This window comes from Lysinibacillus sp. G1-3 (genome assembly GCF_056322905.1).
This window is the reverse complement of sequence record NZ_JBWHYQ010000004.1, coordinates 230,687-277,138: the sequence shown is the minus strand read 5'-3', so window position 1 is coordinate 277,138 and position 46,452 is coordinate 230,687. Positions and strand designations below refer to the sequence as shown.

General features: G+C 29.3%; 22 protein-coding genes (1 of these 22 running past the window's edge). 2 read left to right on the top strand and 20 right to left on the bottom strand.

The window, feature by feature from the left end; genetic code table 11:
* The 14 genes from ACVYAD_RS06010 to ACVYAD_RS05945 form a co-directional block, all read right to left on the bottom strand.
* The coding region (locus ACVYAD_RS06010) for an amino acid adenylation domain-containing protein (RefSeq protein ID WP_476425248.1) at window positions 1–5,641 on the bottom strand (5,641 nt) is incomplete at its 3' end.
* Window positions 5,642–5,705: 64 nt separating this feature from the next.
* Entirely contained in the window at window positions 5,706–14,021 is an 8,316-nt protein-coding gene (locus ACVYAD_RS06005) for a hybrid non-ribosomal peptide synthetase/type I polyketide synthase (RefSeq protein WP_476425247.1), read from the bottom strand.
* Window positions 14,022–17,885 carry a type I polyketide synthase gene (locus ACVYAD_RS06000; RefSeq protein WP_476425245.1) on the bottom strand — a complete coding sequence of 1,288 codons (3,864 nt, stop codon included), beginning with the start codon at window positions 17,883–17,885 and terminating at the stop codon, window positions 14,022–14,024.
* A gap of 18 nt (window positions 17,886–17,903) precedes the next feature.
* Window positions 17,904–19,139 carry an ACP S-malonyltransferase gene (locus tag ACVYAD_RS05995; protein WP_476425243.1) on the bottom strand — a complete coding sequence of 412 codons (1,236 nt, stop codon included), beginning with the start codon at window positions 19,137–19,139 and terminating at the stop codon, window positions 17,904–17,906.
* A 31-nt stretch (window positions 19,140–19,170) separates the two neighbouring features.
* Window positions 19,171–22,923: an amino acid adenylation domain-containing protein gene (locus ACVYAD_RS05990; protein WP_476425241.1), complete on the bottom strand. Its 3,753-nt coding sequence runs from the start codon at window positions 22,921–22,923 to the stop codon at window positions 19,171–19,173.
* 510 nt (window positions 22,924–23,433) lie between these two features.
* Complete coding sequence (locus tag ACVYAD_RS05985) at window positions 23,434–24,462, bottom strand: HAD-IIIC family phosphatase (RefSeq protein WP_476425239.1); 1,029 nt, start codon at window positions 24,460–24,462, stop codon at window positions 23,434–23,436.
* A 33-nt stretch (window positions 24,463–24,495) separates the two neighbouring features.
* The gene (locus ACVYAD_RS05980) at window positions 24,496–25,629 is read right to left on the bottom strand and encodes an acyl-CoA dehydrogenase family protein (RefSeq protein ID WP_476425237.1); all 1,134 of its coding nucleotides are present in this window, start codon (window positions 25,627–25,629) and stop codon (window positions 24,496–24,498) included.
* 234 nt (window positions 25,630–25,863) lie between these two features.
* Window positions 25,864–26,109, bottom strand: a complete 246-nt coding sequence (locus ACVYAD_RS05975) for an acyl carrier protein (protein WP_476425235.1) — start codon at window positions 26,107–26,109, stop codon at window positions 25,864–25,866.
* An 893-nt stretch (window positions 26,110–27,002) separates the two neighbouring features.
* Window positions 27,003–27,845 carry a 3-hydroxyacyl-CoA dehydrogenase family protein gene (locus tag ACVYAD_RS05970; RefSeq protein WP_476425234.1) on the bottom strand — a complete coding sequence of 281 codons (843 nt, stop codon included), beginning with the start codon at window positions 27,843–27,845 and terminating at the stop codon, window positions 27,003–27,005.
* Between the two features lie 470 nt (window positions 27,846–28,315).
* The gene (locus ACVYAD_RS05965; RefSeq protein WP_476425232.1) at window positions 28,316–28,873 is read right to left on the bottom strand and encodes a GNAT family N-acetyltransferase; all 558 of its coding nucleotides are present in this window, start codon (window positions 28,871–28,873) and stop codon (window positions 28,316–28,318) included.
* A 13-nt stretch (window positions 28,874–28,886) separates the two neighbouring features.
* The gene (locus tag ACVYAD_RS05960; protein ID WP_476425231.1) at window positions 28,887–31,958 is read right to left on the bottom strand and encodes a cyclic peptide export ABC transporter; all 3,072 of its coding nucleotides are present in this window, start codon (window positions 31,956–31,958) and stop codon (window positions 28,887–28,889) included.
* 64 nt (window positions 31,959–32,022) lie between these two features.
* Entirely contained in the window at window positions 32,023–36,495 is a 4,473-nt protein-coding gene (locus ACVYAD_RS05955) for an amino acid adenylation domain-containing protein (protein ID WP_476425230.1), read from the bottom strand.
* 12 nt (window positions 36,496–36,507) lie between these two features.
* Window positions 36,508–37,194, bottom strand: a complete 687-nt coding sequence (locus tag ACVYAD_RS05950) for a thioesterase II family protein (RefSeq protein WP_476425229.1) — start codon at window positions 37,192–37,194, stop codon at window positions 36,508–36,510.
* Window positions 37,195–37,326: 132 nt separating this feature from the next.
* Complete coding sequence (locus ACVYAD_RS05945) at window positions 37,327–38,022, bottom strand: 4'-phosphopantetheinyl transferase family protein (RefSeq protein ID WP_476425228.1); 696 nt, start codon at window positions 38,020–38,022, stop codon at window positions 37,327–37,329.
* A 1,216-nt stretch (window positions 38,023–39,238) separates the two neighbouring features.
* Here ACVYAD_RS05945 and ACVYAD_RS05940 point away from each other — a divergent pair.
* Window positions 39,239–39,433, top strand: a complete 195-nt coding sequence (locus ACVYAD_RS05940) for a hypothetical protein (protein WP_476425226.1) — start codon at window positions 39,239–39,241, stop codon at window positions 39,431–39,433.
* Between the two features lie 489 nt (window positions 39,434–39,922).
* Here ACVYAD_RS05940 and ACVYAD_RS05935 read toward each other — a convergent pair whose 3' ends face one another.
* Entirely contained in the window at window positions 39,923–40,915 is a 993-nt protein-coding gene (locus tag ACVYAD_RS05935) for a VanW family protein (RefSeq protein ID WP_476425224.1), read from the bottom strand.
* Window positions 40,916–41,015: 100 nt separating this feature from the next.
* Entirely contained in the window at window positions 41,016–41,639 is a 624-nt protein-coding gene (locus tag ACVYAD_RS05930) for a transmembrane-type terpene cyclase (RefSeq protein ID WP_476425222.1), read from the bottom strand.
* 159 nt (window positions 41,640–41,798) lie between these two features.
* On the opposite strand from ACVYAD_RS05930, the gene pgeF reads away from it, so the two are divergent.
* A complete protein-coding gene (gene pgeF, locus ACVYAD_RS05925) occupies window positions 41,799–42,563 on the top strand; it encodes a peptidoglycan editing factor PgeF (RefSeq protein WP_476425220.1) in 765 nt (254 codons plus the stop codon).
* 123 nt (window positions 42,564–42,686) lie between these two features.
* On the opposite strand, the gene ACVYAD_RS05920 is transcribed toward pgeF, so the two are convergent.
* From ACVYAD_RS05920 to ACVYAD_RS05905, 4 genes are all read right to left on the bottom strand, one after another.
* The gene (locus ACVYAD_RS05920) at window positions 42,687–44,051 is read right to left on the bottom strand and encodes an amino acid permease (RefSeq protein ID WP_349660796.1); all 1,365 of its coding nucleotides are present in this window, start codon (window positions 44,049–44,051) and stop codon (window positions 42,687–42,689) included.
* A gap of 100 nt (window positions 44,052–44,151) precedes the next feature.
* Entirely contained in the window at window positions 44,152–44,640 is a 489-nt protein-coding gene (locus ACVYAD_RS05915) for a hypothetical protein (RefSeq protein ID WP_476425217.1), read from the bottom strand.
* A 92-nt stretch (window positions 44,641–44,732) separates the two neighbouring features.
* Window positions 44,733–44,942 (bottom strand): hypothetical protein, encoded by a 210-nt coding sequence (locus tag ACVYAD_RS05910; protein WP_132359178.1) that lies wholly within the window; start codon window positions 44,940–44,942, stop codon window positions 44,733–44,735.
* A 41-nt stretch (window positions 44,943–44,983) separates the two neighbouring features.
* Window positions 44,984–46,452, bottom strand: partial view of an NCS1 family transporter gene (locus ACVYAD_RS05905; protein WP_349660799.1) — the 3' portion only. Its footprint extends 52 nt past the window's final position; 1,469 of the gene's 1,521 nt are visible here — the last part of the coding sequence; the start codon falls outside the window, past its right edge; the stop codon is at window positions 44,984–44,986.

Here is a 46,452-nt window from a genome sequence, read left to right as displayed (position 1 = left end):
AAAAAATAGTTTCCTTCGCACTTTCAATAAACTTACTTACCTCTTTTATCGTTGGCGACTTAAATAATTCCATTATTGGAAGCTCTTTATTTATTTCTTTATGCATTTTTGAAATAAGTGTCATAGCTTTCAATGAATGTCCACCAAGGTCAAAGAAGTTATCATTTATCCCAATCTTATCCATTCCTAGCACTTCACACCATATTCTTACTAGGGTTTCTTCTAATTCATTTCTTGGTGCTTCATATTCATTTAAAGAATCCTCTGTATTTGGTTTTGGAAGTGCTCTTCTATCCAGTTTCCCATTCGGTGTTAAAGGCATTTCATCTATCTTTATAAAGTAAGTAGGAATCATATATTCTGGTAAACTTTCTGCCAAATAGTTCTTTAAATTTAAATCCTTCAGTTCTTTCTCACTTACTATATAGGCACAAATGTATTTGTCTGTATCGTTTCCTTCCATTACTACAACGGCCGTTTCTTTTACATCGTCATGTTGTAATAATCTATTTTCTATCTCCCCAAGCTCTATTCTAAATCCTCTTATTTTAACTTGATTATCTATTCTACCTAAAAATTCGATATTTCCATCTGGTAACCATCTCGCTAAATCTCCCGTTTTGTAAAGCTTTACGTCCTTTTTATTTGTAAAAGGATCATCTATAAATGATTTTTTAGTTCTTTCTTTATCATTTATATATCCTCTGCCTACAGCTATTCCTGATACACATAATTCACCAACAACTCCTATTGGACACAGATTCATATATCTATCTACTACATAATGCTTTATGTTTTGTATTGGTTTTCCTATTGGTATTATTTCATTTTCACAAAGCTTATCCATTATATAAAGAGTTGTATCATCGGAAGCCTCTGCTGGTCCGTATGCATTAATTACTTTTACATGCTTATAATTATCAAACCATCTTTTTGCTAATTTTTTATTTAAAGATTCTCCTGTTATTATAAGATACTTTAATTTTTCAAAGTTTCTCCTATCTTCTTCAAGAAAATCTAACATTGTACCTAAGTAAGTGGGCACAACTTCTAAAACCGTTACTTCATCAGCTTCTATTTTATCAATAAATTTTTTCATATTTATTACATCTTCTTTAGGATAAATCAGCGTTTTACCCCCCAAAGTAATTGCAGTCAAAAATTGCCAAACTGAGACATCGAAGCAATGCGATGCATTTTGTGCTATATTGCTATTTTCTGATAAATTCAAAGTTTCAATCATCGCCAATATATGATTTAGCATTCCTAGATGCTCTATCATAACGCCTTTTGGTTTACCAGTACTTCCAGATGTAAATAACACATATGCTAAGTCGTTAATTTCATTAATAGAATCTAAATTTGATTCTGATTCATTGTTAATTAAACTACTATTAACATTTATTATATGTGTATCTATTTTAGAAATGGACTCTCTTTGTTCAATCGTGTTATCTGTTACTAATGCTAAGTTAGCTCCACAGTCTTTTATTATATCCCTAACTCTTTCATCAGAATATGCTATATCTATTGGTACATATGCTCCGCCCGCCTTTAGAATTGCTAAAATACCTATAAGCATATCTGTTGAACGCTCCATTATAACTGCAGCAACTTCATTTCTCCTTAGACCACTTTTTCTTAACACTCTTGCTACTTTATTTGATCTAATATTCAGCTCTTTATAAGTCAATTTTACATTATTACATTCTACAGCTATTTTATCTGGTGTCTTCTCAACTTGTTCTTCAAACAAAAGTGTTACAGTTTTACTTACTGGTAGCTCTTTATATAGATTATTGAACTCGTTCAACATTAATTTTTCATTACTAGTCAACATATCTATATTACTCAGTTTCACTGTATTATCACTAATTACCACTTTTAATATATCAAGATAATAATCCTTGATTTTTTCGATAGTTTCTCTTTTAAATAAACTTGTAGCATATTGTATCTTAAAACAGATTTGATCTGTTTCATCAATTGCTACCATGTCAATATCAAATTTAGATATATTATTAAAGTTAAACAATTCATATTCCGTAAAAGCTTTTACATCCTCAGCCTTTTCTAATGTAAACATAACATCAAATAAGGGGTTCCTACTCATATCTCTATATAAAGCTAACTTTTCTAATAATTCTTCAAACTGATAATCTTGATTGTCATAAGCCCCTAATGTATTTGTTTTTATTTCATTTAATAAATCTAAATAGCTTTTTTCAAAGTCTATTTTAGTTCTTATAGCCAATGTATTTACAAACATCCCTATTACATTTTCTAAATCTGGATGGGTTCTACCAGATATAGGTGTACCAACTACAATATCCTCTTGTCCTGAATATTTCGCTAATAAAATCTTAAAAGTAGAAAGTAGTACCATGTATAGAGTAGTTCCTGTTTCTTTAGCTAAAGCTCTTAATTTAAGAGTAACCTCTTCATCAATACTAAATTCTAATTCTTCTCCACTAAAATCTTGTACCATAGGCCTTGAAAAGTCAGTAGGAATAGTAAGAACCGGTAGTTCTCCATTGAATTTATCTATCCAATACTCTTCTTGGTTTTTATAATTCTCAGAATTTTTCAATTCATTTTGCCATGCGGCAAAATCTTTATATTGGACCTTTAATGATGCTAATTCTTCTCCACTATATAATCTGGCAAACTCGTTAATGAGAATACTCATAGACACACCGTCAGATATGATATGGTGCATATCTAATAATAAATAATTTTTATCCTCTATTTTTATAAGCTCCGCTCTAAATAAAGGTGCTTTTCCTAAATCAAATGGTTTAATAAAATTAGCTAATACTTCTTCTATAGATTTTGTTTCTACTTTCTCTTTTAAAATAAATACATATTCCTTATCTATTTTTTGGACTATTTCTCCTTCATTCGTTTCAAAATATGTCCTTAACGCTTCATGCCTCTTTACTAACTTTCTAAAGATTCCTTCTATTTTATCTCTATCCATAGTGCCTTGTATTTCAATAGTCTGAGGCATATTATATGCTACACTCTCTTTATCAAGTTGCTGTAACATAAACATTCTTTTTTGTGCAGAAGATGTAATGTAATAATCCATTTTCTGTATTGTTTTGATTTGTTTATATATAGAGGTTTCTTTGGAATTTACATATTCACTCAATTCCTTTACAGTTCCTAAATTAAATATTTCTTTAAGCGCAATCTCTATACCTAGTTCCTTATATATTCTTCCTGCTAATATAGTTGCATTTAATGAATTCCCTCCTAAATCAAAGAAATTATGTTCAATACCAATATTAGGAAGATTTAATATATCTTTATATAAGTCAATTAATTTATTTTCTATATAATTTCTTGGGGCTTCATACCCTGGTTCACTATCTATCTTTTGATTTAACGTTAACAAACTTATTCTATCTATTTTTCCATTAGGTGTAAGCGGCATGCTTTCCAATTGTATAAAAATTGAAGGAATCATGTATGTTGGTAAAATTTTTTTTAGCAATTCCTTTAATTCCTTCTTATTATCCTTTGTATCACATACATAATATGCACATAAGTACTTTTCTTCATGACCTTTTGCTAAGACTATTGCTTCTTTCATTCCTTTAATATTTAAGATAGCATTTTCTATCTCCCCTAATTCTATTCTACTACCTCTTATTTTTACTTGATTATCTATTCTACCTAAAAACTCGATATTCCCATCTGGTAACCATCTTGCTAGGTCCCCTGTTTTATACATTTTTGATCCCTTTTCAAACGGATTATCTACAAATTTTTTATTTGTTAATTGATTATTATTCAAATACCCTCTAGCTAATCCATCACCACTAATACACAATTCTCCAGGTAATCCTATTGGTTGTAATTTATTTTCCTTATTAACGATGAATACTTTTGTATTTTGTATTGGACGTCCAATAGTTATCTTCTCTACACCATTTATTTTTTTCATTGTAGACCATACAGTCGTCTCCGAAGGACCATACATGTTGAATATTTCCAAATTGTTATTTTTTCTTATTTTTTCTATTATAGATAGGGGTAAATGCTCTCCACCCAATAAAATCATTCCAATATTTCCTAGTTCTTTATTAAAATTAGGATTTTCCAATAAGGTATTTATTCTTGATGGAGTACTTTGTATTATATCTATAGAATTACTAGAAATTAAGTTTGAGAGCTTTTGCCCATCAATTAATTCATTTTCATCTGCAATTACAACTTTCATTCCATTTATCAATGGTAACAGAGTTTCTAATACAAAAATATCAAAAGAAACTGTTGTTATACACAACATAGTTGAGTATTTCTTTATATTTAAATTTTTAGATACTCCTTCTATAAAATTTATTACATTTTTATGTTCTATCATTACTCCTTTAGGATTTCCAGTAGAACCAGATGTATAAATAAGGTAAGCCAAATTATTACTTTTATTCATTGGAGCTAAATTTTCACAATTGCCTCCCCATGTTTCATTGTTCAGATTAATTTTGTCATATATATCGCTTATTTTTTCTATATACCTGTCCTCTGTTATAACTAGCTTTGATTGACTATCTTTAAGCATATAATCTATTCTTTCCTTAGGGAAATCAGGATCTATTGGCAAGTATCCCCCTCCAGCTTTTAATGTTGCTATAATTGCTATAATTACTTCTGGGGAACGCCCTAAAAGTATACTTACAATGGATTCTTTAGTTACTCCATTTTCTCTTAAAGTTCTTGCGAGAATATTAGACTTTTCGTTTAATTCCTTATAAGTTACTTCAATATTATTTGATACTAATGCAATTTCTTCTGGATTTTTTTCCACTTGCATTTCAAATAGTTCATTTATTGTATTATTAGATAAATAATCTGACTCGGTATTATTAAACTCAACTAATAATTTATTTTTTTCATCTTTTGATAAAAGATCTATATTCTTAATTTTTATACCACTAAAATTTAAAACGATAGAAAGAATACTCTCAAAATTATTAAATAAGTTATCTATTATATAATCGCTGTAAGTATTTTTATCGCATTTTATCTTTAAACTAATATACTCATCATCTATAGTAAAAATAAAAATTAGATTATCCTTACTTTTTTTAACATCATTGATATCTTGAAGATTATCTAGAACAAATGTTATTTCACTTAATGGTAGATGTTCTTCATTCATATTTTCACTAACAAAATCATATATTTTTTCGATCGGATAATTTCCATTTTTGTAGAATTCCTCTACATTAGCTATTGATAATAATAATAAATCCTTAAATGTAATTTCAGTTGAAATTTCTTGAATAAATGGAATTACTCTATTAGATAGATGTTTTTTTTTGTCTTGTTTAAAAATCGGAGAATTAATAGTCACATATTTATTATTAGTATATTTATTAATTAAGACTGCTAAAATTGTGTACAAAAAAACGAATGATTTTTTTTTAGAATTCCTACAAATTTTTTTTATTTTTAATGTATCGTGTTCTTTGAAAAAATAATTATGTGTTTTTTCGGAATATTCATTTCTATTAACAATTTTCCAAGGGAATATAGTTTTTTTAAAATCATCTTTGAATTTATTATTCCAAAATTCTTTTTCTCTTATTAACATATTACTTATTATATTTATATCTAATTTTTCATTCATGGTTTCAATCCTTTCTAATATAGGATTTTAAAAATTCCAAAATTTTTAAAATCCTATACATTGTTTAAAAATCGAAATTGCTATCGAACTCAATCGCACCAATTAATTCATAATTATGAATTAATTGAATGTCCGATATTTTTAATGTTGAATTATTGATAATTTGCTCTAAGATTTCAAAATAATTATTTTTAAACCCTTCAATAGTTTCTTTTTTAAATAAATCTTTAGAATAACTTAATGTCATATTAATACTATCCTCAATTGCAGTTGCAATTAATGTTAAATCTAGTTTCTCTGAATTATCTGTAAAGTCATAACTACTAATTTTTAAATCTTGAATATTTACTTTTGCATCTTTAGTATTTTGCATTATAAACATAAAATCAAATAATGGATTTCTACCTAAGTCTTTTGATAGCTCTAGATTATTTACTAAATCATCAAATTCATAATCTTGATTTTCAAATGCCTTTATAGTTTTATTCTTCACTTTACATAAATAATTAACGAAAGTGTCCTCTCTTTGAATATCAGATCTTATCGCTAATGTATTTACAAACATGCCTACAGTATCTTCTAGCCCATTGTAATTTCTTCCAGCTATTGCAGTTCCTATTACTATATCATTTTGATTACTATATTTAGAAAGTATAATTTTAAATACAGTCATTAAAACCATACTCAGAGTAGCGTCATTTTCTTTAGCTAGTTTCTTTAAAATGATAACTTTCTCCTTCTTTATCTTAAAATTAATACTCTCTCCAATATTACTCTTTAGACTAGGCCTATTATAATCTGTTGGGATTGTTACTGGTATTACATCCTCTTTAAATTCAGTTAACCAATATTGTTTTTGTTTTTCGTATTCATCACTTTTGCTAAATCTATTTTTCCATTCAGAATAATCTTTGTATTGTAAAGTTAATTTTTTCAATTCTCTACCTTCATAAATATCAGAAAATTCATTAGCGATAATCGCCATAGTTTCACCATCTGCTATTATGTGATGTATATCTAGTATTAATATACATCTTGTATTGGAATTTTTAATAACTCCGACTCTAAATAATGGTGCTATACTCAAATCAAAAGGTCTAATAAAAGTATTAATAATATGCTTTATATTTTCTTCTTTTTGCTCCGAGTACTTTTCTACTTTAAATTCAACTTCTTCTGCCTTGTGAATATTTTGAATTATTTGATTATCAAACTCTTTAAAACTAGTTCTTAAACTTTCATGTCTTACAATTAACTTAACGAATGACTCTTCTAACTTAAGAAAATCAATTTCTCCATTTATTTCAAAAGCGACTGTAATATTATAAGAGGTTCCATTATTTAATTTTTGCAACATATACATTCTGCTTTGTGATGAAGAAACCTCGTAAAAATCTTTTTCATCCACTCTCTCGATTACTTTGTATTCACTGGTTTCATTTATTTCTTTCATTTTTAAAATATATCCACAAAGTGCCTTTATGGTTTTTAAGGTGAATATTTCTAATAATGGAATGTTAATATTAAAAGTTTTAATTATTTCTAATCGTAATGTAGTCGCTCTTAATGAATGTCCCCCTATTTCAAAAAAATCATCATTTACACCTATATTTTCTAAATCAAGTATTCCCTTCCAAATGTCTACCATTTTTATTTCCTCTGAATTACTTGGATGTTCATATTCTCTTGAAGTTATATTATTTAAATTAGGTTTTGGTAGTAACCTTCTATTAATCTTCCCGTTGGAGTTTAATGGTATTTCCTCCAGCATAATAAAATGTAATGGCACCATATAATCAGGTAATTTTGCTTTAAGTTTTTCTATTAATTCTTGTGTAGCGTAGTTAATATCACTTACATAATAAGCACATAAAAATTTATTATCATCAGTGCCTACATCAATTACAACTACTTGTTTCATTCCATATAAATCCAATATTTGCGATTCAATTTCTGCTGTTTCTATTCTATACCCTCTTATTTTTATTTGATAATCCATTCTTCCTAATAACTCTATATTTCCATCATCTAACCTTTTTGCAAAATCACCAGTCCTATAGACTTCAGTCTTAGAAAGATTCTCATAACAGACAAACTTTTCATTTGTCAATTTGATATCATTATAATATCCTTTAGAAACACCTAATCCTCCTATACACAACTCACCCGGAATTCCTATAGGTAGTTCCTTACCAAATTTATCGGTAATATAAACCTTTACATTGTTAATTGGCTTACCGATTGGTACATTATTCAGACTTTTTAATTCATCATTTTTAATTCGGTAATAAGTAGCTATATCTGTACATTCCGTGGGTCCATATGTATTAATTATTTCGCCATTATATGATGGACTGTTTGTCCATCCTTTAAGTGACTTCAAATTAATGGGTTCTCCTCCCAAAAATACACATCTTAGACTTGAAATTGAATTATAATTATTATCTACATCAAAACTTAATATAGGATTAAAGGCACTAGGTGTACAATTTATAACTGTAACGTTGGATTTTTTTATAATATTAACAACTTCGTTATAATCAATGAAATCATCATTAATTAGTATTAATTTTCCACCAGTTAATAAAGGTGAATAAAGATTTTTTTGTGCCAAATCAAAGCTTATAGAAGCCATTAATAATACATTATCCTTTTGGTTAAATTCAAACTCGTTAATATACCAATCAATCAAATTTGCAAATGAATTTCTTTTTACCATTACACCTTTTGGTTTCCCTGTAGTACCAGATGTGTAAATTAAATAAATCAAACTTTCGCCATCTTCTATTAAATCTAAGTTATCCACATTTTCATCATATATATTATTGGAATTTAAATTTAATATTTCCCCCTGATAAAAGGAAGTTATATTACTTTTTACATTAGTTAAAACAATTGATGCATTACTATTTTCTAACATATATTTAATTCTTTCTTCAGGATAACGAGGATCTATTGGCAAATATGCTCCTCCTGCTTTTAAAATCCCTAAGATCCCAATAACCATTTCTAAGGATCTATCAGCAATTACTCCAACTATAGAATTGGCAAATACACCCCTTAGTCTTAGAGTAGCTGCAAGTGAATTTGCACGCTGGTTTAATTCTTTGTATGTTAATCTAAGTTCATTATATTCTACAGCAATTCTATTTGGTGTTTTAACTACCTGTTCTTCAAATAATCTTACTATAGATTTATTACCAAAATTATCAAAAGCATTGTTACACCCTTCATGTAATTCTGCCTTCTCATGCAATTCCATAAGATTAATATCTTTTATAAATATATTAGGATTATTTATTATTTGTTTTAAAATATATATATAATGGTTCGCCATTCTTTCAATAGTTTGTTTCTTGAATAATTCAATACTATATTCCAACATGAAGCTTATACTACCATTATTTTCGACGGCAATTAAGCTTAAATCAAACTTAGATACCTTTTTTCCAAATTCATATGGAATTATCTTAATATCTCCTAAATCAATCATTTCCTCTTTTTTATAGTAGTGTTGAGCAAACATTACATCAAACAAAGCATTTCTCGATATATCTCTTTGGAGATTTAAATTTTCAACAAGTTTTTCAAATTGGTAATCTTGATTTTCATAAGCTTTTAAAGCATTTTCTTTAACTTCAAGAATAAACTCATTAAATTTTTTGTTATCCTTAGGTTGATTTCTCATTGCTAGTGTATTTACAAACATTCCTATCAGATTTTGTAAATCCGCATTATTTCTTCCTTCTATTGGAGTTCCTATGACTATATCCTCTTGATTGGTATACTTTTGAAGCATAATATTAAATGCTGCTAATAACGCCATATACGAAGTAACTCCCAATTTTAAAATTAGAGAATTTAACTTTTTTGTCAGCTCGGCATCTAAAATAAACTCAAATTGATCACCTTTATAACTTGGCATTGTTGGTCTTTGATAATCTACGGGTAAATTTAACACCGGTATATCACCTTCAAAAAGATTTAACCAAAACTGCTCTTGTCTTTTTATTGCATCCGTTTCAAAAAATGCTTCCTGCCATATTGAAAAATCAGTGTATTGTAGATTTAAAGGCGATAATTCTTGATTTTTATATAGTGCAATGAAATCTTCAAGTAATATATGCATAGATGTACCATCACAAATTATATGATGCATATCAAATATTAATATATGACTATTCTCCGAAATTGTGATTAAACTAACTCTAAATAATGGACACTTGTCTAAATTAAATGGCTTTATTGATTCATTAATGATTTCATCTATATTACCTTCAGTTGCACTCAAAAAATCTATTTCAAAATCTATAGTATCTTCTATTATTTGTACAGGATTGTTATCTATTAATTTAAAAGAGGTTCTTAAGGAAGAATGTCTTTCAATTAATTTAGATATTGATTTTTTTAAATTTTCAATATTTAAAGTTCCATATATTCTCATTATTGATGGTTCATTATAATGCAAAGAATCCTCGTTAAATTGATTCAATATATATAATCTCTTCTGAGCTGATGATACAGGGTAATAGTCTAAATGTTCAGCTTTATTAATTATTAATCCTCTATCATCTTTATTTATATTTTTTTCATCCATGCATTTTGCTAAATCGTGTATATTTGTATTTTTAAAGAAATCCTGAATCCCTATTGTAACGTTGTTCTTCTTATTTGCTAAATTAAGAATTCTTGTTGCTATTAATGAATCTCCTCCAAGCTCGTAGAAATTCTCATAAATATTTATTTCATCTAATCCTAGGACCTCTCCCCAAATACTACCTAATAAAATTTCATTTTCAGTAAAATTATCAGATTTCCCCAAAAGCTTTGTACTTGCATATTTTTTATTCAAAGTTTTCTTGATAATAGTTTTATTATTTTTCGGTATTTTATTCCTAATATTATCAGATATATTAAATGGAAGTATGTCTAACCTCTGAAACAAAGTACACTCATAATTAATTTTCCCTAGGATTATTTCATATAAATCAGTATTTACAATTTCACCAAATGCCTCCATCGCTTCAAACGGCGATATAATTTTAAATACCTGTTTTTCTTCGAAATTCTCTACACCCTCTGATAAACCTGTTTCATCCCAAGATGGCCAATTCACCGCTAAAGATTTTATACCTTTTATTTTATGCTTAGCAGCAAATGAATTTAGATATGAATTAGCTGCCGTATAACCCCCTCCCCCTAAACCTCCTATTAATGTAATTGCGGAAGAACAAGTTATAAAAAACTCTAAATCGTCATTCTTAGTTAATTCATCCAGAACCCAGGTTCCATGTACCTTTGAAGTTAATGTTGATTCTAAACTCTCTTTAGTTTCAAATTCTATTAATGTCCCATCACCTATACCTGCGCAATGAACAATCCCATCAATTTTATTGTAATTTGCTCTAATACAAGTAAAAATTCCTTTCATAGCATCATAGTCAGCTACACTACCTGCAAAGAAACCTATATCAACGCCATCCTTTTCTAAGTTTTTTAATAAAAGGATTTTTTCACATAACTTTCTATCTTCTCTTATATTTAATAGATTATCCCATTTATCTCTACTTGGAAACGGATTTCTGTTTATTAATGCTAACTTTCTTGCCCCTTTATTGGCTAAAAACCTTGCTATTTTTAATCCAATAGCACCAGTTCCTCCTGTGATGATATAAACCCCGTCTTCACTCACATTTAATGGTTCATCTTTATTTTTTTCTATATTTAACTTTTCAAGTGATTCTATATATCTAATATTATTTCTATATGCAACTTTAAAATCACCTCTATTGTTTGAAATTTCATTTACCAAAGTTTCTATTTTTGTATCTTTATCAATATCAATACATCTACATTTAATATTTTGATTTTCCCAATTAACAACCTTTGCCAAACCAAATAATGTTGAATGTTCAGGATAAATTTCCGCTTCTGTATTAGATACTAACTCTGTATTTTCAGCAACTAACACCAATTCTATTTCTTGATTTTCCCTCTTTTTTACGATTGCTTTCACCATATCTAGTAGAGAATAAATACCTCTATTTAATTTTTCATTCAATTCTTCTATAGTATTGACTTCATTTTTACAATTTAACGATGATAAATTTATTATCTTCTTTACATCTTTAATTTCTGTAAATAATTTTTCAAAGTCATCAATACAATTTTTTATACTAAAATAATTATCATTTTTCTTTTCATATTTATCCTTTAAATCAACTAGTATTACATTATGTCCATTTTTAATAAATTTTTTTGATAAAGCATTAGCAGTGTCATTGTCATCTTTTAAAATTAATATGCGATCATTATCAATAATATTGTTTTGGTATTCCGACTTATCTAATTCATCTACAGTCCATACTCTTAAATTATAAAGTGATTCTTCTGTTAAAATATTTGCATCATTTTCTATATCAAATTCTAACCAACATCTTTTTTTCTCAAAAGGATAAGTGGGCAAACTTATTTTTCTTTGTGTTTGCTTATCATAAAGTTTTTTCCAATTTATAGCAGCACCCTTAATGTAATTATTAGATAGTTCCTCAAAATATCCCGATTTTTCCTCTTCTTCACAATTAAGTATCTTATCTATTAAATTATTCGATGTCTTTGATAGTAATTCAACCTGATTACTAGTCACTTCAAAACTCTCTTTATTCTCTTTATTAGTAGGTACTAGTTTATATTTCCCGTAATTATATTCAGGGTGTTCCTTCTTCAATTCATTAGTTTTCGTAATAATATTTAATTTTTTTCTAAGTTCTTCCCGAGTTTTAAATACTAAAGTTAATCTATATTCAAGATGATCTCTCCCTACATTTCTTGTATAACAAACATCATTCATATTTACATTTAAATTTTTGTTAAAAAAATACTCATACTCATGAATTATAGTTTTAAGTACCCCTTCATTTGCAGCTGAAAAGGTAATTATCTTGAGTCCACTTTCATCTTCTTCAAAATTATTATTATAATCTGGCGATTCTTCTAGAACTATATGACAATTTGTACCACTAATACCAAAACCGCTAACTCCACATCTTCTTGGCTTAGAAGTTTCATCCCAAGTGCTAAGCTTGTCATTTACATATACGGGTGAGTTTATAAAATCAATATTCTTATTAGGTCTACCAAAGTTTAGCATTGCTGGTAATTCCTTATTTTTCAAGGATAAGATACACTTAACTAAACTTACTAAACCTGCACCATGATCTAAATGGCCTAAATTTGGCTTTACTGATCCTATTGCACAAAATTGTTTTTTATTTGTGTATCTTCTAAATGCTCTCTCAATTGCATCAACTTCAATTGGATCTCCAAGCCTTGTTCCAGTTCCATGCGCTTCTATATATGATAATGTTTCTGGATCTATTCTAGCATTTTTCCACGCTGTTAAAATAACCTCCTCTTGTGATAAAACATTTGGGACAGTTAGACCCATAGAATTCCCATCATGATTAACAGCACTTCCTTTTATTACTGCATGAATATTATTATTATCCTTCAATGCTTTTTTTAAAGGTTTCAACAATATTGAAACTACACCTTCTCCACTGCCTGCCCCATCCGAATCATTATCAAAGGTTTTTGTTTTAGAATCAGAGGCAGCTACCCCAATATCAAATGTTCCTTCTTTCCTAAGTAAATTTATTCTTACTCCCCCTGCAATAGCCATTTCACATTCTCCATTAAGAATACTTTGGCATGCTGTGTGTACAGCTACTAAAGATGATGAACAAGCTGTATCAATTATTAAACTTGGACCTTTTAAATCAAGAAAATAAGATATTCTCCCTGCAACTACCGATGATAAATTCCCAGAAAATGCCTCTGAAGTTACACTTGGCTCAATATCTGTTATATATTTTTTATAATCAATAATTTCATCTCCACTATATCCTATATATACACCTGTTTTAGTACCTTTAAAATCTTCTCTACTATAACCAGCATCCTCTACAGTTTTACATACATTTTCTAGTAGCAACTTTTGGTTTGGATTCATTAAGCTTGCTTCTCGAGGAGAGATTTTAAAAAAATTATAATCAAATTTATCTATTTCTTTCAAATACGCTCCTTTACAATAGTGAACATTTTCATGTTCATTAATTAATCTTAAATATCTATCTATATCTTTTTTTCTTTCTTTAGGATATTCCTCTATACAATCAGTCCCACTCACTAATATATTCCAATATTCATCTACATTTTCTGCTTTTGGGAGATTAACTGACATTCCAATTATCGCTATATCATCCTCTATACTGTTTTCTGTCTTTTTTAATATATCTAATAAATCCACACCTGCACTTTTATCGATTTTCCCTAATGACACATTTTTTAATATTTCATGCAGCAGTTTTTCTTTACTCATTTAAAGCTTCTCCTCCTCATAAATTTCATCATAAATGGTCATAGCATCTTCAATTGTAACTTCCCCTGATGCTAATTTATCTAATAAAGCGTTAATATTCTCACCAGAATTATTAAAATCATCCTGATTTTTTAACTTTTCATCACCATATTGCTTAGAAATTATAAATTTAGATAGTTTATCTATTGATGGGTATGCAAAAATATCTACTAATTTGATTAGACCAGTATAATGATTATCTATTAACGTATGCATTTTTGTAACACTAATAGAATCTCCTCCTATTTCAAAAAAGTTATCATGTATATTCAGTTCTTCAAATCCTAAAACTTCTTGCCATATTGAACCTATGACTTTTTCAACATCTCCATACTCATCTAAATCATTACCTTTTAACTTAACTTCTTTCTTTAATTCATCACATTTCAAATCTTCAATTTTTAATTTTTTTTCTAAATTAACTTTATATTTTATATCCTCAGATAATTTAAATGGTAAATAATCTCCTATTTCAAATAATGACCCACTTAAATTTAATTCTCCAACAATAATCCTATTTAAATCAAAATTTAATGTTTTATCAAAAGCATTAATGGCTGTATTGGGCAATATTGGTTTAACAATTTGTTTATCAATAACTATATCAGCCTTCTCTATAAGGCCGTCTTTATTCCAAGCTGGCCAGTTTATAGATATTGTTTTTTTGCCTTTTAGTGACCTAGATGCAGCAAAAGAATCTAAATAAGCATTAGCAGCGATATAACACCCACTATTTTGGCCACCAATTAATGTTATTGCTGAAGAACATAAAACAAAGAAATCCATGTTTTCCTCTTGAGTCAATCTATCTAAAATCCAAGTACCATTAACCTTGGGCAATAAAACAGCATTAAATATTTCCTCTTTCTCATCTTCTAAAGAATTACCTTTTACACCAACACCAACACCTGCAGCATGAATAATTCCATTAATGTTTCCATGTTTTTCTCGTAAATATTCTAGTGATTTTTTCATTTCACTATAGTTAGTTATATCAGCTGACAAACACTCTACATTTGATCCTAAAGCCTCTATTTCAATTATTTCTTTCAATTTATTTATTAATATTGTATCTCTATTATTTATTATTAACTTATCCCACTCGTCCCTCTTAGGGAGAGAACTACGATTTAAAAGGATAATATTAGTTTTGTTCTTACTTGCTAAAAATTTAGCCATTTCTAATCCAATTCTACCGACTCCACCAGTAATTAAATAAGTACCGTTTTCTTTTATTTCAACTAAACTTTTATCAACATTTTTAACATTAATGCTATTTAGAACAGGTATATATTTCTGTGAATTACGATATGCAATTTCTTTTTCCATTGAATCTGATTGAATTTCATTTAGTATTAAATGAATTTCACTATGATTATCAAAATCAATTGATTTTATTTTCAAATACGGATATTCCCAAATTATTGACTTCACCAATCCTGAAATTAAGTTATTCTCACATTGTACTAACTCTTCTTCACCAGTAACTTGGTAAGCATATTTAGTTACTATGGTTAAATCCGGGTGTTTTTCCAGCTTATATTTACTCATATTTCTAATAAGCCACAATAAGCTATAAACTCCTTTTTCTTTTATTTTATTCAACTCATCTAAATTTTTTGCTTCTTTATAAAATTCCATGTTTACCATGTGAATTATATTTGTAACATTTTCAAACTGTATAATATCCAAAATTTTTACATAATCTTCCTCGTTGTTACTAATTATGTAACTATTTTCATCTAACTGTTGAAATTCTTCTCCAGTTTCAACTAAAATTACTTCTGAACCATTTTTCATTAACTCTTCTTGAATTTTTAAATAATTTTTATCAAAATCAGTAAATATTAAAACTTTTCTTCTTTCTGATTCTTGAGTACATTCAGCGTTCTCTGTAATAACCCATTGTATCTCATTAAATAGTTCACTAATATTTTCATTATCATCTGCTTTTATTTTAGGAATTTTAATCCAACTTCTTTCTTTTTTAAAAGGGTATACTGGTAAACTAATTCTCTTATAATTCCCAATATTGTAAAATTCATCCCAATCTATACTTTCTCCATTAACATATAATGAAGCAATTTTTTTTAAAGTATCCTTATCATTTAATGTTGAATTAATAAAATTTTTGTTTGATTCCTTAAATTCCGTTTTCTCCATGCTGGGTTTTACATTTTGTACTTTATTAAAAAATATATCTCTATTTTCAATACGGTTCATGTCTTGGTTACTACTAATAATATGTAACTTTTCTAAAAGATCCTGTCTATCTTTAAATACAATTGCAATACGATAGTTATAATGCCACCTCCCTGTATTAGCTGTAAAACACATATTTCCAATATTTAGATTGTCGAATTCTAAAACTTTTTTCTTATACTTTTTAATAAGTTCTTTTAATATCTTTTCATCTTTAGCTGAAATCGAAAGAATGTAGTCACTTTCCATAGTCTCTTCTGAATTTTTATCATCATATTCTTCCAAAACAATATGACAATTTGTACCACTTAGTGAAAAGGCACTAACTCCACATCTCCTCGGTGAGTTAGGGGAATCCCATCTATTTATTTCAGAATTTATGTATACAGCACTATCTATAAAATTAATATTTCTATTTGGTCTAGTAAAATGCAAAGTAGGTGGTAGAATTTTATTTTTCAAGCATAAAATTGACTTAATCATTCCTGCTATTCCAGCTGCATTATCTAAATGTCCAATATTACTTTTTATAGACCCTATAGCACAGAACTGTTTTTTATCTGTAAATCTATTAAAAGCTCTTGATATTCCATCAACTTCTATAGGATCACCTAACTTTGTACCCGTTCCATGTGTCTCTATATATGTAATAGTTTCAGGATCTATCGCTGCTTTTTCCCATGATTTAACAATCACATCTTCCTGAGCTACAGGATTTGGTGCAGTAATACTGTTAGACTTTCCGTCATAATTAACGGCGCTTCCTTTTATAACAGCATGTATATTATCTCCATCTTTTATAGCTTTACCTAAAGGTTTAAGTAATAAAGCTCCTACTCCCTCTCCCCCACCAGTTCCATCTGCAAAATCATCAAATGTTTTTGCACGATTATCTCCTGCTTCAATGCCTATTTTCACCTTTCTAATTGGTAATACATAAGATTGAACTCCTCCTACTAGTGCCATACTACATTCGCCTGAAATTATACCTTGACATGCTAAATGAATTGCAACTAAAGAAGAGGAGCAGGCCGTGTTAACAATCATATTAGGCCCACTAAAATTTAATAAATAAGCTATTCTACTGGCAATAATAGGATTTAAATTTCCAGCGATTGATAGTGATATATCATCCGGAGTTACATCTGATATAAGTTTACTGTACCCACTTTCTACTCCAAATCCTAAATATACGCCAGTTTTAGTTCCATAAATTTTATCATTACCATATCCTGCATCTTCTATAGCATGCCATGCAGTTTGCAAGAACATTTTTTGATTGGGATCTAATAAACTAGCTTCCTTGGGGGTTATACCGAAAAACGAATAATCAAAACTGTCTATTTCCTCCAAAAACCCGCCTTCTTCTATTTCTACATTTTTCATCTTCATATAATCTAGATAATCCTTCATATCATTCCATCTATTTTCAGGTACTTTTCTTATACAGTCTTTTCCTGAAGTTAAATTGCTCCAAAGCTCTTCAACTGTTTCTGCTAATGGCAATTTTGCACTCATTCCTATAATGGCAATATCATTTAAAGGCACTTTTTCTATCCCTGATATTTCCTCATCATTATAACTATCTATCTTTTCAAAATCTAAATCAAAAAGATCTTTCATAAAATTTTTGCCCCCTCCTTAAATAAAACTTCTAAAGTTATTTATTTCACCTGTACTTATTAATATTTTTTCTATTAATTTATTTCGTTCATTTATTTCTAATTTTTTTGTTGTTAAAATAATTTTTAAACATTCAAGAACCTTAATCTTTTCTTCATTTGTAGGTGGAATTTTACTTTCATCTACTTTATTTTGTATAGCCTCTATAATTCTATAATTTTCTACTACACCTTTTTGATATTCTTCATTATCCCAATTCTTATTTTTAACAGAAACAGCTAAAGCGAGAGATTTTGTAATCAAAGTATTTTTTTGTTTTTTATCGTTTTTAATAACTTCTAGTAACCTTTCTTTGTCCTTTTTTTGGTTAAAGGAATATATTATCTCTTTTCCATCATAATCACTAAGATTTTGTAATATGTTTTGTGGACCGATATCTATCATTAAATCTAAGTTTTCACGATTTAGAAACTCCATTGTTTTATCCCACCTAACAGGTTTAACAAGTTGATCCACTAAATTATGGATAATATCTTCTGCTTTATATGGTCTAGTTGCTATATTAGATATAACAGCAATTTTAGGATCTTTAAAGTTATAATTACTTAACTCTTTTTCGAATTTTATAGCTGCTTCTTTCATTAAACCACAATGAAAAGGAGCTCCATTTATTATTGGAGTTATTCTAGCTCCTACTTCTAATAATTTACCCTCAGCCTCCATAACAGCATTACTATGCCCGCAAATTGTAAATTGCGACTGTGAATTATATAAAGAAATACTAACTTCGTTTATACTAGTTGTAATATCGCTACATATTTTTTCAACTTGTCTTTTAGTGGTATTTTCCACTATTGTCATTACACCATTTTGTTTTTGAGCTAATTCTTGAGCTAATAAAGATCTAAATCGAACAATCTTTAAAGTATCCGCAAAATCTATTGCTCCGCTACATGTTAAAGCTGAAAACTCTCCTAAACTGTGTCCAGCCATATATAGGGGCTGAATATCGGCTTCACTCATGAGAACTCTATAATTCGCAACACTCGTAGTTAAAATTGCAACAAGCATATTCTGAATAGAATTTAATTTCCCTATGTTTCCTTCAAAGCATATTCTACTAAGGTCAAAACCTAATATATCATTAGCTTCTTCAAATGTTTGCTTAGCAACTTTAAAATTATCATATATATTTTTACCCATACCAATATATTGAGAACCCTGTCCTGGGAACAATATACCTATTTTTTTCATAATAAAACCTCCTCGTATATTATATTCTTAGTTAATTTTGATTTATTATTTTAATTAATTTAATATATTTTTCTAAAAAGAAATGAACTTTATCAGATCTCAACTTATTTGCATTAAACTCCACAGTTAAAACTATACCCGTATTGCTCTTTGAAGCTTCAATTATTAAATCAAAATAATTAAGTAGATCTATATTTTTTGAAATTGCTTTATTATAGTGAAAAAATACACTAATTTCATTATGCTTTTTAATTTGAGATATTTCCCTCAAATCATCTACTCCATATAGATTAGATTCATTTAATAAATATTCAACTTTACTAATTAAAGAATTCATAGTTAATATTTGAGCCATATCAAGCGATAAAGATTTAATTTTATTTTTTTCTGTAGCAACTTCAAGTGTTATATTATTACTGTTAGTCCATTTATTTAACAAATAAACACAAAGCGAAATTAATAAATTTCCTAAATTAGTATTTTTTTCATTCAAAACTTGAAAAAGCCCTTTCATATCATCACTATTAATACTAGTTTGTATAAAGTTTTCACTTCTATTTTGATATTCCCTTACCAAATATCCGTCTGGTATTTTTATATATCCAATTTTAATATTATTATTTTCATGCTCTTTTAATGTTAAATATTTTGCTATATCTGATATAGTGGAATAAGAAAACAAATCTGAAACTGTTAGTTTATTAGGAAATTCTTTTTCTAATCGAGAGTGCATTCTAATTAATAAAATTGAATTGCCACCAATATCAAAAAAGTTTTCATTTGTTCCTATTTGATTGTGGCCCAAAATAGTGCTCCATATTTTTGTTATCTTACTTTCTAATTCAGTTTGTGGTAATTTTTTTTCTAATTTTTTTTGATTTTGCACTCTAAAATTTAGCAATTCTTTTCTATCTATTTTTCCATTTAGTGTTAGCGGTATTTTCTCTATTTGAATAAAATGATTTGGTATCATATATTCTGGCAGAACCTTTGATAAGTCTTTCTTCAACTTTACATCTGGAATCCTCTCATCACCGACAAAATATGTGATAATGCTTTTATTTTGGTTTTTATCTTCATTTATAATAACTGCTGCTTTTTTTACATATTCTAGCATTGAAATTTGATTTTCAATTTCGCTTAGCTCTATTCTATAGCCTCTTATTTTAACTTGGTTGTCATTTCTTCCTAAATACTCGATCTCTCCATCATGTGTCCATCTAGCTAAATCACCAGTCTTATAAATTCTTTTTATATGGGTATAATCATTAAAAGGTTTTTCTATAAACTTTTCTCTATTTAATTCATCCCTATTTATATAACCTCTAGCTAAGCCTATCCCTTCAATACATAATTCACCTTGAATTCCTATAGGTTGTAAATTATTTTGTCTATCTACTATATACAATTTAATATTATCTATAGGTTTTCCTATTGGTACAAAATCCATTATTTCATTATTAATACAATCAAAATAAGTTACATCAATTGTCGCCTCTGTAGGTCCATAAAGATTATGTAATTGAGTATCATATTTTTTATATAACAATTCTTTAAATTTATTAACTTGCTGAACTAATAAAGCTTCCCCACTACAAATTACATTAGATAAACTTCTAAGTTTAGTGGTATTGTTTTTACTTTCTATATATTCTAAAAATACAGTCAGCATAGATGGAACAAAATGAATAACAGTTACATTATCATTACTTATTTGCTCAATTATAATTTCTGGATTTTTTTCTCCATCCTGAGAAATTATACTCAAGGTTCCCCCTTCTAATAAAAATATAAAAATTTCCCATACAGAAACATCAAAAGTATAAGGCGTTTTTTGGATAAAAACATCATCTTCATTGAATGAATACTTCCTATTCATCCACAAGAGTCTATTTAGTAATGATTTATGATCTATCATTACTCCTTTAGGAGTTCCAGTTGAACCTGAAGTATACATAACATATGCAATATTATCTTGTTTAACTTCACATAACGCAGAAAATTCTGATCCTTTGACTGATATTAATTTCTCTAAACTTAAAATTTCTCCATCAAAAAATATCTTATCTTTAGACGCATTATCAATTATTAATATTCGACTATTACTATCACTTAACATATACTCAATTTTTTTCTGTGGCCCCTTAACATCAATCGGCAAGTAAGCTGCTCCCGCTTTCAAGATCCCAAGGATAGCAACCATCATATTAGTAGATCTCTCAATCATTAATCCTATTACATCATTTTTCTTGATTCCTTTATTTATAAGTTGTTTTGCTAGTAAATTTGATTTCGCATCTAACTCTTTGTAAGTCAATGCATTCTCTTTATCCTTTATAGCTAGTTTATTAGGTTTTTCATTTACTTGTTTGTTAAAAAAGTCTAATATAGTAATATTACTTGGAACATGAACTGAGGTATCATTAAAGTCATTTAGTAATTTTTTTTCCTCTTCTTTTGATATCAACTTTAATTTCCCAACTTTTTCAATGGGTTTATGTATCATCTCGTTTATTATGTTGATATAATGATTTGCAATATTTTTAATTGCATTTATATCAAGTATTTCATTATTATAACTAAACTCAAGTTCTATATTGTTAAAACATATAGCCTTTAAAGTTAAATCAAAATTAGTCATTTCATCAATTCCAATTAATTCAATCTGAAGAAACTTATTACTTTTAAATAAACTCTTATTTAAAGGATAATTTTCTATTACTAATATAGAATCAAACAAATTTCTTTTCAGATTACTATACTTATTTATATCAACTAAAGGAGTTTGTTCATATTTTTCCCTTTTAGCTATAGACTCACTAACATCCTTTAATAAATCAATTACACAACTATCCTCTTTAGAAGTTACTCTTAAAGGAATTGTATTAATAAATAATCCAACCATCTTATCAATGTTATTAACATCAACATTTCTTCCAGATACTGTAGTCCCAAATACTACGTCATCTGTGTCATTATACTTTTGTAAGACAATTCCCCATGCGGCATATAATAATGTTGCAACAGTTATTTTCTTTTTCTTTATAAAACTCAGTATATTATTTGATAAATCTTCGGAAAATTTATAAGTGTAAATACCATACTCTTTTATTTCATTTAGTTTTGTCTTTAAATAAGGTAATTTAGTTTTAGTATTAAACCCTTTAAGATATTCACTCCAATAGCTTTCTTGTTCCTCTTTATTTTGACTTCTAAGCCATTTTTTATAATTTTTATAATTTTCCTTTACCTTTAAATCAATATTATTATTATTGACTAGATTGTTATACATTTCTAAAAACTCTTCAATTAAAATTCCATTACTCCATCCGTCATATAAAATATGATGGAATGTGATAATCATTTCGCTATAATTTTTATTAATTTTACATATTTTTATTTTAAAGGGTTCTTCACTTATATCAATTCTAGTATTTAAACCTTCTTTTAATAAAGCATTAATTTCGAATGACGAATTACTATCTTTAGTAAAATCATATACTGTAATAGGTAATCTAGTATTCTTTAATATTATTTGAATAGGTTTTTCTAACTTAGACCATAGATATACGCTTCTCAAAACATCATTTGATCTTATCACTAAGTCCCATGCTTTTTTAAAGATATCAATATTTATTTCACCCGTTAATGATAAACGTAATTGCTCTATATATTGCTTACTATTTACATCTTTTAGATAATGAAATAATATAGCTTCTTCCATTGCTGTCAGCTCTAAAATATCTTGTATATTATTCTTATCTATCTTTTTTACCAAATTCATTTTAGTTTATCTCTCCCTTCAATATCTAACTAACTTTTTTAAGCCTATCCAAAATTCCCTCTTTGTAATACGCAATAAAACTGTTATTACATTTGAATAATCATTTGTATTTTTTATGGTTAGTTGGATTCATTTTAGATAAATAACAATACCTTCTTCCAAGAATACTTCGCAATTGACCTAATCAACAGAAGATATAAATATTCAGGATAATACGTTCAGTTCATCTATTAAAACATTTAAAATGCGTCTTAGTTTCGTTGGTAAACTAATAAAGGGACTAAAATTCACCCGGTCAAGTGATTGTCATAATAATATAAATCTAGCTATAAATTAGGTCTCGGAGATTTTTTTAGAAAAAGCAATATTTATTACACTTGTGCATTATAATCTCTCGTCCAAGAGAGGTTCCTAATTATAAAAAAGTTTATATTTTAACATAGATTTTATAAAATGCATCCTCTAGATTAACTGTATAATATAGATAGTTAAGCAATTAGAAGTAATATTTTACACGGTTATCAACTTCACATATTCTGGCATAGATTTAACATTAGTTAAATCTGCATCAAATAATATCTTTCCATCTTCATTACTCATTTCATTAAAACCATTAAACTTATAAGTTATATACATTATTCTATTTCTATCAGTTGGGAGAAATTCTGCTATTAATTTAACATTTTCACTTTTAGCTTTATTCATAATGAAGTTAAGCATAATACTTCCCACTCCCCTTGAAACTACACGACAAGACATCAACAACAACTTTACTATCCATAATGAATCTTTTTTCTCAATCAATGCCAACCCGATCTTTCCATAATCACCATACTTATCCTCTAATTGAGCTATAAGAACCTCATAATTATCAGATTTACTAAGTTTCTCTAATTCCTCATAGTTATATGTATATCCTGTTGCATTAAGCTGATGTGTTCTAACAGTTAGTTCCTCAGCTCTCTTTAAATCATCTTCCTGAACTTTTCTTATTGTTAATTCAAGATTTAGTGTCCTTAAAAACTCTTCTGGTGTACCTTGGAAAACTTCTCCATCCCTATCTCTTTTAATATCATTCATATAAAGTAATCTTCTATTTTTAGAATCCTCCGTAATAAAATTAGGATTCATTTCATCCATATCTAATAAAGTATCTATTGCACTTTCATCTAAACATAAAACCTCTGGTAGCTTAAAATTAACTTCTTCTCTTTCAAATGCCTGATCGTCTATAAAAGCTATAGTATCCATGCCTATATTTATATTTTTGACTATTTTACGTATTCCACTAGATTTTGGGTTCCAATTAATTTCTGGATAAATAAAATACTCAGAAAGATTAAATTCCTTTAACTTATTCCAAGCCAAGTTGAAATCATTTTTGCTACAAACTGATTGTAGTATCCCTCTAGCATCTAACTGCTTTATTATATTAATTATATTGTCTCTTAATTTAACATTACTATCCTCGATTAAGACACCCTCCCATAAGGTATTATCTAAATCCCAAACTAAACATTTTATTTTTCTTTTTTCCATAAAAACTCTCCTCACTATAATCTAATCCTATATTCAATATACTTTATAGGCATTCTTGGCGATTAATATTTCATGAATTTGAGATGTTCCTTCTATTATTTCATTTATTTTTGCATCTCTATAATATCTTTCAATGTTATAATTCGGAGATACACCGTTTCCACCATGTATCTGAACTGCATCTGATACAATTTGCATTAACATTGTAGAAGCAAAATATTTTGCATTCCAAGTTTCCATAATTGAATCCGGTTCTAAATTATCTTTTAAAATCGCAGCATTATAGCACAATAGTCTTGCTGATTTAGTTTTAACTAACATTTCCGTTATCATCTTCTGGATTAACTGATTATCCTTTAAATATGAACCGAATTGTTCTCTGATTTTCGAATACTCAATACTTTCTTCTAAACATGCTTGTGCTATCCCTACACAACCACATGCAATTGTAAATCTACCATAATCTAAACATGTTAATGCTACATGTGATAATCCAGTACCGACTCCTCCAACCATATTCCCCTTAGGAATTCTACAATTATCAAGTTTTATTGTACCTATCATAGACGCCCTACATCCTAATAAATCATTAGTCGGTTCTATAGTAATACCTTGTGTTGTTCTATCAACTACAAATGCTGTTGGTACACCATCAAATTTTGCAAAAAGAATAAATACATCTGCTATTTGAGCCATCGTGATCCATTTTTTTTCCCCGTTTAGTATATAAAAATCCCCAGATAGCTTTGCTGTAGTATTAATTGCTTTTGCATTACTACCTACTTCTGGCTCTGTTAGCGCAAACGCCCCTATTTTCCTGCCCTGAACTAAATCATATAAATATTTATCTTTTAATTCATTACTTCCCCATCTTAATATTCCTAGCGTACACATACCATGAACTGTAAGTAAACTTCTAGTGGAAGAACATCCCCTTCCTATCTCTTCATTCAAAATAGCAATACTAACGTTATCAAGTTCTTTTCCACCATATCTTTGCGGAATCATAGCAGACAAATATCCTTTATCCACTAACTTATTGATTAAATCTCTAGGTAATAGTTGCTCTCTATCATATTTTTTTGCATTAGGTACTATTTCACTATCAACAAAACTCCTAATTTCTTGTTTAAAATCACTGTATTTTTCACTTAAGCCTAGATCCATATTGTATTTCACCCTCTTTAGGTTAATATATAAATTTGATTGAACCGTTTTTTATCAACAAAGATATTTTTTTCTATACCTTATATATATTTACATTAAAGTTTGCTAGAATCTAATTTTTTTCTTTCGATTACTGAAGCGATTTTCAAATTAAGGATTCTCTCCAATAGTGTTGAATACTATCGATTCTTATATATAATGGTTTATATTTTTTGCATCTGAAATTCATACTAACTAGTAATATTCTTTAGTTATCTTATTCTCTATAAGTTTTACTATTGAATTAATAGTTCTGAAGTTTTGTAAATCTAAATCTTCATTGCCAATAACCACTCCAAATTCTTTTTCTATAAACATAACTAGTTGCATAGCAAAAAGTGAATTTACGAACCCTAAATCAAAAATATCCTCGTCATCCTCTATAACATGTTTTCTAAAGAATCGCCCTAAATATTTTCTTATTTTCTCTTTGTTTTCCATTTTCTCTCTCCCTCTAAACATCGATATCTCAATGTGAAGTTCACCACATATTACATCTAGTTTTGTCTATTCTATTATTTTTTATTAATTTATATATTTTCATTTATTAAGTTTTTCGCTAACTTTTCCGTGCTCTGTTATTAATTAGGTTACCTCTACGAGACAATAACGGTCTTCCTTCATTTGGTTCACATCCTAAATTCACTTACTCTTTACGCAAAAAGTGAAAAAGCTTAAAAAGATTAGTTTTATCGATTTAACTGCAGTATGACATGAAAAAGATGGATCGTGCTTTCCTTCTATACTTAGAAACCTGTTTCAATCCTTGTTATGTCCGAAGAGTTTTCACGCAAGTAAGAGACCACCTTAATTAATTGGCATTGAGGTTCATGATGTGTGAGCTGAAAAATAGCTATACATTCGTTATGTCATCTATTTTGGAGCCAAAACTATAGTATTCATTTTCCGAGCTTACTTTCTCCGATTATCTGATCTGTTAAGGTGCCTAATTGGTTTTGCATCAATTTGAACTACTCTTGAAATAGACGACCTTTATTAGTGCCATATTAAGCCATTCTGTCAGTCCGCTAGATGGCACAGTACCACTTCGACAACTTGTATCTGTTTTTGTAAATAAGTGGACAACTTTGGGTAGTCTTGCTTCTACACCTCCTAAAATGCATGATTAGCTAAGTGGACTCATGCAAAAAATCGATCAATGAACAACGTATCCTTTAAATTGTTCTACGTTTGAAGATTATCTTCAAGCTCTTTAGAAAAAGTGAAATGATAGGGCTTTACCTTGCACAAAAAAAAACAAGATTCACCCAGTAGTTTCCAGTAAGTTTGCCCATGCAATCTTTATAACACGAATCCTCCCTATTTATTGGATTCTAATATTCATAAAATCCTTGCCCACTTTTTCTTCCTTTAAATCCGGCATCAACCATTTTCTTCAATAATGGACAACATTTAAATTTTGGATCTTGATAACTTTCGTATAGTATTTCTAACGAGTTTACTACTGTATCTAATCCTATTAAGTCTGCTGTTTCTAATGGCCCCATCTTATGCTCAAAACATTTTTTAAAAATAGCATCTACATCCTCTGGTGAAGCAACACAATCTTGAACTACATAGGCAGCCTCATTCATATATAGATGTGAAATTCTATTCGATACAAAACCTGGAAAATCATTAACTAAAATACATTCTTTTCCAACACTATCCAATAACTTTTTTAATTTTTCTATAGTTTCCTCTGACGTATGAAATCCTCTAATAACTTCAACTGCTTTTTTTACAGGAACAGGATTCATAAAATGTGTTCCAATTACCCTATCTGCTCTCTTTGTGAAAGAACCTATTTTAGTTATAGATATACATGAAGTATTGACTAAATATATACACTCTTGTTTACAAATTTTCTCCAAATTTTCATAAACTTCTTTTTTTATACAAGTGACTTCTGGAACATTCTCAATAATAAAATCAACATCTGTTAAACTATAAATATCAGTAGTAAAATTAATTTTAGTTAATACTTCTTCTATTTCTATAATGTTCTCCCTATTGAACATATTAAAAAATTTAATATTGTTTATTATCTTATTTTGAGAGCTCTTCAAAATGGCTTCATTAATATCAACAAGAACAATTTCATGACCATGTTGTGCAAATTTTTGTGCAACCCCGACCCCCATTACACCTGCACCTATAACTCCAATTTTGCTCATAATCTCTTTCACCTTCCTCTATAGACCTTGTTAAATCAACTGTACTATCTACTGTCAATTAATATGGGGAATTAGATATATTTAATACACATTTCATATAACGACCGACTTCTAACTCCCATGACTATTAATGTTTGTAGCTCATACCTTTCTTCATTTGTTACATTCATTGTTAGTTAGCGGTTAGCAACATTTCAAACCTAGAAGGGAGTTTTTTATTTTTCTATTGTACGTTATGGTGATTTCATGCATTTCAATTAGGTAATGAATTTAATCCTTTACTTTTAGAACGAATATTCCGAATTATAACTCTTGGGATATTCTTATACAATATAACATAAACTACCATATACTTACATACAAATTAAACTAAATTTTCTAAAATATTTTACTAGCGTTGCACAATAAATTATATAAAGGTCAAACATATATATTGACCACGAAAATTCTAGTCGAAATATATATTATTTTTAAAACTCTGTCTTTAACAGACTATAAATCACCATATCTTTACACTCTCCTGTTACATTATGACATTCAAACTGTCTTAAATAACCTTCTTCTTTAAATTGAAATTTTTTTAATATTTCCTTAGAGGCAATATTTTCATTACAAACAAAGGCCTGAATCCTAACTAAATTTAACTGATTAAAACCTAACAATAAAACTTCATGTATGGCTTCAGACATAATACCACGACGCCAATATTTTTCTGATAATTCAAAACCAATTTCAGCGCGTTTCCCTTCAAATTCACTTAAAAAGATTGTACCGATAATTTCATCTGTATCTTTATCAGCAATTGCAAAACGAATAATCCACCCTTTTTCATATCCCTCATTCCATAACTTTATAATTTCATAACTTCTTTCTACTGTTTCTGGTCCATTCCAATCAAGATAACGATGTACATTTTCATTGGAATAATAATTTACTAAAGCAGTAGCATCATCCACTCTTAATTTTCTTAAATGTACTTTTTCAGTTTCTATTATTGGGAATTCCTTAAATTTTTTCGAAAAATCCATTTTTTTCCTCCGATTAATTTATTTTCTGCATTATCTTTCCCATATCCATTTTTATAAACTTATCAGCAACATTGAAATAATTATCATCATGTGTAATTGCTATTATACACTTCCCTCTATATTTAAGTTCTGGTAAAAGAGTGTTGTAGAAGAATAATCTAAACTCTGGATCTTGATCTGCCGCCCATTCGTCAAATAAATAAATAGGTTTATCTTCTAAGTAACATACTAATAATGCTAATCTCTTCTTTTGCCCAGTTGATAATTTAGTTGTACTAAATTTTCCATTAATTATTTGTACTTTCTTGTCTAATTGTAATATTTCTAAATACTTTTGTATTTTATCAGTTTTATCTTTATAATCTATCCCATAAAGTTTTTCAAACAAATGGAAATCAGAGAAAACAGTAGTATAGTTTTCACTTAAAGTAGTCTGTTGTATTACAGTATTATTTAAAGTAATGTAACCTCTAGTTGGTATATATAGACCCGAGAGTAATTTAGCTAATGTTGATTTTCCACTACCATTTCCTCCCGTAATAAATATTATTTCACCCGATTTAAACTCATAATTTATTGGTCCAATCATAAAACCCTTTTCATCTTTTTTTTCATATTCATACTCTATATCACATAATTTAAGACTAAAACTATCTTTTATAGCAATATTATTTTCATCAGATTCCTCGTACGTTGAATCTGAAAGTTCAGTAATTAGCCCATTAATTCTCTTTAAACTAATTCTAGCTTCTATAGCATTAGGTATCGTGTCTAATATTCCATGAATCGGTCCTACCATATATAGAAGTATAAAAATATAACTTGATATATTACCGTTCTCTAAATCCTTTAAAATTAATGGAATAATTAACGCTATGGATCCTATTGCAAGGGTAAATAATAACTCACCTATGACAAACATTTCTGCAAATGCGAGTGAAGATTGTCCTCTTTTAACTTTATATTGATAACAGCTATCTTCCATATCTTCTTTAAATTGATCTCTTTTTACTCTACTAAGACTTAATTCTTTAAATCCACTAATTAAATCATTTATAAATTTAAAAAATATACTTTGGATATCTCTAGTTTCTTCACCAATTCTATTCGCATATTTGCCAACTAAATAGTAGATACTTGAAATCAATAATATAATTAACCCTGATAATAATAAAACATAGATATTTATAAAACTTAAATATAAAAAACAACATACAAGGGTAACAGTACCAGTAATCCCACCAATGAAAATATTTATAAATCTGCTAACCGTTTCAGTATCATTATTTAATGTAGATTGTAATCTTCCTTCTTCTATTTGTTCAAATTTGTTATAAGGTGCATTCAATATATGTTCAACAATTACCAATCTTTTTGAATATACTATTTGATTTGTTATTTCTATTAGCTTTTTTCTAAGAACTCTTTGACCATATACATATAGAATTATCCCTAAAATAAAATATATTATTAATTTAAGTTTCATTTCATTACTGCTAGATATAGCCATATTAATAGTGAAAATTATAAGAGCATTTCCAAATCCACTAGCAATACTTAATAAGGCTAATATTAATATTGATTTACCATTTTTTTTAATATAAATATTTGTTAATAAAGCATATATATATACTATCCAAATACTTATAAACAATAAATATAGAGCGACTTTTATACTATTCGGAAGCCATATAAATACAAAACCCCACGACACTCCATCATAGAAAATATACGGAACTAGATATATGCAATAAGATACTCCTAAAATAAATACGAAAGAAATAAACATCTTCAAAAATCTATTTAGAGATAACTTCTTAAAACTTCGATCTTTTATCATTATTTCTCTAACCAATTTAGTAATAAAAAACAAAGTACTTATTATAATCAAACCTGTAAAAATTATAATAATTAATGAAATAGTATCTAAACTCTTATTAAAATCCTTTATTTCTTTGTTGTAATATTCTTTGCCGTTTAATAATTCGCTAATCTCCAAACCAATTTCTGTAATATAATTTGAATTAATATTGCTAAGAACCGCAACTCCAATTCTTTCATTAGGTTTAAATATTATAAAAGACGAGTAATTTGGATTACTTCCACCATGAGATATTTCTCCTCCTCCGATTTGATATACTTCCCATCCTGCTGCATATGATGAACCATCTCCCAAGGGAGGAATAGTCCTATTTGGTTCTTGTGACTTTTTAATAAGATTATTTAGTTTAATTTCCATCTGAGCATTAAGCCACTTCGCCATATCTTCACCACTAGATATAATATATCCAGCTGGCTTGTTTCCTCTATAAACAGGTGCCTCATAACTTCTTGGCTTTAAAAAGCCTAATTTATATCCTGTCGCTATATCAATATTATTCTCATCATTTCTAAATAAATAAGTATGATTTAGCCCTAATGGTTTCAATACATTTTCTTTCATGTAATTTTCATAATTTTCTCCTGAAACCGCTTCTATTATTAATCCTAGTACATCATAGTTTATTGTTGCATATTGGAATTCTTCTCCTGGTTTACTATCAAGTTCTATATTAATAAGTGTTTTAACAGTTTCTTCTATCGCGTTTTCTTCATTTGAAATTGGAATTTTATCTATTGTCCTAAATGGTATTCCACTAGTATGATGTAATAGTTGTTCTATTGTTACTTTCGTCTCTTTACCTCTATAGTTGACCTTAAACCATGGTATATATTTATTTACTTCATCATCAAGCTTTATTAATCCATCTTCCTCTAATTTTAAAATCCCGAGTCCAGTGAAAGCCTTACTAGTAGATCCTAATTCAAACAATGTATTAGCTGTAACTGGCGTTCTATTCTCAATATCAGAGTATCCAAAACCTTCTTGGTAAATGGTTGTATTATCCTTAGCTATGGTTATGGATAATCCTGGGATTTTTCCTTTATCCATATTTTTCAGAATAATCTCTTCAATTTTTGTAACTTCTTCTTCATCTAATAAATCTATTAATTCATTATCATCCTTAGCTAATACTATCGTTGGTGAGAATATCATACTAAAAAAAACACTAAATATTATAAGCATTTTATTTATTAGCTTCATATATTTCCCTCATTTTCCCCTTACATCTAACATAAATATTTTATAAGAATTAGATTGATTTATATTAATCGAACAATGAATCTAAATCCTCTTGTGTAATGACTACTGTATCAAAATCTGATGGTGTGAATTCTTTATTCTCCTTTTTGCTACATTTATCTACAATTTGAATTAATGTATTTATATATATATTCATAAAGGTCTCCATAGTATCATTATTAAATCTACTAGTACTATATTTAATAGTGAGTTTAAGTTTTTTATTTATTACAATGGCTTCAAAATCTATTAACGCTGTTAGTTCATTTAATTTAGCATTCTCTAGTCCAAAGTCAATTCTATTTAATTGGATGTTTTCGTTTTTTATAACGTTGTCAAAATCTCCTAAATAATTGAACCTTATGAATTTTCCGTCTGATTTTATCAAATCATTTTTTATATATTTAATAATACTGTAATTAAATCCTTTGTTTGGTATGCTTCTTAACTGTTCTTTTATAGATTTTATACTATTATCGATATCCATCTCTTCTAAGCTGAAATATGCAGGGTACATACTTGTAAACCATCCTAAAGTTCTAGATACGTCGATAGTATCATCTATAACCTCTCTTCCGTGTCTTTCAAGTTCTATAATAACTTCTCTGCTTTTTGTTAATTTTTTCAATGTAATAATTAAAGTAATTATTAGAGTTTCATTAAGATCTATACTGTAAATTTTATTAACATCTTTCACTAAAACATTTAATGTATCTTTATCTATTTCTCTGGTAAAAACTTCTAATGATTCCGCTATATCATTACCTTTATTAAAATCTGTTGGAAAAGTAAAGTTCTTATTTAAAATAGAGTTCCAATAATCTTTCTCTTCTATAGAAACTTTTTTACTATATTCCCCCAATCGATCTCCCCAATCTTTCAAGGAGTGCGTTTTCATAGGCAAATCTATATCCTGTCTATTTAGCAATTGACTAACAATATCTAGAAAATCATTAAGTATTATTCTCCATGAAACCCCATCAACGATTAAATGATGAGCAGTAAACAATAAGGTTTGTTTATCATTGCCAAAGCTAAAAATAGTTACATTAAATAAAAGGCTTCTTTCTATATCAAAGTGAATATTAGCTTTTTCTATTAAAGACCTTTCTTTATATATAGAATTTTCAGACAACTCAATGTGTTTAACAGCAGCTTTACTTCTCAAATGTATATTATTGTAATATAACTTACCAAGCTCCCTATCATAATTTATTCTTAAACTATCATGATGTTCGATTAATTTTTCTACAGCTCTATATACTATGCCAACATCTAATTTTTTATTTAATTCTAAAAGAACATATTGATTATACAGGTCTTCATTAGAAAATCCTTTACTAAAGAACCATTGTGTAATAGGTGTACTATTAATATATCCTTCTGCATTTTCTTGATTTATAAAATCAACTGTTTTAGTAAAACCTATAGTAGCTGCTATTTCCTCAATAGAATCATAAGTTAAAATATCTTTCACCTTAACATCTAATCCAACATTTTTAAGCTTTGAAGTTATTAGTATTGCCTTAACTGAATCACCACCAATTTGGTGATAATTGTCAATCACACTGACATTGTCTAAATCTAATACATTTTCTATAGCTCTTACTAATTCCTTTTCAGGATCAGTTCTAGGAGCTATAAAATCTTTTTTTTCTATTATTGGATCAGGAAGTAATTCATAATCAATTTTACCATTTAATGTAAAAGGTAATGACTCCATAAAAATAAAGTGAGTTGGTACCATATATTTAGGTAAAAATTTCAAAAGCCAGATTTTAAGTTCTGTCTCATTAACGTCATTTCCAGCTACTACATAAGCATTTAAAATCTCGTTTCCAACCTTATCTTCTTTAAATATTACAACACCATCTTTTACAGCTGCATTCGAAAATAAATGTTTTTCAATCTCACTAAGCTCAATACGATGTCCTCTTATTTTAATTTGATTATCTATTCTACCAACATATTCTATAAGCCCCTGCTCTAAGTATTTTGCTGTATCCCCAGTTTTATACATTCTCTTTCCTTTAAGAAACGGATTTCCCAAAAACATTTCATTAGTTAGCTCTTCTTTATTTAAATAACCTCTAGCTACTCCATCTCCTGATATATAAACTTCTCCGATTAATCCATCTGGAACCACACTCAAATTTTTATCTAATATGTAAATCTGAACGTTATCTGCCGGATATCCTATCGGGACTGATAATCCTTTATCTTTATCTTTATCGTATTTATAAATCATGCATCCAACTACAGTTTCTGTAGGACCATATTCATTGTAAATTTCTATCTTTCCGTTAAAACTATTATGAATTTCTTTAGATAGATTTACTTTTAAATCCGCTCCCCCGACAATAAATCTTTTTATTCTTGAATTACTATTATCCATATCTTTTAGTAAAGTTAAATGAATTGGGGTTAGTTTTACCACTGTTACTTTATCTTCTCTTAATATTTTATATAAAATAAATTCTGTATCATTATTATCATAAATTATTATTTTATGACCAGAGATTAATGGAGTAAAAATAGACGTTACTGTTAAATCAAAGGAAATTGAAGAATATAATGCCATGACATCCTCATTATCCTTCAAGTATGTTTTGTTAGCCCACCATATATAATTTGTTAGCCCTTTATGTTCAACCATTACTCCTTTTGGCTTTCCAGTAGAACCTGAGGTATATATAATGTAAGCTAAATCAGTTATTTCATTTATTTTTGTTGAGTTACTCTTATTATATAAATCTAAATTTACATTTTTTATGTTGGTTAATGTTCCTTCGTAGCTTATTTCACTGGCAATATTTAAATTTGTTAATAACATAACGCTTTTTGAATCTTGCAGCATATAATTTATTCTTTCCATGGGGTAAGAAGGATCTATTGGTAAATAAGCTCCTCCAACTTTTAGAACCGCTAAAATACTTACAACCAGTTCGATTGAATGTGTTTCCATAATTGCAACAATTGATTGTCTATTAATGCCTTTTTCTCTTAAGTAATTTGCTAATTGATTCGCTTTTTCGTTAAGTTCTTTATATGTTACATTTTTTTCATTAAACTCTAAGGCTATTTTATTTGGATTTTTCACTACTTGCTCCTCAAATAACTCATATACCGTTTTCTTTGGGTAATAAGCTACTGTTGAGTTTGATTTAAATATTTTATTATTAATTTCTTCTTCACTCAGAAGTTTAATATCTTTAATTTTTATGTCTTCATTTAATAATATTTGATTTGTAATATTAATTATAGATTCATACATTTTTCTGATTACCAAGTTTGAATATTCCGCTTTTTTATAATCGAAATTCAAAGTTATCTTCTCATCTTCCCATTCTTTAACCGTCAACTGGAGTGAATAGATCTGCGCTCCACAATAATACTCTTCAACTTTAACATCTTTACCTCCTAATTCCTTAATATTCTTAGAATTATAATAATTCACACATATTTTAAACAAACTGTCATATCCCATTTGACTTACATTCAAATCTTTAACCAAAATATCATAGGGGTATTTTTGATTTAATAAACATCTTTTTATCTCTCTATTCATTGATTTAAGTAAAATTGAGGTTGAAGTGTCTTCATTTAACTCAAATCTGAAAGGGACTGTACTTGTGAACATACCAACAATATTTTTTTGCTTATAATTAGTTCTATTAAATACCGGTGTCCCTATAACTATATCTTTTTTATATGTAACTTTATTGAGATAGATAAATACAGCCATCATGAAAAAGGTATTTAAAGAATATTTATTTCTATCATTAAAATCATGTATTCTTTTGGATAATTCCTTATCAATATGAAAAATATTTCTTTCCCCTTCTAAACTACTAGAGGTTTTATAGAAAGAATCTTCTGGGACATTACTTAACCTTTCCATCCAAAATTCCCTATTTTTTATGAATCTTTTCGAGTTAAAGTATTCTGTTTCTTCTTCTATATAGTCAATATATGAGTAACATTCTTCAAAAGATTGATGTTCACTTTTTTCCAACTTTTCGTATATTTCAATTATTTTGTTTTGAATAACGCTGATTGACCATCCATCAGATATAATATGGTGAATTTTCAAAAATATACCATATTCATTTTCACTTATCTTATATATAGCAAAATAATATAGTTTGTTATTTTCTAGATGAAAGCTTTTTTTGAACTGTTCAACCGACCACTTCTGATGTTCTTCTCTTGGTCTTTCACAACCACTAAAATCTAAAAAATCTATCTCTTCTTTTTTAAATTTATAAACATGTTGAGTAGCTTGCCCCTCTATTTCCTGAAATCTTAACCTTAGTCCTTTATTATTTTGTATTATAAGGTTTATAGTTTTTTGCATTCTATCCACATCTATAGTTTTATTTATGTTTAAACAACCACCAATGTTATGAAGTGGATTTCCTGTATTAATCTTATCTATATACCATATTCTCTTTTGTGGATGGGTTAAATTATAATATTTTTTATCGTTTCTTCTCATATTACTCTCCTCTTATTTAACTAATGTTGAATTTACAATCTCAATTATCTCTTTAATATTCTCATTTATAAAAAAGTGATTCCCCTCAAAATTATAAATTTTAAATCCTTTATTAACATGTTCCTTCCATGCAAGTATTCCATCTGAATTTATATAATCCTGATTTCCATTTAAAATAGTCACATCACATTGAATTTTATCTCCTTTATCTTCATAAATATAATTTTCTATAATTTTAAAATCACTCTGAAGAATTGGAAGAAATATTTGAAGCAATTCATTATTCTCCACTAATTCTTTTGGAATACCTCCTAGATTAATTACTTCTTTTAAAAAATCTTCATTTGATAATTCGTTTATTTTTTTTCTTTTAATACTTGGTGCTTGATAACCCGAAAAAAATAAATGATTAGGTTCTCTAAGATTCTGTTCCTTTATTCTATAGTACAATTCATAAGCTAAAAGACTCCCCATACTATGACCATAGATAGCATATTCATTATCGATTATTTTATTTTTAATATTATTAAGTATATCTTCAACCGCTTCTTCTAAAGTTTCATATAAATTTTCACTATATCTTTTTCCTCTTCCCTTGAGTTTTATTGGATCTAGATTAATTGAAGTATTTAAGTAATTTTGCCATTTAAAATATACACTTTCTGATCCTCCTGCATGTGGTAAACAAAATAATTCCATAATATTACTCTCCTCTATAAATATTAATAAAATAACTACTTGATTTGAATTGATTTTGAATTGGGTATTATTTGTAATTGTTAATGTATTTTCTTTTGCCCTCAGCTTATTCCAAAGAATATTTAGACAATTTCAGATATGGGATATGAAGTTATTTATTAATATGTTTTGATCAATTAATGTTATTTTTTTCAAAATCGTCTTATTGGATGAACATACTGAAATTTTATAACCAGGTATACTATCAAACTTGCAAAAAGAATATTCATTTTGCTTATTGTTACTACTCACTTTAATATTTGCAAATTCATCTATATCAATAGAGAATGATTCTAAAGGTATGGTTAATCCTTTTCCCAAACATTTAATATAACTTTCTTTCAAAGTCCATATTTCATAAAATTTACTTAAACAAATTTCCGATTCATTTTTAGTAATATAATTTAACTCATTTGTAGTAAAAAACCTTTCCGCTATTCCATTACACTGGATATTTTTTATTTCTTCAATATCAATTCCTATAGGTTTATTATCAATAGCACATACTACAAAATCTCCAGAATGAGATATATTGAAATTAATATTGGGGTACTCTTTAACATTGGGTTTACCATATCGATTTTTTTCAAACGTTACGAATTCGTTACTGATCCCTAATTCTTCACTAATTATTAATCTTATCAATAATTCTCCAATTAGAGTTCTTACCTTATCTTTTTTATTAATAAATTTTTTTATTTTATTTTTTTTTGTAGCATCAATATATAAACTTAACATTTCTAACTTTTCTTCACTAATATCTAAAATTCCAACGGCATAAACTCTCATATATGACCTCTTATTACATTTTATTTTAATAGTACCATATATATCTAATTTATTGATATTTTATTTTCTTGTTTCCATTGTTCAAATACTCCTTTAAATTGATTTTAAGTAATACATTATTCTGTTTGTCAAAAACTTTTTTAATTATTAATAGTCAGCTATTGGAAGAATTTATTTTAATTGTCTAAATATTATATCATTCAAAGTAACACTCAAGCTAAATTTGTCTATTTAACTGATTTAGCAAGTGTGGAACAAGTCATTCAAGAAACCCTTAGGATTTCGGTCGTTTAGATAACTCGTTTAAGTATTACCATGTATGGTAAATTATATAAAATTCCGAATATCAATCGAAATCTAGGAGAAGATCGTAGACGTTAATTTATGGAACTCATTTAGAATACAAGACTATTTGGACATATCATGAACTATTACTGAACTTGAACCTTATTCCTTTAAGTTACATCAACTTTTAATTTCACCATTATGTACAATCTTTCTAAAAGATTCTTTATCTTATTCCTTGGAATAAAAAAAGCCTTCCTCTCTATTTAAGAGCTTTTATAACTCGAACAGCTTCCCTGAATTTGACGTAAACAGAAATATGATTAACTCTATTAGATGTTGGAACAAATTGAGAGGTTGCAGAGCAACTTCATCTACCAAAGGGGACTGTTCTTGTTTATTTTCAGTAAGCTCGATATTAATACCGAAAAAATCATTTCTTATGAAATTAATATTGAATCAAAAGTCGGGAAAAGTGACAAAAACGCTAACGCATCTTTATACACCACCACTATAACCTAAAAAAAGAGACAGATAAAAACACCTTTCGTTGAAAAGCGGTTATTGTACCTTATTAAATCAACGTGGAGGTGTTTTTCTATAAGGAAAAGAGTTAATTATCCATTAGAGGTGAAAATGAAAGTAATTTAAATAAGATAAGCAGGGATTCCTATAAAAATGTATTAGATAAGTTAAATTCTTAACTATTCTTATGTAATGGTACAGGAATGGCGAAATACATCGTCTTCACAACCTGTTGGAAAACAATATACCTTGCGCATGGGACCTGAATTTGAAAGTGAAACCGCTAAGTTGCGTGAAGAGAACCGTTATTTAAAGCAACAAATTGAAGTTTTATAAAAGTACGCAGAGTTGGAGAGGAAATGGTTCCAAAAGTTGTAGTAGGGCTAGTGGTGGAGCAAAAGAAAACATGCCGATTGGTGATATATTCCATCATTTAGGTGAAGCTCGTTCACTGTATTACCGTTGGAAGGCCGATAGAAATAAATTAACCCACAAGGATCTTCGTGACCAAAAACTTGGTGATTTATGCAAGTTGCACAAATTCAGATACAGCTATCGAACTGATATTAGTGAAAAAACTGTGCATAGTGTGATGCAATAACATGACTGACAATGTTGTGTGAAGGTAAAGAAACGTAAACGTTCGGGGCAAGCAGCTCACATTTTTTGTCAAAACAAATTGTACATACAAAAATTTCTCCATTATATAGGTCTAAGTATACTTGAAAGGTAAATAATTAATTTTCAAAAGGATAAGCAATATAAGCAATATCTGTTACGAGCTTTTTTAGCGGTTTTGATGCAATAAAATCATGTGTTAATAAGTTAGGGACTGTCTTAGATTCGCTAAATCAATTACCAGATTTACCAGAAGATCTTGCATAGCGATCAAGGTACGGTTTACACATCTTTGTATCAGGAGGCAATCAAAGAAGAAGAAATTACCATGAGCAAATCTCGTTAAGACAAGCCCGATGATTTTTCCCCCAATTGAAACGTTTGTCTGAAACGTTCTACCTCAATGATTTTTATCCCACAACAAATGCGTGTGTAATAAATATTGTAGATAATGACACTCAGTGCCACCAAACTATAGCTTCTTTAAGATTTTTACAAATTTTTCTGCTGTTCTTACCTCAACTGTAAGAGAGTTTTTACTATAGTTAGCTTTTATTAAAAATGGTACATCACTAGTGTTGTGGAATCTAAAATCTAAACCACCATAAGAAACAGTTGCGTCTCTTCCTTTTGGAACATACCCTACATCTAAAGAATGGTGATGACGTTCTACAAATTTTACAGGTATTTGATCAACTGCGTTAAACAAGGTAGAAGACGTTTGACAAATACCTCCCCCAATGCCCATCACAACCTTTTTGTTGATGATTTCTGGTGCGGGCTGATAACCATTCGCTTCGTCTCTAGGGCCAACTACTGTATTAAACGAGAAATAATCTCCACTTCCAACGATAACATTATTGATTGCCTTCGCAGAAAGCTCAATATTTTTATTTCTGCCTACATCATCGGTATTGAAGTAAGTTGTATAGGATGCTACAACTACGTTTTCTAGATAGGGGATATCTTCAAAATAATATCCGCTTTCAGTAATATAAAGAGGCATCTCCACTTTACCACCGGTAGCTGATGCTTCTAATATTCTCTCTACTAATTCACTTTCTTTTAAAACAATTAAAGGACTACCTTTCATTAGCTTCCCTTGATCGTCCAGCTTATCGAGTATCATACGCTTATCATAGCCAGCCGCTTTTTCATTCCCTCTCGCCAACTCTTTTGCTAATTGCTCAATTTGCTTTGTATACGATTGTTTATCACGCTCATAGCCCATTTCTTTCGGTGCAATTGTTTGTATGATAGCTTTCGTAGAAGGGTCTACAATTTCAACAACGACAGACTCTGTTTGTTGTTGTTCAATGGCAACAGGCTTTTTTAAATCCTCAGCTTTTTGCTCTGACTCTTGAATTGGTTGTTCTTGCTTTTTCTCATCCGCAGATTTCACCTGACAGCCAACTAGCCCAATCGTACAAATAATACATAATGTGGTCATCCACTTCTTTTTCAAATAAAACACCACCCTATCGTCATACTACAGAGACATCTTATTCGTGTATTGTTGATAGTGTGTTTCATTTCATCATTTTTATTTATTTTTAAAATGAAGGTTATTTTGCATATTTCACATGAAATCTATAGATTAATACGATATAAAGCCAATCATAAATAAGGGTCGCAAGCGAAATAATAGTAATCAACGGTGTTCTAAAATACATATAGAAACCAACTGCAGCAAACATCGTTCCGATCATTTTACAAACAGCGATGCCCATTGATTGGCCACTTAAGTTCCCTCTTTGTAAAAACAAAGCAATAAACAATCCTGACATCATCAAATTCTGTATAAATGCGGCATACTTGCCTTCTAGATCATTAAATTCATGCATCATTGCTAAAATCGTAAAAAAGCTTACTACTAGTGTAATCAAAAAAGATGAATAAAATATTTTCCTTGGAACTATTTTTTTATATTCCTTATGACCATAATGTAAAAATTGCATCATAATAAAAATGTCTAAAATAAACCACAGTAACGTAATAATCCGTTGCAAGTCATTTTGTGGATACATAAATGAAAAAATAAATTCCCATGAAATATTTGCACAAATTGCAACCATGGGCATCCCGTATCGCTTATCTTGTAATCCTTGTTTGATGATTAGTATGTAAGTAATAATCCAAAATAACCCCATCCCTAATTGACAAATCAGTAGGAATTTTTCTTGCGTCATATATACAAACTCCTTCCTCCTAATAATGATTCTTCGATACTATATGTGAAGAAATCTATTATTTATGTCAAAGGTTTGTACAACTAGGCTCTTAAAAATCTCAGAGTAAGCGCCTATACATTCAGGAACCAATCATATATAGTAAAACGAGGTGATGTTATGAAAACTAAAATTTATCTTGATAATGACCAATTTATCGCAGGCACTACTTTAAAAGATGATATCGAACTAGAACAAAACAATATGGCATTGCATACATGTGTACATGAAGCTAATGTGCTAGAAAATCGAAAAAAACTGGCAACTACTTTGCATTGTGACTTACATGATTTTATTTGCACGCAACAAACACATAGTGCTAATTTCCACAAAGTAACGACTTCTGATAAAGGACGTGGCGCTGAAAAGATGGACAATGCCATTAGTAATACCGATGCACTTTATACAGTAGAATCGAATTTACTTTTATGTAGTTTTACAGCAGATTGTGTACCTGTCATTTTTTATAATGAAGTCAATGGACTTATTGGTGTGGTACATTCAGGATGGCAAGGAACTGTCAAGGAAGTTACATTAAAACTTTTCCAACATTTGATGGAACACGAGCATTGTAATCCTCAAGATTTTCACGTTCAAATCGGTATGGCACTCAGTCAGCAAAAGTTTGAGGTGGATACAGATGTTTATGAAAAATTCCACAATCTAGGCTATGCCGAAGACTTTATGTATTACAATGCAGAAACAAATAAATATCATATCGATAATCAACAAACTGTCAAAAAACAATGTGAGCTTGTAGGTATTCCTTCAAAGCAAATATTGATTGATTCAACGTGCACATTTCTCAGCCCAGATGGGTTTTCCTACCGCCAAGATAAAAAGGCAGGCAGACATTTAAGCTTTATTATGCGAAAAGAAAAATAATTGAAAGGGACAATCCAATTATTAATGGAGCGTCCCTTTTGTTGTATTGAAAAACTATATCTCTATCAAAAAAGGAAAAAGGATGTATCTCATAGTAGAGAAATACACCCTTTTAACATTTCATTATTTATTAACGGGACGATCTTTTCCAATTCTAAAAACATAATAGCTCATGATCACAAGAACTAAGAAAACAATTCCCACAATAAGTGAAACTCTCGTATCATCATTAATCCACATACCGATTAGCACCATTATTAAAAAGGCAATCGTTAAATAATTTGTAAATGGTGTTAAAGGCATTTTGAATGGGTGCTTAGAAAGTTGTTCACCTTTTATTTTTCTAAATCGTATTTGACTGATTAAAATAATAAACCACGGAACCATCCCTGGTAATACACTAGCACTGTATACATATACAAATAAATTTCCTGGTGCAACATAACTTAAAATAACACCGATAACCAAACCAAATAGCACACCTGCTGTACCGAAAATGGGAACACCATTTTTAGAAAGCTTCGCAAAAAATTTAGGTGCTTGTCCATTCATGGCAAGTGTATATAGCATACGTCCAGCACTATAAATTCCACTATTACAGCCTGACATCGCTGCTGTAATGACCACAAAATTAATAATACCTGCCGCAGCGGTAATTCCAACCTTTGCAAAAGTTGCAACAAACGGGCTACCGATCGTACCTAATTCATCCCACGGATAAACTGTTACAATGACAAAGATTGCACCGATATAAAATATTAAAATACGCCAAATAATACTTTGAATCGCACTCGTTATAGTTTTTTGAGGATTTTTCGCTTCCCCTGCTGTAATCCCAATGAGCTCAACACCTTGATAGGCTGCAACTACTAATGATAACGCAAAGAAGAAACCTGTCCAGCCGCCTGTAAAGAAACCTCCATGATTCCAAAGGTTCGATAATCCGATTGCCACGCCTTCATTACCAATCCCAAAGAAAATAAGCCCAAAGCCTGCAACAATCATTAAAACAATCGTTACAATTTTAATCATGGCAAACCAAAACTCAAATTCTCCAAAAGTTTTAACAGAAATAAAGTTGGCAACACCTAAAATAATCATTGCAATTAATCCCGGTATCCATGCTGGCAAATCAGGATACCAGTATTGCATATAAGTCCCTACTGCTATAATCTCTGACATCCCAACAATAACCCACTGAAACCAGTTACTCCACGCCGTTAAATAACCAGCTAATGGGTGGATATATTTATAGCCAAATGTTGCAAAGGAACCTGTACTTGGCTCCATATAAAGCATTTCTCCCATTGCTCGCATAATGAAGAAAATAAATATTCCTGCTATACCATATGCAAGGAGCACGGAAGGCCCTGTCCACTGAATGGCATTAGCAGACCCCATAAACAAACCTACGCCAATAGTACCTCCAAGAGCAATCATTTGGATATGACGTGCATCTAATCCCCTATTTAACTCTTTATTTGCCACAAATTACGCCTCTTTTCGAAGTTCTTTCTACGATGAATTATTTTATAATAATAATAAATTCTGTAGAAAAACACAATTGTATTTTTAGGAAAAACATAAATTACGGCAATACGACAAGGGTTCTGGAGGGCATTTTGAAGGTACTTTCCGTCGCTTCAGCTGTTCTATCCACGACTTTGGCTGTTCCATCCGCGATTTTGACGGTTCTATCCGTCGCCTTGACTGTTCTATCCATCACTTTGACGACTCTATCCACGACTTCGGCTGTTCTATCCGCGATTTTGACGACTCTATCCACGACTCTGGCTGTTCTATCCACGATTTTAACGGTTCTATCCGTCGCCTCGGCTGTTCTTTCCATCACTTTGACGGTTCCATCCGTCGCCTTGACTGTTCTATCCATCACTTTGACGACTCTATCCACGACTTCGGCTGTTCTATCCGCGATTTTGACGACTCTATCCACGACTCTGGCTGTTCTATCCACAACTTTGTCTGTTCTATCCACGACTTTGGCTGTTCTATCCGTCGCCTCAGCGGTTTTATCCGCTTTGGCTCCACTATCCATCACTTTTAGCAACACTGTCATCTTGGAATCAAACTTTATGTAAAAACCTATTTTATAACGTAAAAAACTCTATTCCTTCATAAAAGACGGTGAATGGAATAGAGTTAATTTTGTTATTGCAATAACGTCTGTTCTTGGAGCTTTGCAGAAAAGTATTTGCGTGCATCTGCTGTTAGAATTTGCATCAGAATAACTTCTTCTTGACGGGCAAATTCTACAAACATTCCACTTAGATTTTCATAAACATATTTGATTTTATAGCCACTATCTAAATATTGATCTACTTTTTTTATTTCCTCTGTGCTTTGTTGATGTTCTGACATGCAATCACCTCACCTTTTTTTGTGAATATCTTGGTGTTTAATTATTCAGCACCTTTTATTTCTAACAGCGGATCTGGTTGTTCAACGCTGTCATCCTCATCTGGAACAACAGTTGGAGTTGGCATTTGTTGCTGCCCAAATAGTTCATCCAAATTGTGACCAACTGTAATTCCTAAATATTTTGCATCACTTGGATCTTCAAGCTCAGCTTGAGGGTATTTTTTGAACCACCAATATTTCGCTAGTACATAATATACAAGTGCCCCTACAAAGAACCCTACTAATGAAGAATAAGTGGAGAATATATTTGCTATTGCACCACCAATAATCCAAGCAATTAAACCAGCTAAGTTAAAGCCGTTCCAATATTTAAATTGACCATCTAATTCATACAGTGCTTTTACATGCACGCGGCGCTTACGTATTAAATAATAATCAGCATATAAAATACCAACGATGGCTGTTAGAATTCCTCCGATAATTAAAAGTGCATTGACTAATACATCAAATAAACTCCAAGGCTGTGCTAGGATACCAATGATTCCTGCAATAACAACTCCAACCCAAAACGGCACTTTTGGACCACCAATATTTGAGAAGATTGTTGCCGCTGGAATAACATTTGCAGAGGTGTTAGTTGACCATTGTGCTAACACAATCATTAACAGTAAAATGCCTAAAATAAAGCCACTTGCACTTTGCTGTAATGCATTGATTGGATCAGCTGAGGCAACAGCCATATAGCAAACAGCACCAATTGTCACAATGAAAGTATTTGTAATCGGCATAACGATTAATGAACCAACGAGCTGTGTTTTATTGCGTTTGAACCAATTGCGTTCATTTTTTGGTGCTTTAAAGAAGCGTGAAAGTGAAGGCATGTCGGCTGCCAGCGTCGACCAAAAGCCCATATTTGCCATGATCACTACCATAAATGCAGTGAAGGCCGTGAAACCTGTTGTTGGCGCTTCCACCCATGTCCAAATATTTTTCCCTTGTGCAACCGCAGTATCTGCCAGTGTATAATACATCCAGCAAGAAATTAAAATAATTACTGGTGCTGCCAAATCTGCAAAGCGTTCAATAGATTTAATACCTAGTGATGTATTAAATAATTGAAGTGCTGCAAAGACAATGAAACAAATAAACCAATTATCAAAATTAAAAAGTAAATTTAAAATACCGTTTATAGCTAATGCACCGAAATAAGTGTTCAGACCGAACCAACATGCAGCCGTTACACCGCGGACAAGTGACGGAATATGTGTGCCAAATGTACCGAATGGAGCACGCATATAAACCGGGAATGATAAGCCATGTTCAATGCCTATATCACCGATTAACGTCATAAATACACCGATTAAACAAGAGCCAATCAACGTTGCTAAAATCACCATCGGCAACGGCAAGTTTATGATAGCCGAGCCACCAATTGCAAAAGCAGCTAATACAATTGCCATACCTATCCAAATTACTGCAAAACCAAATGTTCCAATATTTCTTTGTTGAT

Excerpts from the sequence above, each read along its gene's own strand:
- ACVYAD_RS06005 (WP_476425247.1), bottom strand. The coding sequence starts at position 14,021 with ATGAGTAAAGAAAAACTGCTGCATGAAATATTAAAAAATGTGTCATTA.
- ACVYAD_RS06000 (WP_476425245.1), bottom strand. The coding sequence starts at position 17,885 with ATGAAAGATCTTTTTGATTTAGATTTTGAAAAGATAGATAGTTATAAT.
- ACVYAD_RS05995 (WP_476425243.1), bottom strand. The coding sequence starts at position 19,139 with ATGAAAAAAATAGGTATATTGTTCCCAGGACAGGGTTCTCAATATATT.
- ACVYAD_RS05990 (WP_476425241.1), bottom strand. The coding sequence starts at position 22,923 with ATGAATTTGGTAAAAAAGATAGATAAGAATAATATACAAGATATTTTA.
- ACVYAD_RS05985 (WP_476425239.1), bottom strand. The coding sequence starts at position 24,462 with ATGGAAAAAAGAAAAATAAAATGTTTAGTTTGGGATTTAGATAATACC.
- ACVYAD_RS05980 (WP_476425237.1), bottom strand. The coding sequence starts at position 25,629 with ATGGATCTAGGCTTAAGTGAAAAATACAGTGATTTTAAACAAGAAATT.
- ACVYAD_RS05975 (WP_476425235.1), bottom strand. The coding sequence starts at position 26,109 with ATGGAAAACAAAGAGAAAATAAGAAAATATTTAGGGCGATTCTTTAGA.
- ACVYAD_RS05970 (WP_476425234.1), bottom strand. The coding sequence starts at position 27,845 with ATGAGCAAAATTGGAGTTATAGGTGCAGGTGTAATGGGGGTCGGGGTT.
- ACVYAD_RS05965 (WP_476425232.1), bottom strand. The coding sequence starts at position 28,873 with ATGGATTTTTCGAAAAAATTTAAGGAATTCCCAATAATAGAAACTGAA.
- ACVYAD_RS05960 (WP_476425231.1), bottom strand. The coding sequence starts at position 31,958 with ATGAAGCTAATAAATAAAATGCTTATAATATTTAGTGTTTTTTTTAGT.
- ACVYAD_RS05955 (WP_476425230.1), bottom strand. The coding sequence starts at position 36,495 with ATGAGAAGAAACGATAAAAAATATTATAATTTAACCCATCCACAAAAG.
- ACVYAD_RS05950 (WP_476425229.1), bottom strand. The coding sequence starts at position 37,194 with ATGGAATTATTTTGTTTACCACATGCAGGAGGATCAGAAAGTGTATAT.
- ACVYAD_RS05945 (WP_476425228.1), bottom strand. The coding sequence starts at position 38,022 with ATGAGAGTTTATGCCGTTGGAATTTTAGATATTAGTGAAGAAAAGTTA.
- ACVYAD_RS05940 (WP_476425226.1), top strand. The coding sequence starts at position 39,239 with ATGCCGATTGGTGATATATTCCATCATTTAGGTGAAGCTCGTTCACTG.
- ACVYAD_RS05930 (WP_476425222.1), bottom strand. The coding sequence starts at position 41,639 with ATGACGCAAGAAAAATTCCTACTGATTTGTCAATTAGGGATGGGGTTA.
- pgeF (WP_476425220.1), top strand. The coding sequence starts at position 41,799 with ATGAAAACTAAAATTTATCTTGATAATGACCAATTTATCGCAGGCACT.
- ACVYAD_RS05915 (WP_476425217.1), bottom strand. The coding sequence starts at position 44,640 with ATGACAGTGTTGCTAAAAGTGATGGATAGTGGAGCCAAAGCGGATAAA.
- ACVYAD_RS05910 (WP_132359178.1), bottom strand. The coding sequence starts at position 44,942 with ATGTCAGAACATCAACAAAGCACAGAGGAAATAAAAAAAGTAGATCAA.